This window comes from Kitasatospora sp. NPDC056181, assembly GCF_042266225.1.
GTDB lineage: Bacteria > Actinomycetota > Actinomycetes > Streptomycetales > Streptomycetaceae > Kitasatospora.
Window position 1 is genome coordinate 1 of the sequence record NZ_JBHJUK010000020.1, and the last position, 56,888, is coordinate 56,888.

General features: G+C 74.9%; 48 protein-coding genes (1 of these 48 running past the window's edge). 16 read left to right on the plus strand and 32 right to left on the minus strand.

The window, feature by feature from the left end; all coding sequences use genetic code 11:
• Positions 1-75: 75 nt before the first annotated feature.
• Positions 76-453, minus strand: a complete 378-nt coding sequence (locus ACFC1F_RS10970; RefSeq protein ID WP_376157201.1) for an SHOCT domain-containing protein — start codon at positions 451-453, stop codon at positions 76-78.
• A gap of 199 nt (positions 454-652) precedes the next feature.
• On the opposite strand from ACFC1F_RS10970, the gene ACFC1F_RS10975 reads away from it, so the two are divergent.
• Positions 653-1,024, plus strand: coding sequence for a hypothetical protein (locus tag ACFC1F_RS10975; protein WP_376157202.1), 372 nt, complete (start codon positions 653-655; stop codon positions 1,022-1,024).
• A 154-nt stretch (positions 1,025-1,178) separates the two neighbouring features.
• Here the strand turns inward: ACFC1F_RS10975 and ACFC1F_RS10980 are convergent, their stop codons facing one another.
• Positions 1,179-1,829, minus strand: coding sequence for a beta-glucanase (locus ACFC1F_RS10980; RefSeq protein ID WP_209410933.1), 651 nt, complete (start codon positions 1,827-1,829; stop codon positions 1,179-1,181).
• Between the two features lie 251 nt (positions 1,830-2,080).
• Positions 2,081-2,713, minus strand: coding sequence for a CBS domain-containing protein (locus ACFC1F_RS10985; protein ID WP_376157204.1), 633 nt, complete (start codon positions 2,711-2,713; stop codon positions 2,081-2,083).
• Between the two features lie 396 nt (positions 2,714-3,109).
• Here ACFC1F_RS10985 and ACFC1F_RS10990 point away from each other — a divergent pair, with 396 nt between their 5' ends.
• Both ACFC1F_RS10990 and ACFC1F_RS10995 read left to right on the plus strand, forming a co-directional pair.
• On the plus strand, positions 3,110-4,021 hold the full coding sequence (locus tag ACFC1F_RS10990) for a DNA/RNA non-specific endonuclease (RefSeq protein WP_376157206.1): 912 nt from the start codon (positions 3,110-3,112) through the stop codon (positions 4,019-4,021).
• A gap of 187 nt (positions 4,022-4,208) precedes the next feature.
• Positions 4,209-6,116 (plus strand): hypothetical protein, encoded by a 1,908-nt coding sequence (locus ACFC1F_RS10995; protein ID WP_376157207.1) that lies wholly within the window; start codon positions 4,209-4,211, stop codon positions 6,114-6,116.
• A gap of 42 nt (positions 6,117-6,158) precedes the next feature.
• Here ACFC1F_RS10995 and ACFC1F_RS11000 read toward each other — a convergent pair whose 3' ends face one another.
• On the minus strand, positions 6,159-7,346 hold the full coding sequence (locus tag ACFC1F_RS11000; protein WP_376157209.1) for an FAD-dependent monooxygenase: 1,188 nt from the start codon (positions 7,344-7,346) through the stop codon (positions 6,159-6,161).
• A gap of 156 nt (positions 7,347-7,502) precedes the next feature.
• Here ACFC1F_RS11000 and ACFC1F_RS11005 point away from each other — a divergent pair, with 156 nt between their 5' ends.
• Positions 7,503-8,240, plus strand: a complete 738-nt coding sequence (locus tag ACFC1F_RS11005; RefSeq protein WP_376157211.1) for a TetR/AcrR family transcriptional regulator C-terminal domain-containing protein — start codon at positions 7,503-7,505, stop codon at positions 8,238-8,240.
• A gap of 165 nt (positions 8,241-8,405) precedes the next feature.
• Here the strand turns inward: ACFC1F_RS11005 and ACFC1F_RS11010 are convergent, their stop codons facing one another.
• Entirely contained in the window at positions 8,406-11,693 is a 3,288-nt protein-coding gene (locus tag ACFC1F_RS11010) for a hypothetical protein (protein WP_376157212.1), read from the minus strand.
• A gap of 278 nt (positions 11,694-11,971) precedes the next feature.
• On the opposite strand from ACFC1F_RS11010, the gene ACFC1F_RS11015 reads away from it, so the two are divergent.
• Together ACFC1F_RS11015 and ACFC1F_RS11020 are read left to right on the plus strand one after the other, a co-directional pair.
• On the plus strand, positions 11,972-12,649 hold the full coding sequence (locus tag ACFC1F_RS11015; RefSeq protein WP_376157214.1) for a hypothetical protein: 678 nt from the start codon (positions 11,972-11,974) through the stop codon (positions 12,647-12,649).
• A 39-nt stretch (positions 12,650-12,688) separates the two neighbouring features.
• A complete protein-coding gene (locus tag ACFC1F_RS11020; protein ID WP_376157216.1) occupies positions 12,689-12,847 on the plus strand; it encodes a hypothetical protein in 159 nt (52 codons plus the stop codon).
• A 39-nt stretch (positions 12,848-12,886) separates the two neighbouring features.
• Here the strand turns inward: ACFC1F_RS11020 and ACFC1F_RS11025 are convergent, their stop codons facing one another.
• The 7 genes from ACFC1F_RS11025 to ACFC1F_RS11055 all read right to left on the minus strand — a co-directional run bounded on the left by ACFC1F_RS11025 (position 12,887) and on the right by ACFC1F_RS11055 (position 22,676).
• Positions 12,887-13,402 carry a MarR family winged helix-turn-helix transcriptional regulator gene (locus tag ACFC1F_RS11025; RefSeq protein ID WP_209410941.1) on the minus strand — a complete coding sequence of 172 codons (516 nt, stop codon included), beginning with the start codon at positions 13,400-13,402 and terminating at the stop codon, positions 12,887-12,889.
• 213 nt (positions 13,403-13,615) lie between these two features.
• Positions 13,616-15,817 (minus strand): MMPL family transporter, encoded by a 2,202-nt coding sequence (locus ACFC1F_RS11030; RefSeq protein WP_376157218.1) that lies wholly within the window; start codon positions 15,815-15,817, stop codon positions 13,616-13,618.
• 171 nt (positions 15,818-15,988) lie between these two features.
• Positions 15,989-16,354 carry a hypothetical protein gene (locus ACFC1F_RS11035; RefSeq protein WP_376157220.1) on the minus strand — a complete coding sequence of 122 codons (366 nt, stop codon included), beginning with the start codon at positions 16,352-16,354 and terminating at the stop codon, positions 15,989-15,991.
• A gap of 311 nt (positions 16,355-16,665) precedes the next feature.
• The gene (locus ACFC1F_RS11040) at positions 16,666-19,788 is read right to left on the minus strand and encodes a phosphocholine-specific phospholipase C (RefSeq protein WP_376157222.1); all 3,123 of its coding nucleotides are present in this window, start codon (positions 19,786-19,788) and stop codon (positions 16,666-16,668) included.
• A 275-nt stretch (positions 19,789-20,063) separates the two neighbouring features.
• Positions 20,064-21,692: an MFS transporter gene (locus ACFC1F_RS11045; protein WP_376157223.1), complete on the minus strand. Its 1,629-nt coding sequence runs from the start codon at positions 21,690-21,692 to the stop codon at positions 20,064-20,066.
• Positions 21,693-21,876: 184 nt separating this feature from the next.
• Positions 21,877-22,164: an SHOCT domain-containing protein gene (locus ACFC1F_RS11050; RefSeq protein WP_209410946.1), complete on the minus strand. Its 288-nt coding sequence runs from the start codon at positions 22,162-22,164 to the stop codon at positions 21,877-21,879.
• Positions 22,165-22,214: 50 nt separating this feature from the next.
• The gene (locus ACFC1F_RS11055; protein ID WP_209410947.1) at positions 22,215-22,676 is read right to left on the minus strand and encodes a DUF6325 family protein; all 462 of its coding nucleotides are present in this window, start codon (positions 22,674-22,676) and stop codon (positions 22,215-22,217) included.
• Positions 22,677-23,056: 380 nt separating this feature from the next.
• On the opposite strand from ACFC1F_RS11055, the gene ACFC1F_RS11060 reads away from it, so the two are divergent.
• Together ACFC1F_RS11060 and ACFC1F_RS11065 are read left to right on the plus strand one after the other, a co-directional pair.
• Entirely contained in the window at positions 23,057-25,870 is a 2,814-nt protein-coding gene (locus ACFC1F_RS11060; RefSeq protein ID WP_376157225.1) for a LuxR C-terminal-related transcriptional regulator, read from the plus strand.
• A gap of 189 nt (positions 25,871-26,059) precedes the next feature.
• A complete protein-coding gene (locus tag ACFC1F_RS11065) occupies positions 26,060-26,260 on the plus strand; it encodes a hypothetical protein (protein WP_148640799.1) in 201 nt (66 codons plus the stop codon).
• A 111-nt stretch (positions 26,261-26,371) separates the two neighbouring features.
• On the opposite strand, the gene ACFC1F_RS11070 is transcribed toward ACFC1F_RS11065, so the two are convergent.
• Both ACFC1F_RS11070 and ACFC1F_RS11075 read right to left on the minus strand, forming a co-directional pair.
• Positions 26,372-26,875, minus strand: coding sequence for a hypothetical protein (locus ACFC1F_RS11070; protein ID WP_376157226.1), 504 nt, complete (start codon positions 26,873-26,875; stop codon positions 26,372-26,374).
• Between the two features lie 19 nt (positions 26,876-26,894).
• A complete protein-coding gene (locus tag ACFC1F_RS11075; protein WP_376157227.1) occupies positions 26,895-27,293 on the minus strand; it encodes an SHOCT domain-containing protein in 399 nt (132 codons plus the stop codon).
• Between the two features lie 209 nt (positions 27,294-27,502).
• Between ACFC1F_RS11075 and ACFC1F_RS11080 the strand changes: the two genes are divergently transcribed.
• Entirely contained in the window at positions 27,503-27,772 is a 270-nt protein-coding gene (locus ACFC1F_RS11080; RefSeq protein ID WP_376157229.1) for a GlsB/YeaQ/YmgE family stress response membrane protein, read from the plus strand.
• 35 nt (positions 27,773-27,807) lie between these two features.
• Here the strand turns inward: ACFC1F_RS11080 and ACFC1F_RS11085 are convergent, their stop codons facing one another.
• The gene (locus tag ACFC1F_RS11085) at positions 27,808-29,691 is read right to left on the minus strand and encodes an amino acid transporter (RefSeq protein ID WP_245204440.1); all 1,884 of its coding nucleotides are present in this window, start codon (positions 29,689-29,691) and stop codon (positions 27,808-27,810) included.
• Between the two features lie 431 nt (positions 29,692-30,122).
• On the opposite strand from ACFC1F_RS11085, the gene ACFC1F_RS11090 reads away from it, so the two are divergent.
• Positions 30,123-30,863, plus strand: coding sequence for a polyprenol monophosphomannose synthase (locus tag ACFC1F_RS11090; RefSeq protein ID WP_376157231.1), 741 nt, complete (start codon positions 30,123-30,125; stop codon positions 30,861-30,863).
• 93 nt (positions 30,864-30,956) lie between these two features.
• Positions 30,957-32,234, plus strand: coding sequence for an aromatic acid exporter family protein (locus ACFC1F_RS11095; protein ID WP_376157233.1), 1,278 nt, complete (start codon positions 30,957-30,959; stop codon positions 32,232-32,234).
• A gap of 111 nt (positions 32,235-32,345) precedes the next feature.
• Here the strand turns inward: ACFC1F_RS11095 and ACFC1F_RS11100 are convergent, their stop codons facing one another.
• The 6 genes from ACFC1F_RS11100 to ACFC1F_RS11125 all read right to left on the minus strand — a co-directional run bounded on the left by ACFC1F_RS11100 (position 32,346) and on the right by ACFC1F_RS11125 (position 38,231).
• Positions 32,346-32,795 carry an SRPBCC domain-containing protein gene (locus ACFC1F_RS11100; protein ID WP_376157234.1) on the minus strand — a complete coding sequence of 150 codons (450 nt, stop codon included), beginning with the start codon at positions 32,793-32,795 and terminating at the stop codon, positions 32,346-32,348.
• A 4-nt stretch (positions 32,796-32,799) separates the two neighbouring features.
• On the minus strand, positions 32,800-33,273 hold the full coding sequence (locus ACFC1F_RS11105) for a VOC family protein (protein ID WP_376157236.1): 474 nt from the start codon (positions 33,271-33,273) through the stop codon (positions 32,800-32,802).
• Between the two features lie 107 nt (positions 33,274-33,380).
• Positions 33,381-35,381, minus strand: a complete 2,001-nt coding sequence (locus ACFC1F_RS11110) for a phosphocholine-specific phospholipase C (RefSeq protein ID WP_376157238.1) — start codon at positions 35,379-35,381, stop codon at positions 33,381-33,383.
• A 70-nt stretch (positions 35,382-35,451) separates the two neighbouring features.
• Positions 35,452-36,900 carry an endonuclease/exonuclease/phosphatase family protein gene (locus tag ACFC1F_RS11115; protein WP_376157240.1) on the minus strand — a complete coding sequence of 483 codons (1,449 nt, stop codon included), beginning with the start codon at positions 36,898-36,900 and terminating at the stop codon, positions 35,452-35,454.
• 489 nt (positions 36,901-37,389) lie between these two features.
• Entirely contained in the window at positions 37,390-37,656 is a 267-nt protein-coding gene (locus tag ACFC1F_RS11120) for a metal-sensitive transcriptional regulator (RefSeq protein ID WP_209410959.1), read from the minus strand.
• Between the two features lie 218 nt (positions 37,657-37,874).
• Positions 37,875-38,231: a PRC-barrel domain-containing protein gene (locus ACFC1F_RS11125; protein ID WP_376157242.1), complete on the minus strand. Its 357-nt coding sequence runs from the start codon at positions 38,229-38,231 to the stop codon at positions 37,875-37,877.
• Positions 38,232-38,676: 445 nt separating this feature from the next.
• On the opposite strand from ACFC1F_RS11125, the gene ACFC1F_RS11130 reads away from it, so the two are divergent.
• On the plus strand, positions 38,677-39,303 hold the full coding sequence (locus ACFC1F_RS11130) for a hypothetical protein (protein ID WP_376157244.1): 627 nt from the start codon (positions 38,677-38,679) through the stop codon (positions 39,301-39,303).
• A gap of 222 nt (positions 39,304-39,525) precedes the next feature.
• On the opposite strand, the gene ACFC1F_RS11135 is transcribed toward ACFC1F_RS11130, so the two are convergent.
• Entirely contained in the window at positions 39,526-40,539 is a 1,014-nt protein-coding gene (locus ACFC1F_RS11135; protein WP_376157245.1) for a BadF/BadG/BcrA/BcrD ATPase family protein, read from the minus strand.
• Positions 40,540-41,133: 594 nt separating this feature from the next.
• On the opposite strand from ACFC1F_RS11135, the gene ACFC1F_RS11140 reads away from it, so the two are divergent.
• On the plus strand, positions 41,134-41,694 hold the full coding sequence (locus ACFC1F_RS11140; protein WP_376157302.1) for a hypothetical protein: 561 nt from the start codon (positions 41,134-41,136) through the stop codon (positions 41,692-41,694).
• Positions 41,695-41,780: 86 nt separating this feature from the next.
• On the opposite strand, the gene ACFC1F_RS11145 is transcribed toward ACFC1F_RS11140, so the two are convergent.
• Together ACFC1F_RS11145 and dnaK are read right to left on the minus strand one after the other, a co-directional pair.
• On the minus strand, positions 41,781-42,641 hold the full coding sequence (locus ACFC1F_RS11145) for an alpha/beta fold hydrolase (protein ID WP_376157246.1): 861 nt from the start codon (positions 42,639-42,641) through the stop codon (positions 41,781-41,783).
• Between the two features lie 138 nt (positions 42,642-42,779).
• Entirely contained in the window at positions 42,780-44,654 is a 1,875-nt protein-coding gene (gene dnaK, locus ACFC1F_RS11150) for a molecular chaperone DnaK (protein ID WP_376157248.1), read from the minus strand.
• Positions 44,655-45,417: 763 nt separating this feature from the next.
• On the opposite strand from dnaK, the gene ACFC1F_RS11155 reads away from it, so the two are divergent.
• From ACFC1F_RS11155 to ACFC1F_RS11165, 3 genes are all read left to right on the plus strand, one after another.
• Positions 45,418-46,542, plus strand: a complete 1,125-nt coding sequence (locus ACFC1F_RS11155; protein WP_209410966.1) for a DegT/DnrJ/EryC1/StrS aminotransferase family protein — start codon at positions 45,418-45,420, stop codon at positions 46,540-46,542.
• A gap of 86 nt (positions 46,543-46,628) precedes the next feature.
• Positions 46,629-47,594: an NAD-dependent epimerase/dehydratase family protein gene (locus tag ACFC1F_RS11160; RefSeq protein ID WP_376157249.1), complete on the plus strand. Its 966-nt coding sequence runs from the start codon at positions 46,629-46,631 to the stop codon at positions 47,592-47,594.
• Between the two features lie 10 nt (positions 47,595-47,604).
• Positions 47,605-48,690 (plus strand): hypothetical protein, encoded by a 1,086-nt coding sequence (locus ACFC1F_RS11165; protein ID WP_376157250.1) that lies wholly within the window; start codon positions 47,605-47,607, stop codon positions 48,688-48,690.
• Positions 48,691-48,862: 172 nt separating this feature from the next.
• Here ACFC1F_RS11165 and ACFC1F_RS11170 read toward each other — a convergent pair whose 3' ends face one another.
• The 8 genes from ACFC1F_RS11170 to ACFC1F_RS11205 form a co-directional block, all read right to left on the minus strand.
• A complete protein-coding gene (locus ACFC1F_RS11170) occupies positions 48,863-49,579 on the minus strand; it encodes a polysaccharide deacetylase family protein (RefSeq protein ID WP_376157252.1) in 717 nt (238 codons plus the stop codon).
• Between the two features lie 23 nt (positions 49,580-49,602).
• Positions 49,603-50,397: an SDR family NAD(P)-dependent oxidoreductase gene (locus tag ACFC1F_RS11175; RefSeq protein WP_376157254.1), complete on the minus strand. Its 795-nt coding sequence runs from the start codon at positions 50,395-50,397 to the stop codon at positions 49,603-49,605.
• Positions 50,398-50,706: 309 nt separating this feature from the next.
• A complete protein-coding gene (locus tag ACFC1F_RS11180; RefSeq protein ID WP_376157256.1) occupies positions 50,707-51,594 on the minus strand; it encodes a hypothetical protein in 888 nt (295 codons plus the stop codon).
• Between the two features lie 635 nt (positions 51,595-52,229).
• Positions 52,230-54,005, minus strand: a complete 1,776-nt coding sequence (locus ACFC1F_RS11185; RefSeq protein WP_376157258.1) for a condensation domain-containing protein — start codon at positions 54,003-54,005, stop codon at positions 52,230-52,232.
• A gap of 193 nt (positions 54,006-54,198) precedes the next feature.
• Positions 54,199-54,879, minus strand: a complete 681-nt coding sequence (locus ACFC1F_RS11190) for a 4'-phosphopantetheinyl transferase family protein (RefSeq protein WP_376157259.1) — start codon at positions 54,877-54,879, stop codon at positions 54,199-54,201.
• Between the two features lie 83 nt (positions 54,880-54,962).
• Entirely contained in the window at positions 54,963-55,856 is an 894-nt protein-coding gene (locus tag ACFC1F_RS11195) for a hypothetical protein (RefSeq protein ID WP_376157261.1), read from the minus strand.
• A gap of 4 nt (positions 55,857-55,860) precedes the next feature.
• Entirely contained in the window at positions 55,861-56,151 is a 291-nt protein-coding gene (locus tag ACFC1F_RS11200; RefSeq protein ID WP_376157262.1) for an acyl carrier protein, read from the minus strand.
• A 154-nt stretch (positions 56,152-56,305) separates the two neighbouring features.
• Positions 56,306-56,888, minus strand: the 3' portion of a protein-coding gene (locus ACFC1F_RS11205; protein ID WP_376157264.1) for a 3-oxoacyl-[acyl-carrier-protein] synthase III C-terminal domain-containing protein. It continues 350 nt past the right edge of the window; only the last 583 of its 933 coding nucleotides appear in the window; its start codon lies beyond the right edge, outside the window; it ends in the stop codon at positions 56,306-56,308.

Consider the following 56,888-nt stretch of genomic DNA (forward strand, 5'->3'; position numbering starts at 1 on the left):
CGACTGCGCGGCGGGCCTCCGTCGGTTCAGGCCGTCCATTCAGACCGCCGATCAGGCCGTCGATTCAGACCGCTTTCAGGCCGTCGGCGTGGGCGGACCACCCGGGCCACCCGGGCCGGCCGGGCCGCCGGCCGCGCGCAGGGTGTCCAGGCGGTGGCGGTACTCGTCGGCGTCGATCTCCCCCCGCGCGAACCGCTCGGCGAGCACCTGCTCCGCCGTCGGCGGCGCCGCCCCGCCCTGGCCGACCCCCGCCGGCCCGGGCCCGACCGGTCCGACCCCGCCCGGGCCCCAGACAGCGGGCGGCGCCGGCTTCGACGTCCGCGAGAGGTGGCGGACCAGCGCGACGGCCGTCAGCACCAGGACTGCCAGGACCAGCAACATCAGGATCACCATCACCCCCACTCCCCAGCCGCTGAGGGCATGACCGTGACCGTGCCCGTACCAGTTCCTCATCACGACCTCCTCGTCCGGCCCGCCCGGGAGCCGCCGAGGTGACCGTCGCCCCCGCCCGACGCGGCGCCCCGGCTACCACGGCGCCCCACCCACCATCGTGCGCCCGGAAACGACCGGGCGAACCTGAGGATTGTCTGAGAATGCCCGGAAATGGCCTCCCGCTCCGCCGGCCAGGCCCACCGGGGTAGCGTTGCGGGTCATGGACCACCACCCGCCGCCCGACGACCGCGAGCGGCTCGTCGCGGCCGGGGTGCTGCGCCGGTACGAGGACGGTCACCCGCACCCGGCGCTCGGCCTCTCGCCGATCAGCTACGTCTCGACCCGCCTCTGGGACGAGCTCACCGCCCTCGCCATCGCCCCCTCCGCGGCCACCGCGACCGCGCACGCGCTGCTGCGCACCATCGCCAGCGACGCGCTCGACGCCGCCCTGGCCCCCGGGAACGAGCAGGCCCCGCGCGACGACCTCTACGTCACGCACCCCGCCTTCATCGGCCGGCACCGCCGGGTGGTCTGGTTCCAGCGCAGCGGCCCGCGCGGCATGATCACCGCGACGTTCCCACCGGACGCCTGAAGCGGGCACCCGGCCCCGGCACCGAACCCGGACCCCGGGGCCGCACGCCCGAGGGTGGGACGCCCGGGGTCGGACACCCCAGGCCGGGCGCCCGAGATCGGACACCCGGGGTCGGACGCCCGAGGCCGGGCGGCCCCGGCGAAGGCCGCCGCCGTCAGCGCTCGACCCGCAGGCTGTGGCAGACCCAGCTCAGCCGGTCCGGCCCGTTCAGCGGCGGTCGGTCGTGGTAGGTGCCGTCCGCCACCGAGAGGTTGACGATCAGGTACGCGTGCCAGTCCGGGCCCACCCCGCGCCGGTCCGCGTGCACCAGCGTGCCGTTCACGAACCAGTCCACCGAGTACGCGCCGAGCACGGTGCGCAGGTCGAAGGTCGCGCCCGGGGCTATACCGGCGCCGGCGCCGTGCCAGTACCGGAAGCCGCCGCGGACGTGGTTGGAGATCTCCAGCAGGTCCGGGTGGTCGGGGTGGTACTCGAAGAGGTCCACCTCGTTGCCGCCGTCCCGCCACGTCCAGATCGCGGGCCAGGCGCCCAGCTCGACCGGGAGCGTGACCCGGGCGGCGATGACGTCGCCGGTGCGGACCTGGAAGCCTTCCGGGCTCCCCTCGGTGGTGAGCAGGTTGCACGTCCACAGCTCCCCGTCGCGCCGCCGGGTGGCGGCGAACACCCCGCCGGGACAGTAGGCCCGGCTGAGGAAGTCGAGCTTGTGGTCGCCCCGGTTGGTCGGCCCCATCCGGGGATAGGCGCTGCTGCGGCCCGCCGTCCACTGCCTGGTCGAAGTGAAGTCCGCGTCGAACACGACTGCCACGGCCGCCTCCCCGGTGCCCCTGGGTACCGGCGACCCGATGCCGACCGGTACACAGAGTGACTTACCCGGTACGCTCCGCAGTATGCGAAGCGGATCCTCCGGGTCCGCCGCCGGGAACGCGCCGCAACCGGCCGGACGCCCGGCCGGCCCTCGCCCGCCCTGACCGCCTCCCGCCCCGACCCTCGCCCGCCCTGGTCAGCGAACCGATCAGCGAGCCGGCCGGCGACCCGGCCCGCCGGGGCGCTCCGTGGTCAGCCCACCGGAGCCGGCGCCGCGCCGGTGCTGCCGAGCCGGTCGGTGACCGAGACGACGCCGTCCACCGAACGGCACAGGTTCAGCACGATCGGCACGAGGTACGGCTCCGGCACGGTGCCGCTGAGCACCACCCGGCCCTGGTCCACCTCCACGCCCACCTCGGCGGGGCTGACGCCCTCGACCCGGCCGAGCACCTCCTCGACGATCTCCCGCCGGATCACCCGGTCCTCGCGCAGGAAGACCCGCAGCAGGTCGCCCCGGCTGACCATCCCGGACACCCGGCCCTCCGCGTCCAGCACCGGGAGCCGCTTCACCGCGTGCCGGCTCATCATCCGCGCGGCGGCGACCACGCTGGTGCCGGGGGAGGTGCAGACGGCCGGCCCGGTCATCAGGTCGGCTGCGGTGACGGCGCCGCCCGGCCCGCTGCGGGGCAGCTCGGGGGCCGGCAGCAGACTGCCCGGGTCCTCCTGCGCCGCCAGGGTGAGCAGGAGGTCCGCCTCCGACACGATGCCCAACGGCCGGCCGTCCTCGTCCACCACCGGCACGCCGGTGATGTCGTACTCGGCCAGCAGGGCGACGATCTCCCGGAAGCCGGTCTCGGGCGCGACCAGGACCGCAGGGCTGGTCATCACAGATTCGACGGTGGCATGCCGCACGCCGGTTCACCTCGTCCGTCAGCGATGTCGGCCGGGCGACCATCGGCCGGCCGGTACCTGGAGCATCGCCCCTGGCCCCAAGCGCCGCCAGAGGCCAAGGGGCTGAAAATCCGGGACCAACGGCCCTGCCCGCCGCACACCGCCCTCACGGCCCGCCGCCGGGCCTCCCACCACCCCGCACCGCACCTCTCCCACGGCCTGCACCGCGTGCCCCGCCCGCGCTGCCCATGCCACGCGGCCCGCCCGCACCGTGCTCACCGCCCGCACCGCTCGCGCTTCCCGCCCCGCCCCGCCCCGCCCGGCACCGCCCCGCCCCGGGTGGCGTAGGCGAAGCGGCGCGGCGTGGCGGAGACCGGTAGAGGTCGAGGTATGACAAGCCCATTCCCCGACCCCGACCCCGCGCCCGCGCCCGCGCAGCCGGACGGGCAGGCCGGCTACGACCCCGCCTTCCTCGGCCCGATCGTCCCGCTGCCGCACCCCACCGACCCGGACATCGCCCTGGTCACGCTCCCGTACACGCACTTCACGGTCCTGCTGCGGCCCGACCGCAGGCTCGCCGCCGCAACGGCCGTGGGGATCGACGGCGGCCGGTTGGTCGACCTCAAGCGGGAGGGCCAGTGGCGGCTCGATCCCCGCGTCCCGGAGGCGCAGCAGGCCGGCGAGGCGCTGTACGCCGACAACGACTTCGACCGCGGGCACCTGGTCCGGCGGCTCGACCCCGTCTGGGGCGACGACGCGGAGGTGCGGGCCGCCAACGCCGACACCTTCCACTTCACCAACGCGGCTCCCCAGCACGCCGCCTTCAACCAGGGCAAGCAACTCTGGGCAGGCCTGGAGGACTTCCTGCTCACCCACGCGGCGACGTTCGACCGCAAGCTCGTCGTGCTGACCGGCCCGGTCCTGCGGCCCGCCGACCCGGTCTACCGGAAGGTGCGGATCCCGCTGGCGTTCTGGAAGGTCGTCGCCTTCCTCCAGGACGGCGCGCTGGCCGCCACCGCGTACGTGCTCGACCAGAGCCCGGACCTGCCGAACGCCTCGGCCGCGCTCGCGGCGGCGGAGGCCGCCGACCAGCCGCCGCCACTGGGCGCGTACCGGACGTTCCAGGTACCCGTGAGCGACGTCGCCGACATCACCGCGCTCGACCTGGGGCCGCTCCCGGCGGTCGACCTGCTGCCCGCTCCCCCGTCCCCCGCGCCGACCGCCCCGGGGGCCGAGCCCGGACCGGACCGGTGGCGGCCGCTGGGGCGGCACGAGGACATCGTCCTGGGGCCGCCCCGCTGACGGGTCCGACGGCGAACGCCTGCCACGCTCCGCGCGGCCGCCCCGCCCGAGCGCGCCCACCCGACCCCGCCCGCCGGGCGGCTCCGCGGGGCCCGCCGGGGCGGCGTCTCCCCGAACGGCGCAACCATCACATGATCGACTCGTTGGACCGTCCACCACCGCAGCACGCAAACCCGGGGAGGACGCGTTGGCAGGACGGACGGCCGGACCACCGCCACAGGGCGCACCCGCGCACCCTGTGGCGCAGGCCGAGGCGGCGCTCGTGCGCCACTACCGCCGGCTGGTCCGGCTGGCGTACCTGGCCCTGCCTGCCGACCGGGACCGCCACAGCCGGGTCCTCGCCGCGCACGCGGCCGTGCAGCGTGCCCTGCCGTCGCGCTGGAGCCGCCCGGCCGGCCCGGGCGCCCCCGCCGTCCCGGACGAGGACCCGGTGTACGCCGCCCTCCGCCTGCGGGTGGTGCGGGCCGCACTGCGCCCGCGGCCCGCGCACCGGCTGCTCGCGCCCCGGGTCTGGGGGCTGCGGCTGTTCACCCCGGGCGGCGCGGAGGCGGACGCGGCGCTGGACCGGGAGCTGGCCGCCCTGGACGCACCCGCGCGGGCGGCGTTCGCCCTGCTGGCCGGGGAACGCCTCACGCCCGGGCAGGCCGAGGAGGTGCTGCGCCGGGCTGGCGCGGACGAGCCGGCCCGGGCGGTCGGCCGGGCCGGGGAGCTCCCCGTTGCCGCCGAGCCGGACCCGCCCGCCTTCGACCCCTGTGCCGTCCGCGTCCAGGCGACCGACCTGCTGCGCCGCCGCCGGGCGCTCGGCGCCTCGCTCGCGGTGGCCGCACTGGCGCTCACCACCACGGCCGCCGTCCTGTCCGGCCCTGCGGACAGCGGCCCGCACGCCACCCACCCGCTCCCCGTGCCGCCGGCCGGGGCGGCTCCCGATCCGGCCCGGCTGGTCCGGGTGGCACCGGACCAGTGGCAGCACACCGCCCGGGTCGACTTCTCCGCCTGGCCGGCCCGGGGCGACCGCCGTGACGACACCGCGCTGCTCGGCCGGGCGCTCACCGCCTGGGCACAGGCCGGCCGGCCCGGTCCGCAGACCAGGGCCGAACCGGGCACCACCACCGCCCCGCCCACCGGCACGCCGCAACTGCTGTTCGCCGGCACGGTCGACGGCACGGCCGTGGTGGTGCTGTACGACGGCGGGCGGATCGCCCGCTACACCGACGGACACGGTGGCGGGCTCGACCTCGCCCGTGCCGACGACTCCTCCGTCACCACGGCGGGCGCGGTGGTGCTGCGCCGGCAGGGCACCTCCGCGCGCTACCTGCTCGCGCCCTGGATCGAGGCGGCCGACGTCCGCCGGATCGACCAGCCGGACGCGCCCGCCAAGCCGTTGGACCGAGCGGACGGCGTGACGGCCGCGGCGCCGGCCGCGTCCGCCGCCGGCAGCCCGGCCGGGCCGCTCGCGGACTGCCGGGGCGCCGCCGTGCTCCAGGTGCGCTCCTCCCCCGTGATCGCCGAGAGGTACGCCTTCCTGCTCGCCGACCTCGGCGGGCTCGTCCCCGCCCATCTCGGCTACACCCCGCCGCCGGACCGCACCCAGCCCGCCCCGGAGCCGCGCGAGGCCGTCACCCCGGAAGCCCTGCAGGCCTGGGCGCGCGGCGGCTGCGCGGTGCCGGACGGCACGCCCGGGGTCAAGCGGCTCGACCTCTGGACGTTCGCCGTGCAGCAGCTGCCGCAGAACGCGGGCACGGCGTCGTGGGTCTGCCTGCGGGCGGACCGCTGGAACGGCGAGGGCAGCGCCGCCACCGCCGTCCTGCTGCCGGGGGCGCGCGGTCCGCAACGCACCGGGGGCGGGCCGGGGCGGGCGTGCAGCCGGTTCGAGCAGGACACCGTCGGCTCGACGTGGTGGCGTTCCCCGCAGGGCACCGAGTTCCTGTTGGCGGCGGGCAGCCGGCGGGTGGCCCGGATCACCGCCAAGGGCCCGGACTGGACGGCCGACCGGCCCGTGCCGGACCACACCCTCGCGGTCGAACGGCCCGCCCGGGCCACCGTCTCGGTGGAGGCCGTGCTGGACGGCGGCACCCGGATCACGCCGATGCGGTGAGCGTCCTGGCCACACCACCCGGGTGGACTCCCGGCGAGCCGGTCACCGGATGGCCGTCTCCGCCTCGTAGTCGGGCAGTTCCATGGTGCTGCTGACCTTCCTGCCCAGCTCCAGCATCCTGTTCATGATCCACTTCCGCCCCAGCAGCCCGTTCCGCACCCGCAGTCCGGCCGCGGTGCCCGGGGCGAGGAAGGGGCCGGTGCGGTCACCGCCCTTCTGGCAGCCCTCGGCGTAGCCGCGGACGGCGTTCTCGTACCGGGTGAAGGCGGTGCGGTGGTCGCCGCGGGCGCGCGCGAGTTCGCCGGCCAGGACGTACGCGGCGACGACGGCGGTTCCGGTGCCCATGCCCCCGATGGTGGCGCCGCAGGCCGCGTCCCCGACCAGGGCGATCCGGCCGGTGGACCAGGCGGGTACGTCGGCCCGGCTGATCGAGTCGAAGTACAGCTCGGGGGCCTCGCGCAGGCTCTCCAGCAGCCGGGGCACCTGCCAGCCGAGGCCCGCGAAGGCGTCCCGGACCAGCGCCTTCTGCTGCTCGACGTCGTGCCGGTCGTAGGCGAGTTCGGGCGAGGCGAAGAGGAAGAAGGCGCCCGCCCTGGCCGGGTCGCGGTGGTCCGCGCCGACGGCGGCGAGCCGGCCGGGCACGTTGAGGCCGACGGAGCCGGGGGCGAGTCCCAGGTCGTTGGGCAGCTGCCAGGTCGCGGCGTAGTACCCGAGGTGGCGGACGTAGCGCCGCTCGGGGCCGAGGGCGAGCCGGCGGACATTGGAGTGCAGCCCGTCCGCCCCGATCACCAGGTCGAACTCGCGCGGGGCGCCGTGCCGGAACCCGGCGCGGACGCCGGTGGGCGTCTCCTCCAGCGCGGTGACGGAGTCACCGAAGACGTACTCGGTGGTGGGCAGGCTGTGCCGGTACAGCACCTGGGCCAGCTCGCCGCGCGGCACCTCGACGTCGCCGCCCGCGAAGTCGGCCGGGAGGTGGAGCAGTTGGCGGCCGCGCCGGTCGACGAAGCTCATCGGGCTGCCGCCGGTGCCGATCCGGCGCAGCTCCTCCAGCAGGCCCATCCGCTCCAGCACGGTCAGATGGGTCTCGCCGCGGAAGTCGACGGCCTGGCCGCCGCCGCGCAGTGCGGGGGCCAGCTCGACGACGGTGGGCTCGAAGCCGTACCGCCCCAGCCAGTAGGCCAGCGCGGGGCCGGCGATGCTCGCACCCGAGATGAGGACCTTCGTACCCATGAACCGCTCCGTCCGATGAGAGCCGACGCCGCCCGCCGAGGCCCCCGGGGCCCGGCGACGAAACTGTGTCTGGCGGACACTAATTGCCGCTGTGTACGGTAGACACAGTTGGACGGTTCGGCAAGGGGCAGGCCGGAGGCAGGACGGGAGCGGGAATTGAGCAACGGATCCGGCGGCGGGGCGGTCGACACGGCACGGCTACTCTGGGGCCCCCACCCGAAGCCGACCCGGGGACCCAAACCGGCCCTCACCCTGGAGCGGATCGCCCGGGCGGGCATCGAGATCGCGGACGCGGAGGGGCTCGGCGCCGTCTCGATGCAGCGGGTGGCCGGGCTGCTCGACTACACGAAGATGTCGCTCTACCGCTACGTGCCGGGCAAGGCGGAGCTGGTCGCGCTGATGGTCGAGGAGGCGGTGGGCGCACCCTCCCCGGCCCCCGGCGAACCCAACTGGCGCAGCCAACTGCGGGACTGGGCCTACCAGTTGACCAAGGCCTTCGGTGCGCACCCGTGGCTGCTGGATGCCACGGTCGGCCCCCGGATGACGGGCCCGAGGGAACTCGCCTGGCTGGAGCGGGTGGTGGCCGCGCTGGACGGCAACGGGCTGACCGGGCCGGAGCGGATGGACGCCGCCGTCCTGCTGGCCGGCCACGTCCGCGGCATCGCCGAGCAGGCCCGGGCCGCCGGCCCCGCCGGCGATCCCGAGGCGCAGCTGCTGGCCGTCCTCGGCGGACTGGTCCGGGAACACGCCGAGCGCTTCCCGGCGCTCGCGTCCGCCATGGCGGCGCCGGACGGCCGGGACCAGGCCCTGGAGTTCGGCCTGGAGCGCATCCTCGACGGCCTGGACGCGCTGATCACCCGCCGGCAGGGCCGCCATGGCGTGGCCGACGGCTGATCCCGTGGCGGGCCGGGTGCGGTGACGCCCGTACCCGGACGGCCTCCGTCCCCACCGCCCGACGACAGGTCGAAAGCCAGTCCGGACGGTCGGTGTCGGGCCGGGACGGCCGGTGCCGACCGGGCGCCATCATGACGTCCCAGGCGTGGCGAGCCCGACGGAGCGTCACTCCTTGGCGGTCCAGATGCTCAGGGCACGATCGCGGACATCGGCCTGCGGATGCCGACGCAGGGCGTGCAGGGCCGCCCGCCACTGTGCCGACCACTGTTGGCCGGGGCCGTACACGGCCACCAGCCTGACCGCGAACAGCCCGGCGGCCAGGCCGCCGTCCTGCGTCAACCGACTGACGGCCGCCGACGTGTGCTCCCCCGGCGGGGTCCGGGCGTCGTCCGGGCGCAGCTCCTCGGCCACCTTGCCGGCGAGGAGCGGGCGATCCGACAACACGGCCGCCAGCTCGCCGAGTTCGTCACCCAGTGCCGCGGAGTTCAGGTCGATGGCGTGCCACAACCGCGGGACGGCCAGCGGGACCAGGGACGGCTCGGTCATCAGCAGGGCGGCCACGGCGCGGGCCCTCGCCCGGCTCTCGGCCGTCGCTTCCGTGAGGTAGAAGTACCCGCCGCCGAACTCCTGGATCCGCTGCCGGGCCGCCTCGTCCCGGCCCTCGTCTTCCGCCGGCCCGCCGGCCCGGACGGCCTCGATCAGGCGGCTCAGGGTCTGCTCCAGCAGGCTCCCCGGGGCGACGCCGCCGAGCGGGTGCGGTGCATCGGACCAGGCGATCGCACTCAGCGCCCGCGCGGCGGGCCGCCACCGCTCCCGCTCGGCCAGGTCCGTGACCACGGGGACCATCGCGGCCACCGCCTCCGGGGCGTAGCGCCCCCACACCGCGAGCTTCCCCGCACCCATGGAGGCGAGCGGGCCGTCCTCGGCGAGGGCCAGCCGGCCGACCAGTTCCGCGTAGCGGCGGCGTTCGCTCGCCGGCAGTGCGACCGGGCGGAGCTCCCCGGCGAGCACCGACCGCAGCTCGGAGGCGCCCTCGGCGATCTCCGTCAGCACGTCCCAGAGCGGGAGGTCGGCGAGCCGGGCCACCACCTGCTCCACCACCACCCGCCGCACGTCCTGGTGTTGTTCCGGGGCCCGGTAGGCCGCCTCCAGGAGCGCGGTCGCCTCGGCCAGTGGCAGGTGGGCGGCGGCGAGCCGGACGGCCTGCTTGCGGCTGGTCACCTTGGTGTTCGGGTCGGTCACGATCCGCGCCAGGGCCGGGCCGAGCTCGTCCGCCGGGGTGAACCGGGCGGCGCGACCGGCCGCGTACACCGCGACCCGGGCGCGCTCGTCGCGGACGTACCTGAGCAGCACGGGCAGCGCCTCGGCGGGCCGGGCCGTCCAGGGCAGCGCAGCGAGGGCCGCCTCGGAGAGCACCACGTCGGTGGAGTCGGTGTACCGGAGCAACAGGTCCCGGCCGTGGCCGGGCAGGTGCGCGGCGGCCCGGAGGGCGGCGGTCCGCTGCTCGGGCGGCGCGGTGGTGTCGTCCACCGTCCGGGCCACCGCTTCGGCGGCCGCCCGCACCTGACGGTCCGTCCAGCGGTCGGCGGCGCTGAGGTCGAGCGGCACCGGGGCGGGTCCGCCCGGCGTACTGCTCCCGGAGGCCAGCAGCGGGCCGAGCAGATCGGTGCGCTCCCGGGTCAGCACCGCCTGCACGGCCGGGAGCGCGGCGACGGCGGGCCCGACCCCGACCAGACGGGCCACCCGTTCCCCACGGGTGGCGGCGTCGGCGAGCAGGTGGGTCACCGCCCGTCCGAACTCCCGGTCATCGGCCGCCACGCGCTCCAACAGCTCGACCAGCAGAGGGAGTCGACGTGAAGCAGGATGCAGTCCGTCGACGAACCCGAGCAGCAGCGTGGTCGACCGCTCCAGCGCCGGCCGCAGCTCGGCCGCCACCGCCGCCTGCCGCTCCCGCGGGAAGGTCGGCGCGGCCGGGGCGGTCCGTTCGATCGTGCGGACGGCCCAGTCGACCAGCCCCCGGGCTGTGCCGCCGGCGTTCTCTGCCAGCACGGAGCAGGCCAGCAGGGCCAGTTGGGTCCGGGTGTACGGCGAGCAGTCGCGCGCGGTCAGCGCGTCCTCGGTGAGGCGCGCCAGGAGTCCGGCCGCGTCGTCCTCGAAGAGCTTCGACGGTACGGCGGCGACCTCCGCCAGGGCCTCGGCCCGTACCGGGTCCTGTTCGTTCCGCAGGCGCTGGAGCAGGACCAGGGCTTCCCGGACCGCGCTCGACGTGCCGGACTGTGCGGCCTGCGCCACCACTTCACCCCAGGCGTACCCCCGCTCCCAGGACTCCGCCGTCCTGGTCTCCGCCAGCAGTCGGGGCAACGCCTCGGCCGCCGGGAGGTGGACGAGCAGGTCCAGCGCCTCGGGGTCCTCGGCCAGCCGGGCCCGCGCCCGGGCGATCCGTTCCGGCGCGGGGAGGGTGGCCATCACCTCGCCGGAGTACCCGCGGGGGTAGGTCTTCGACACGGCCACCACCGCATCGTGCAGCGCGAGCCGGGCGGCCGGCGGCAGTTGGCGCGACAGCGCCGCGTGGTCGGCGGGGCTGCGGTGGGCCAGTTCGGTGAGGAGCGGCAGCGGGGCCGCCGCCAGCCGACGGGCGAGTGCGGGCCGCAGCACCGCGTCATGCCGACCCCACCCGGCGGCCACCAGCACCCGGGCGGTCCGCTCCGGGTCGAGGGCGGCCAAGGCCGCGAACCTGTCGCGCAACGGCGCGGGGAAGGTCGGCCGGTACTGCGTGGCGGGGTGGCGCTCCAGCAGATCCAATGCCCTCCCGGGCAGCCGGCCGGCGGCGGCACCCAGCCCGACGGCGTTCTGCCGCCAGAATCCCGCCCGCTCCGCGCGGGGAAGTTCGGCGAGCCGGCGCTCCGCCTCGTCCAGCACCGCCGCCGGGTGACGCTCCCCGAGCGACCGGGTGAAGGTGACGGCATGGGCCAGGCCGGGCAGTTCGCGCGCCACGAACGCGGGTGAGCAGACCGGCAGCAGCCGCCCTGCCTCGGCGGATCCCCACCGCTCCCGGGCGACGGGCACCAGCCGCTCGGCCACCGTCGTCCGGCCGGCCTTCAGGACGGCGCGGATCAGCTCGTCCCGGACCGCGGTCGGGGCGCTGCGGACGGCCTCCTCCACCACCGCGTCCGGCAGGGGGAGTTCACGCACGGCCCGGTGGGCGTAGCGGCGCACCACCGAATCGGGGTCGGTCAACCGGCGAGACAGGTAAGGGAGTTGTCTTCCGGCCAGGGCAGCGAGCGCGGCGATCCGCTGCTCGTACGGGCCGCGGGTGGCCAACTCGTCCAGGAGGGGAGCAAGTTGGTTCTGCTCCGCGAGACGGTGGGCGGCGCGGGCGACCTCGCGCAGGCGCAGGGCATGGGGCAAGGACTCGACATCGGCCAGCAGCCGATCGGCGGTGAGCTGAAGCATCGCCGACGATTCTGCCGCCCGGGCACCGGCTCCGCACCCGATTATCCCCGGGCCTTCCCCGCAGCCGACCGGGCCCTCAGCCGCTGCGGCGGGCTGGTCGGCCCGGCCGGGGCGGGCAGCACCCGGGTCACCCGCGGCGTGAATCGCTTCCCAGGTCTGGAATGATCGCTTCCCGCACTCAGGGAGGCACCGTGGACAGTCAGGCGGAACCGGCCGGGGCCGAGACTCGCGGCGCCGATGCCGGAGGTGTTCGGTACCGGCCGGGTGACGTGTTGAGGATGGAATGCCCGTTCACCGAGGCCACGGTCTCCGGGGTCTCCCGGTTCCACGTCTCCTTGCGCTGGCCGTGGTGGGAGATCGACACTGCGGCGGACGGGATCGAGTGGAACGGCGACGTGGCTCTTCCGACGTCTGCGGACCACGACCGGGAGAGCGAGTACTTCCGGACGAAGCCGGCGGAGGACACGCTGAAGGCCGGCGACCGGTGCCTGGTGGGGATCCCGGCGACCGTGGTGCACGTTCTGGCGGTCCACCACTTCGATCCGCCCCTGGAGACCGGCTGGCTGCCACGACCTGCGACCTACCTCGACGTCCTACGGCAGGGCGAGTCCTATGACGCCGGGCTCGAAGAGCAGGGCTACGAGATCGACCCGGTCGGCGGTGTGCCGTTCCGGCTCGAACTGCTCTTCCGCCCTTTCGCGTTCCTGGAAACCGGCGACGAGGTCGTCGACCGCGACGGGCGGGCGTGGAGGTTCGACGCGCCCTGGTGCTGGAACCCGTTCGACGGCGGGCAGCCGAGCATTCCGGCCTGGCCGCTTGCCCTGCTCTTCCGCGGCGGCGAGCCGTCGCCCGAGGCCGTCGCGGCCGTCGCGGCGGCGACAGCCGAGGCCAGCCACGCCGACGAGCTGACCCGGTGGGTGGAACTCACCCGTGCGGAGCCGATCACACCCGTCTGACCTGCCTCGGGTGCCGGCGCCCTGTTTCATCGCGCGGGCATGAGTGACGACAATGCGGTGCGGGAGGGCGAGCCGCCGGCGAACCACGCGGCAGCGGGCGAGCTCTTCAGCAGACTCCACGACGAGTACCTCGAGTACGTCGACACCGACATCGCACACCCGCCGCCGGCGGCCGGCCGCCTCGGCCGCTGCCGCTGACGCTTCCTCCGGCTCAGGCCCGGCCGGACGCGCCCGGGCTCACGGCTCGCGCGAGTGCCGCAGCTCCTCCAGCTCGCCGGTGATCCGGCCGAGGAAGCGGGCCACCGCGGCCAGCTCCGCCGCCGTGAACTCGCCGCGCACCGTCTCCGTCCGCCGTGCCACCGGCGCGAACCAGTCCGCGGCCATCCGCCCGGCGCCCGGCAGGTACTGCACCAGCACCTGCCGGCGGTCGGCGGCGTCCCGGGTGCGCCGGATGTGCCCGGCCCGCTCCAGCCGGTCCAGGACCGCGGTGACCGCGCCCGAGGTGAGGGCCAGCTCCTCGCGCAGCCGGCCGGGGGTGACCCCGCCGGGACCGCCGTCCTTCCCGGGAGCCGCCCGCATCACGGCCAGCAGCGCCTGGACGTCGGTGGCGTGCAGGCCGCTGGCGGCGGCGAAGCCGTGGCCGAGCAGGTGCAGCTCGGAGGCGAGGTCCTGGAGGAGCCGCCCGAACGCCGGCGTGTCGGCCGCCGTCGGAATGGTCGGGGTCGTACTCGGCTCCTGCTCCGGCAAGGTCATCTGCTCCGGCTCGTCCACGGCGTGCTGACCCGTTCAGCCTAACCGGCGGCGCTCGCCGACGGCGCGCGCACGGGGCAACGCGCCCCGGCGCACCCACCGATGGCGCACCCACCGGCGGGACACCCACCAGCGGGGCACCCAGCCAGGGCGCATCCACCGGCGGCGCGCCCCGCCGCCCCGGTTTCGCCGTGCCCCCGCCGGTGTCCGGCGCCGTCAGACCCGCTCGCCGACCTGCTCCGGCAGCGCCGGACGCTCCGTCAGCCGGGCCGGGCGGGCAGGCCACCAGACCCGGTCTCCGAGGTCGCGAACCAGCGCGGGCACCAGCAGCGACCGCACCAGCAGGGTGTCCAGCAGCACGCCGAAGGCGACGATGAAGGCGATCTGGGCGAGGAACGCCAGCGGGATCACGCCGAGCGCGGCGAAGGTCGCGGCCAGCACCACCCCGGCCGAGGTGATCACCCCGCCGGTCGCGGTCAGCCCGCGCAGCACCCCCTCCCGGGTGCCGACCCGCTGCGCCTCCTCCCGGACCCGGGTCATCAGGAAGATGTTGTAGTCCACTCCCAGGGCGACCAGGAACACGAACCCGTACAGCGGCACCGAGGGGTCGGTGGCGGTGAAGCCGAACACGTGCGGGAAGACCACCGCGCTCACGCCGAGCGTGGCCAGGTAGGAGAGCGCGACGGTGGCGACGAGCAGCACGGGCGCCAGCAGCGAGCGCAGCAGCAGGACGAGCACCGCGAGGATGCAGAGCAGCACCACCGGCATGATCAGCGACCGGTCGCGCTCCGCGGTGACCCGGGTGTCGTACTGCTGCGCGGTGTACCCGCCGACCAGCGCGTCCGCGCCGGGCACGGCGTGCACGGCCTGGCGCAGGCGCTGCACGGTGGCGATGGCCTCGTCGCTGTCGGCCGGGTCGGCGAGCGTCACGTCCAGCCGGACCCGCCCGTCCACCACCTTGGGCACGCCGCCCGCCGCTCCGCCCGCCGCACCCCCGGCCTGGGCGCCCTGCCCACCGCCCGCCGCACCGCCCGCCTGGGCGCCCTGCGGAGCGCCGGTGTACGGCCGGACGCCGGCCGTCCCGGGGACGGCCGCCGCGGCCGCCACCGCCTCGGCCTGCCCGGCCGCGGCGAGCACGACGGCCGGATTGCCGGAGCCGCCCGCGAAGTGCGCGGAGAGCAGCCGCTGCCCGGCCGCCGAGGGCTGCTCCTTGATGAACAGCTCGCTCTGCGGCACACCGCCGGAGTCCAGGGTCGGCGCGAAGGCGGCCAGCGCCGCGAGCACCGCCAGGCTCGCCGCCCAGGTGGCGCGCGGCCGGCGTCCCACCAGCGAGGCCACCCTCTGCCAGACCGCGTGCACCGGGGCGCGCCCGTCGGCGGCGGGCCGGGCGGGCCAGTAGGCGGCGCGGCCGAACAGGGCCAGCACGGCCGGCAGGAAGGTGAGCGCGGAGAGCACCGCGCAGCCGATCCCGATCGCGCCGACCGGCCCGAGCGCCCGGTTGTTGGTGAGGTCGGAGAGCAGCAGGACGAGCAGGCCGAGGGCGACGGTCGCCCCGGAGGCGGCGATCGGTTCGACGGACTGCCGCCACGCGGTGCGCATCGCGGCGAACCGGTCACCGTGCAGGTGCAGTTCCTCGCGGAAGCGGGCGGAGAGCAGCAGCCCGTAGTCGGTGGCCGCGCCGATCACCAGGATCGACAGCAGGCCCTGCACCTGGCCGTCCACCCGTACCAGGCCGTGGTCGGCGAGCAGGTAGACCAGGGCGCAGGCGATTCCGAGGGCGAGGACCGCGCCGATGATCACCAGCAGCGGCAGCAGCACCGCGCGGTAGACGACGAGCAGGATCAGCAGCACCACGCCGAGGGCGACGCCGACCAGCAGTCCGTCGATCCCGGCGAAGGCGCTGCCGAGGTCGGCCGCGATCGCCGCCGGACCAGCCAGGCCGACGGTGGCGTCCGGCACCCGGTCGGCGAGCGCGCGCACGGCGCGGACGCTGTCGCCGGTCTGCCGCCCGAGGTCGGCCCGGAGCTGGACGACGCCCTGGAGGGCGCGGCCGTCCTCGGCCGGCACGGCGGGAGACACCCGCCCGGTGGCGCCGGGGACCGTGGCCGCCTCGCGCAGCGCCTGCCCGGCCGCGGCGCGCTGCGCGTCGTCGAGGGCCCCGGTGCGGCTCTCCCAGACCACGATCACCGGCAGCGTGGCCGCCGTCTGGAACTCCTGGCCGAGCCGTGCCACCTCGGTGGACTCCGCGCTGCGCGGCAGGAAGGCGGCCCGGTCGTTGGTCGCGACCTCGGTGAGCTTCCCCGCGTACGAGCCGAAGGCCCCGCCGAGGCCGAGCCAGACGAGCAGCAGGGCGAGCGGGACCAGCAGGCGGGCCCGGCGCCGGGCGGTGGGGCTGCCGGTGGGACTCCCGGTGAGCATGGTGGTGCGCCCTTCGTGGCGGGGCCGGTGACGGTCGGTCGCATCATATATCTCAATGATTGAGAGAATTGCGAGATCGGGCGGGCCGCCGGCCGGCGGGACGCAAAACGCCGCCGCATTCCCGACCGGGGTCGGGGATGCGGCGGCGGCTGTCCGGAAGGGGCCGGCAGGTCAGGAGACGCGCTTCAGCTGCCAGGAGTTGTTGTTGAAGCTGGGCACGGCCGAGTAGTTGCAGCTGGAGCTGTAGAAGGAGCTGACGATCGTCCAGCCCGCCGGCGGCCAGGTGGAGGCGCAGGCGTTGACCACGGTGCCGACCGGGAGGCCGGTGAGCTGCTTGACCTGCTTGGAGTTGGGATTGAAGCCGGAGCCGCAGGCCGCGCTGTTCCACCACTGCACGTCGACGAAGCCGCTCGGGGTGAGCGTGGACCCGCACATGTTCGTGGTGTCCCCGGGCGCGGCGTGCGCGGTGGTCATCGTCATGGTCAGCGCGGCGGCGGTACAGCCCAGGGTCAGGGCGACGGCCCGGAGGCGGCTCATGGGATGCGGCTCCTCTCATTGACGCAGCGTGTCCGCGTCGATGAGTCATCCTGGCGTGACGGAGCGTCCACGCACAGCGGCTTTCCAGCCCGATCCGACGATCATGCGGCGCAAATCCGCTCCCCCGCACTCCGGCCCGCACGCCCAGGCCCGCGCACGCCGGTACGCGCCCCCCGATCGGCGGCAATGCGCCCCCCGACCAGCGGGGGAACACCCCCCGATCGGCGGGGTGCGCAGGCCGATCGGGGCGCGGACCGATCGGGGTGCGCAGGCCGATCGGGGTGCGCGGGCCGGAGACTCCCCGGAGGGTGTCACGCGGTGATCGGCCGGGTGCCGAGGCGGACGTGGTCGACGGCCCAGAACCAGTTGTTGCCGGCGTCGTACATGCGGAACTTCAGGGTCACCGTGCGGGCGCCGGCCGGAACGGCGAACTGCCTGGTGACCAAGATGTTCTGGACGTCCTTGCCGGCGTTGTCGTTGCCGGTGGCGTCGCTGCTGTAGAAGACCAGCCGGCTCTCCGTCCCGTCGTCGAAGACGGCGGTGACGGACGCCTTCTGCGGGGCCTCCTGGCGGTAGTGGGAGTCGAAGGCAAGGTGGAGGGTGCCGGTGCCGCCCGGGATCGGCACGGCGGGCGAGACGAGGGTGGAGTCGAAGACGCCCTTGCGGGACGGCGAGCCGGTGTCGTCCCAGTCGTCCGGGTCGGCGACGGCGAGGATGCCGAGGCCGCGGGTGAAGTTGCCGCGGTCCTGGCCGGCCGGGGTGGACCAGCCGCGCTTGGTGTGGAAGGTCCAGCCCTGGAGGCGGGTGGTGCCCTGCGGCATGGCCGGCGCGTTGACCACCGACCAGCCCTGCGGCGCCTGCGGCGTCCAGCCGAGTACGCCGTCCAGCGGCCGGAGCGCGTCGGCCAGCGACTCGAAGTCCTCGCCGAGCAGGTGGCCGGCCATCACGGGGGCGGTACGGGCGGCGATTTCGCCGTCCGCGAGGGCGAAGCGGTCGCCGGCCACGGCGCGGGCGGTGACCAGGACGCGGTGGGTGGCCCCCTCGGGCAGTTGGGCGGGCGGGGTGACGTCCCATTCGGCGGTGGCGGTCGCGCCGGCGGCGAGCGAGGCGGGCGGGGCGGTGACGGCGGCGACCGTCCAGCCGGGCGGGACGACCGGCTGCGCCTCGACCGCGGTGAGCGCGGCGGTGGCGGTGAAGCGCGCGGAGACCCGGGCCGGACGGCCGGGCAGCAGGATCGCCTCGTCGATGGTGGTGGAGGCCGCCCTGAGGGTGACGTCGAGGGCGAGCGGGTCGGCCAGGCCCATCGCCGGGTCGGTCCGCAGGCGCTCGCCGTCCCAGGGGAAGCGCCCGGCGATCCGGCGGCGGAAACCGAGGTCACCGCGGACGCCGACCGCGACGTCGTACCAGCCCTCGGGGCCGACCTTGACGTTGACGGTCCTGTCGTCGCCGGCCGCGACCCGGACCTCGCGCAGCCCGTCGCCGTAGGCGAGGTCGCCGACCAGGAACGTCTGGGCGGTGCGCGAGCGGTTGATCACGTCCACCTCCAGCACCCTGCCGTTCTGCTCCTCGGAGAGCGAGACCTCGTAGGCGGAGGCGGCGTCCCCGCGCAGGTGCCAGAGCGCGCCGTTCGGGCCGTGCACCCGGAGGTCGTACCCCTCCGGGCCGACCTTCCAGACGTCGAAGAGGCGGGACCTGGCGCCCACGGTGTAGTGCCGCGGGGCGGTGCCGGGGGCCGGGTACACGGCGAGGACGGCACCCTGGCGGCCCTGGTTGATGAGGTCCAGGGTCAGCTCGTCGCCCTTCAGCCGCGGCTTGACCAGCAGGTCGTACGGCAGCGGACGGGCGGTGCGGGTGCCGCGCTGCTGCTGCGGGAAGACCTGTCGGCCGGGCACGGTCGGGGCGGGCAGCTTTCCGGTGTCGACCACCTTCTGCCGGTTGCCGCTGGTGTCCGGCAGCTGCGGCCAGACCGGGTTCTCGCCGGAGAAGTCGAAGACGTTGGTGAGGTCGCCGCAGACGGCGCGCCGCCAGGGGCTGATGTTGGGCTCCTCGACGCCGAAGCGCTTCTCCAGGAAGCGCAGCACCGAGGTGTGGTCGTAGACGGTAGAGTCGACCGCGCCGCCGCGGGTCCACGGCGAGACGACGGTCATCGGCACCCGGACGCCGAGGCCCATCGGGTACGGGCCGGAGACGAGGGTCTCCCCGGCGGGCAGGGTGTCGGACCAGCCGAGCGAGCCGTCGGCCGCCTTCACGCGGTACTTGCCGTCCTGGCTCACCACCCGGTGGTACGTCGAGCCGCCCTTCCCCACCCGGACCACCACCTCGCCGTCCACGGGGACGCTGGACTTGCCGCGCCCGGTGGCCAGTGGCGGGACGGGCGGCAACTGGTGGTCGAAGAAGCCGCCGTGCTCGTCGTAGTTGAGGATGAAGACGGTCTTCTCCCAGACCTCCGGCTCGGCGGCCAGCGCGGCGAGCAGCCGGGCCGTCAGGTGCTCGCCGTTCGGCGGCGCGTGGTCGGCGTGCTCGGAGAGCGCGGCGGGCGCGACCAGCCAGGAGACCTGGGGCAGCCGGTCGGCCCGGACGTCGGCGGCGAAGGCCTCGACGAGCGCGTCGCCCATCGCGAAGGGGTCGTTCTTCTTCGCCGGGTCGCCGACGGCCCGCATGCCGCGTTCGTGCAGCGGCTCACCCGGCTTGGCCCTGACGAAGGGGGCGAACCAGGCGAGCGCGTTGTCGTCGAAGTTGTCCAGCGCCTGGTAGGTCTTCCAGCTGACGCCGGCCCGCTCCAGCCGCTCGGCGTAGGTAGTCCACTCGTACCCGCCGGGGATCTCGGTGTTGTCGGTGACCGGGGTGTCCCGCACGGTGCCGCCGCTGGTACCGGTCATCAGGTGGTCGCGGTTGGTGTTGGTGTTGCACTGCACCGACGCGTAGTAGGCGTCACAGGTGGTGAACACGGAGGCGAGCGCGTTGTAGAACGGCATGTCGGCGGGCTCGTAGTAGCCCTGGCCGAGCCAGCCGCCGGAGCGGCGGGTGACCGAGCCGTCGGCGAGGCCGTCGTTCCAGGCCTTCATCGAGTCGACGAAGCCGAACGCGGGGGCGCCCTGCTGGTAGGCGTTGGTGTGCGCGGCGTTCATCGGGAACGGCAGCAGGTGGCCCTCCTTGCGGCCCGGGTCGGGCTGGTGGAACACCGAGCGCCCGTTGACCCCGCGCACCGCCGTCCGGTCGCCGAAGCCGCGCACGCCGGGCAGCGTGCCGAAGTAGTGGTCGAACGCACGGTTCTCCTGCATGAACACCACGACGTGCTGGATGTCCGCCAGCTTGCCGGGCCGGGCGGGCGCGGCCAGGGCCTCGCGCACGCTGAGCGGGAGGACGGACAGCGCGGCGGCCGCCGCCGCGCCGCCGAGCAGGGTGCGGCGCGACAGTTCGGGCATCGGACTCATCGGGGGGTGGCTCCTCGGTCACGGACGCTGGGCGGGGGCTGTGTTCGGCCCAGACCCGTTATGTGTACGTGGCCGAGGTGGACGGCACCGGCGTGTTGGATGGCGGGTCGGTGACGACCCGTCGACCCCAAGCTGTCCAGACAACTTGATGGTCCGGCGGGTACAGAACGCCCCTCGGCCCGGCCCCTGCCGACGGCCGCACGACCGGGGCCCGGGCGGTCGGCCCCGGTCTCCCCGCGGGTCGGGCCTGCCGCCCGCCCCGGTCTCCCCGCAGGTCAGCCCTGCCGCTCCGGCGGACCGGTGACGGATCGCCGTACCCGTACCACGCGCTCGGGTCGTCCGGCCGGGATCCCGCCCGTGAACAGGAAGCTCGCGGCGGTGATCCCGCTGCAGGCGAGCACCGCGGCCTTCAGGCCGGTGATCTGCGCGCTCTGGTAGCTCTCGACCAGGGCGGCGGCCTCCTGCGGGGGAATCTCCGGTTGGGCGGCCAGTGCCGTCGCCACGTCGTCGGCCGGCACGAACGAGAGCCCCGCCTCGATCCGGACGGCCGACTGCCCGGCGACCGCGTCGGAGATGCGCGGGTCCTCGTTGATCCGGGTGGTCACGGCGCCGGCCAGCGAGCCGATGAGGATGGCGCCGATCAGCGCCGTCCCGAGCGAGGAGCCGAGGTTCTGCGCGGTGTACTGGAGACCGCCGGCCTCGCTGCGGTCCCCCTCCTGGACGCTGGACTGCACCGTGTTGCCCAGCTGGGAGGCGAGCATCCCCATGCCGAGGCCGAGGAGGGCCATCGACCCGGCGAACGAGGCGCCGTGCAGGTCCGGCTCGATGGCCGCGATGAGCCACAGCGTCGCGGCGAGCAGGACCAGCAGCCCGCCGCGCACGATGGTGCGGGGCGAGGCGATCCGCAGCAACTGGGTGCCGCACATCGACGCGACGAGCATCGTGACGGAGACCGGGAGCAGCCGCAGCCCGGTCTCGAAGGCGTTGAGGCCCTGGACGACCTGGAGGTAGAGCGGGATCACGAAGAACAGCCCGAGCAGGACGGTGTTCTGGTTGAACAGCGTCGCCAGCCCCGAGCGCAGGACCCGGTTGCCGAAGTGGTGCAGGGAGAGCAGTGGCTCCCGCCCCCGCGCCTCGGTCCGGCGCTCGTGCAGGCAGAACAGGTACAGCAGCACGCCGCCGAGCGCGACGACGAACAGGGTGGGTGCGAACCCGAGCACGGTGAACGGAGGGTTCCTCGGCTGGACCCAGCCCCAGGTGCCGCTCTGCAGCACGGCGAGCACCACCAGGGCCAGCCCCGCGGCCGACAGCGCGGCGCCGACCGTGTCGAGGTGGATGCGGTGGGCCGGCGGCGGCTGGCGCGGGATCCAGCGGATGAACACCAGGATGAGCACGACGAGGACGACCTCACCCGCGAAGACCAGCCGCCAGGTGAGGTAGGTGGTGACCCAGCCGCCCAGCAGCGGGCCGACGGCGATGCCCGCGCCGGCCAGTCCTCCGATGACGCCGTAGGCCACGGCCCGGTCGCGGCCGCTGTAGGACCCGGCGACCAGGGCCGCCAGGGCGGGCAGCACGAGGGCGGCCCCCAGCCCCTCGATGATCGACCACCCGAGGGCCAGCACCCCCACCGTGGGGGCGACCGCGGTCAGCCCGGACCCGACCGCGTAGACGGCCAGGCCGACGATGAACACGCGGCGGCGGCCGAACATGTCCCCGATCTTGCCGCCGGTGAGCATGAAAGCCGCCATCACCAGGGTGTAGAGGGTGATGACGGCCTGGATGGCGGTGACCTCGGTGTCGAAGTCCTCGACCAGCTGGCTGATCGACACGTTCATGACCGAGGCGTCCAGCACCATCAGGAACTGGGCCGTCCCGAGCACGACCAGGGCCTTCCAGCGGTTCACTGCTCCTCCAGGCGTCGGGGACGGCCGGACGGCCTCCGTCGCCCCCGGCACAGGCTCCGCGGACCGGCGCGCACGGCACCCTCCCCGGGCACGCGCCGAGGACGGGCCGGGGCTGCGTGCCGGGGGCTGGGGTGCCGGGGACGGACCGCGGACGTGCCGGGGGCGTTCAGGCGTCGGTGCGGGGTCAGCCGTTGAGGATGCGGGCCTTCTGCGCCGCGAACTCCTCCTCCGTCAGGACGCCCTGCTCCTTGAGCGCGGCGAGGTCCTTCAGCTGGTCGAGCTTGTCGTCCATGGAGGCGGGCGCGGGCGCGGCGGGCGGCGGCGCGGCGGCCGGCTGGGCGTACTGGGGCTGCTGGGCCTCCTCCTGCTGGGCCCAGCGGCCGGCCTGACGGCGCGAGACGCGGTTGGACACGGCTGTCGCCGTCCCCGCGACGACCGCGGTCCGTGCGACTCCTCGAAGTAGTCCGGGCATGGCTTCCTGCCTCAGGTGTGAAGGGCGGACGGGGAACCGGGGCGGGCGGGTCAGGTCGTGGCGTCGAGCGCGTCCAGCGCCTCGATGACGTCCTGGACGGGCACCCGCCCGCTCGCGATCATGCGGGCGCCGGCGTGGCGCAGGGCCGCGGCCAGCGGAGCGGCCCACAGGTTCTCGTAGAGGAGCACCGCGGCCGAGTCGCCGGGTGCGATGAGGGCGCCGGCCTCGGCGAGCTCGTCCTGGCCGACGAGTCCGGAGGAGACGCCCTCGAAGAAGGTGAGGTCGAGTTCGCCGTCGCCGGTCACGTCGGCGAGCTCCAGGCCGAAGACCGAGCCGTCCTCCTCCTTCTTGATGAAGGTCAGGTCGAGGATGCGGATGATGCCCCGGTCGACCAGGTCGACGAGTGCGGGCATGCCCTCCCCGGTCATCCGGCTGCCGGGGAACTCGACGACCACGTAGTCGATCGGGCCCGGTTCGTCGAGCTGCCGGGGGTTGTTGGGTTCGTTGCTCACGTCCGCTCCTGGTGGGTGAGGTCCGGTCGGCGGGGTGGGGGACCGAGGTGGCCCCGGGGGCGGGCACCGGCGCCCGGCCTGCGGTCGGGCTGCCCGGCCCGGAACCGTCCGGCCTGACGCCGCCCGGCCCTGAGCCGCCCCGCTGTGAAACTGTTCCCGTTGTGAAGCTACCGCGGCCTCCGTCGGGGCGGGATCACCTGTTTGGGGTGACCGGCGGGGCGGCGGCGGGGCGGCGCACCCGCGGCCCGTCGGCCACGGACCAGGGGCCGTTCGGGCCCCCGTACGGGCCGTCCAGCCGTTGCAGGCGGCCGGAGCGCGATCGAAGATCGAAGGAAGAACCTTCCCGGACACCCCGTCCGGCCGTACGACTGGTGGTCGCCATGACCTCAGACCCGAGGGAGCGGAGCACCGTCGAGCCCGGGCCGGCACCGCCCCTGGCGGACACCGTCCTCGCCACCCGCCTGCGGGTTCCCCCCGTCCCGGCGTCGTTCGTCCGCCGCCCGAGGCTGGCCGAGCGGCTCACCCGTGGCCTGCGCTCGCACCCGCTGCTCCTGGTCAACGGCCCCGCCGGCGCCGGGAAGACCCTGCTGGTCTCCGACTGGGTGCGGACCGCGCCGCTGCCCGGCCCCGTCGCCTGGCTCACCCTCGAAGAGCAGGACGACGGGCCCGGTGCCTTCGGCGCCCTGCTCGTCGAGGCGCTCCGCCGCTCGGGTGTCCTCGGTCCCGCCGGGACGGGCCTCCCGCCCGGTGCCGGGCCGGCCCACCCCGGCCTGCCCGCCCTCCTGGCCGGCGGCCTCGCCGCACGCCGGCAGCCCCTCGTCCTCGTCCTCGACGAGTACGAGCGGGTCCCCTCCCCGGACGTCGCCGCCGACCTCCACGCCCTGCTGCGCCACTGCGGTGACGGCCTGCGTCTCGTCCTGGTCAGCCGCAACGAACCGCTGCTGCCCCTGCACCGCTACCGCGCGGCGGACCAGATCACCGAGGTCCGCGCCGCCGACCTGGCCTTCACCCCCGACGAGGCCTCCGTCCTGCTGCGCCGCCACGGCCTCGGCCTGTCCGAGGAGGGCGTCCGGGCGCTGACCGCGCGCACCGAGGGCTGGGCGGCCGGCCTGCGCCTGTGCGCACTGGCCGCCGAACACGCCCCGGACCAGGAGGGGTACCTCAAGGAGTTCGAGGCCGGGCACAGCGTGATCGCGGACTTCCTGCTCGCCGAGGTCCTGGACGCCCAGCCGGCCGCGACCCGGGACCTCCTGTTGCGCACCAGCCTGCTCGACCGCACCCACCCCGCGCTGGCGAACGCCCTCACCGGCAGGGACGACGCGGAGCGCACGCTGGACGAACTCGCCCGCGCCAACACCTTCATCACCCCGCTCGGCCACTCCTGGTACCGCCACCACCCGCTGTTCGCGGAGATCCTCCAGGTCCACCTGCGCGCCCGCCACCCCGGCCTGGCGCAGGAGCTCCACGCGAGGGCCGCCCGCTGGCTGCACGGGGCCGGACTGCTCGACGAGGCGCTGCGGCATGCCGCCGCCGCGGACGAGTGGGAACTCGCGGCGGGCTGGCTGGTGGAGGACCTCGCCATCGGGCGGTTCTTCGGCGAGCGGGCGGCCGCGGCACCGGCCGGGGTGTTCGCCGCCATGCCGCCGGGCACCGGTGGCCCGGCGGCCGAGCTGGTCCGCGCCGCCCGGGCCATCGCCGCGCGCGACACCGGCAAGGGCCGCGCCCACCTGGACCGCGCCCTTCAACGGGCGGCCGCCACCGGTGGCGACGACGTCGCGACACGGCTGAGCGCGGCCTTCCTGCGGCTGATGGCGGCCCGCTCGGCCGGCACCGGCCCGGCCGTCGAGGAGGCCGCGCACACGGTCGAGCGGCTCGGCCGCCGGCTCCCCGAGCGGTGGCGCGCCCACCCGGAACTCTCCGCGCTGTCGTCGGCCGCGCTCGCCACCGCCCGGCTCTGGGAGGGGCACGTCGACGAGGCCCGCGCGGGGCTGCTGGCGGACCTCGGCGGCACCGCGGCGAGCGGCGGCACGACAGGTGAGAGGGCGGGAACCAGGGCGACGGGGGACGGCGCGGCGGGTGACGGCGCAGCAGGCCCCGCGGCCGGGGGCGGCACATCGGCCGGCGACCGGCCGCCGGCCCTGCCCGAGTCGCACGGCCTGCTCGCCCTGGCGGAACTGCTGAAGGGGACGCCCGGCCGGGCCGAGTCCCACGCCCTGCACGCGGTCCGCGAGGCGCAGGCGCAGGACCCGCTGGGGAGCGGCGGGTGCGGCCTCGCCCACCTCGTCCTCGCCGAGGTCGCCGCGGAGCGCGACGACCTGCCGGCGGCCCGGGTCAGCCTGCGGCTCGCCGAGGCGGACGGCGACGGCGACCCCCTGCATCAGGCGGAGCTCGACGTCACCCGTGCCAGGCTGGCGCTCTACGGCGGCGACCCGCGCGGGGCGCTCGCCTTGCTCGGCGGGCCGGCCCCGGCCGGGCGGCCGCAGGAGCCCGCGGACGGGCCGCCCGGGGTGGCGTTCCCCCCGGCCGGAACGCCCTGGGAGGCCTCGCCCTGGGCCCGGGACCGCGCCACGACCATCGCCGCGGCCGCGCTGCTGGACACCGGCGACGCCCGGGCGGCCCTGGAGGCCCTGGACGCCGGCCACGCCGGGAGCGCCGAGGCCGCCCTCGTCGCGGCGCGGGCGCACCTGGCCCGCGGCGACCGGCGGGCTGCGGAGGAGGCCCTGCCCCGGGACGTCGGCCGCACACCGGCCGTCGCCGCCCGCGCCCTGCTGGTCCGGGCCGAGTCGAAGCTGGCGGCCGGGCACGACGACGCGGCGCTGCGCCTCGTCGCGCACGCCCTCGCCGTGGCGCGGCCCGACCGGCTGCGGCGGGCGTTCCTGGAGGCCGGACCGTGGCTGTCCCGCTTCCTGCGGGACCGGCCGTTCCTGACCGCGGCCCACGCGTGGCTGCCCGACACGATGCGGGACGGCGCGGGGCGGTCCCCCGCGACGGCCGCGCCGGTCGAGCCGTTGACCGCGCGCGAGCAGGAGGTGCTCGAACGGGTGGCGCAGCTGATGTCGACCGCCGAGGTGGCCGCCGAGCTCAACGTGTCGGTCAACACGGTCAAGACCCATCTCAAGAACATCAACCGCAAGCTGTGCACCACCCGCCGGGCGGACGCCGTCCGCCGGGCCCGCCGGCTGCACCTGCTGTAGTGCCCGTCCCGGTGGGGCCGGTCCCGGTGGGGCCCGTCCCGCACGACCCATCGGGTGCGCGCACCGGCCGGGTTCACCTCGGCGGGGTGATGCCCGGCCGTGCCGGGCGCGGGCAGCATGGGAGTCGGAAGCCGCTCACCGAGCCGCCCGCCACGGACCGACGCCGTGGCCCGATCCGGGGGAGCATTCATGCGCTACGAGATTCGAGTCGCCGGCTGGATGTCGGACGTCCTGCGGCGCGAGGGCTTCCCCGACCTGGAGAGCTGCCTCCTCGCGGGCGAGACCGTCCTGGTCGGGCGCGTCGTCGACGAGGCCCACCTGTACGGGCTGCTGGCCCGCTTCCAGGCCCTGGGCCTGCGGGTCACCGAGTTCCGGCAGGTGGTCGAGTGAGCCCGTGCCCGCTCCCCGCAGGACGGTGGACCGGGCGCCCCGTGAGGGTGCCCGGTCCACCGTCGGCCGTACTGCCACCGTCGGCCGTACTGCCACCGGCCGCCGGGAGGGTCATCCGCCGGCGTCGCCGCCCGCCGTGCCGGACGGCCCGGTGACGGTCCTCTCCGTTTCCGTCCTGGGTTCCGTCCCGGGCTCCGCCCTGCCGCCGTGGACGATCAGCGCGTAGATCGCGATGACGTCGAGGGCGATGATCATCACCGACCAGACCGGGTAGGACGGGATGAACGCCATCTGCGCGAACCCGTTCAGGACCAGCACGCCGACACCGAACCAGCGGGCCACCTGCACCCGGGCCAGGATGCCCACGACGGTGAAGCCCTGGGCGATCGCGAGGGCGAGGATCGCCCAGCCCCAGGCCCGCAGGTCCCCGAAGACGTAGTGGGCGTTGCCGACGAAGACGTGCGAGCGGTTGATCGCCGCGATGCCGTCCAGGCCGTTGAACAGGGCGAGGACGCCCATGAGGACGGCGGCGAAGGTCAGCATCGCATCGGCGTGCGCCGCCGGTGACGACGCGGGCCGGCCGACCGGCTGCGCGTGGTGTTGTGCCGTTGCCATCGAAGGCCTCCGATCCGGGTCACGCCAGGGCGCGCGACTTCGCGCGCTGGTACTCCTCCTCCGTCAGGTCGCCGCTCTTGCGCAGCTCCGCCAGCTTGGCCAGTTCGTCGGCCGTGCCCGCCGAGGCGGGCTGCGAGGCGGCCGCGTCGCGCACGTACTCGCGGAACTCCTGCTCGTTCCTGCGGCTCTGGGCCGCCATCCGCATGCCCATGCCCCTGCCACGGGCGATCAGGTAGACGAACACCCCGAGGAACGGCAGGAGGATGACGAACACGCACCAACCGGCCTTGCCCCAGCCGTTCACGTCGTCGTCGCGGAACAGGTCTGCGAAGACCTGGAACAGCAACATGATCCACAACACCCAGAGGAAGAACCACATGGTGGTGAGGAAGATGTTCAACAGCGGATAGTCGTCCATCGTCTGTCTCCCGCCTCTCCCGGCATCGGAGGTGGGCCCGGTCCCCCGGTGAACGGGCCCGGTGCTCCGCTTCCCACGATCACGGTCCGCCGGCCTCCGCGCACCACCCCCAACGGGTGATCCGCGCGGGCTTGCGGACCGGCCTCCGACGTGCCGGGACGGGTGTTCAGGGCGAGCATGGGACGACACCCCTCGAAAGGTGGAATGCGATGTTCCAGCTGCTGTGGATACTGCTCATCGGATTCGTGCTGGGCATGATCGCCAGGCTCCTCCTGCGCGGCCCGCAGGCGATCCCGTGGTGGCTGACGATGCTGCTCGGCGCGGCCGGCGCCTGGCTGGGCAACGCGGTCGCCGGCTGGATCGGCGTCGCCAACACGAGGGGCATCGACTGGACCCGCCACGCGCTCCAGCTCGGCTTCGCCGTCGCCCTGGTCGCCCTCGTCGCCCCCGCCTGGGGCAGGTCCCGCCCCGGCAGGTGACCGCCCGGGCCGGCCCGGGCGGTCACCTGCCGGCCTCAGCCGACGTGGACGCGCGGGCGGCGGTTGCGGTCCGGCTCGGCCTCGCGCAGCACCTCGCGGGTGACCGGGGCGACCTCGCCGTGGCCGAACAGGAAGAACCGCAGGAACTGGGCGAAGGGGTTGCCCTCCGTCCACTCGAAGTAGATGTGCGGCTGCTGCCCCGTCCGGTCCCGGACCGTCAGCAGCAGTGCCGCCAGTGCGTTCGGCACGCTGGAGCTCTCCAGCGAGAGCACCCGGTACCGGTCGTGCAGCACCTCGCCGTGCACCCGCAGGACGGCCTCGAACTCCGACGGGTCCCGGACGGTGACCTCGACGAAGACCAGGTCGTCCTCGGCCGGGATGTCGTTGTCCGTGCGGATCTGCCGCTTCTTCTCCTGGTACTCCACGAGGTCCCGGCTGTTGGGCTCGTTGGCGATCAGCCGCAGCGGGCGGTGCGTGTAGTCGCGGACGAAGCGCTCCGCGGCCTCGTCCAGGACCACGTCGGTCACGCGCAGCTCGAACGCCCGCTTGAGCCGGGAGAGCAGCGAGAGCAGCATGATGCCGGCGATGAAGCAGGCTCCGATCTTGACGCCGTCCGGCCGCTCGGCGATGTTCACCGCCGTCGTGTAGAGGAAGACCCCGGCGATCACCGCGAACCCGATGGTCCAGTTGCGCTCCCCCGCCTTGTGGGCCGCGATGGTGACGGCGATCGCGGCCGAGCTGATCAGCACCAGGACGCCGGTGGCGTACGCGCCGCCCTGGGCGTCCACGCTGGCGTCGAAGATCCACGTCACCAGGAACGCGATGGCGGTCAGCACCAGGACGGTCGGGCGCACCGCGCGGGCCCAGGTCGGGGCCATGCCGTAGCGGGGCAGGTAGCGGGGCATCAGGTTGAGCAGCCCGGCCATCGCCGAGGCGCCGGCGAACCAGAGGATGAGGATGGTGGAGAGGTCGTAGATGCTGCCGAAGGTGTTGCCGAGGTACTCGTGGGCCAGGTAGGCGAGGGCGCGCCCGTTGGCCTGGCCGCCGGGCTCGAAGGCCGCCTTGGGGATCAGCAGGGTGGTGATGAAGCTGGTGGTGATCAGGAAGACGCTCATGATCAGCGCGGCCGTGGTGAGCAGCTTGCGGGCGCCGCGGATGCGGCCGGTGGGCTTCTCCTCGGTGTCGTCCGGGTCGCCCTCGATGTGCGGCATCACCGCGACGCCGGTCTCGAAGCCGGACAGGCCCAGCGCCAGTTTGGGGAAGACCACCAGCGCGACGCCGATCATGGCGAGCGCGTTGCCGTGTTCGGCGGTCAGCGCGTCCACCCAGTCGCCGACCAGGTGCGGGGCGCGCAGGACCTCGTAGAGGCCGGTCGCGACCACGACCACGTTCAGCGACAGGTAGACGGCGACCAGGACGACGGCCAGGCCGATCGCCTCGCTGAACCCCTTGAGGAAGACGCCGCCGAGCAGGGCCACCAGGACGAGCGTGATCAGCACCTGCTTGCCGGAGAGGGCACTGCTCAGATGCGGGTTCTCCACCAGGTGCGCGGTGGCGTCGGCGGCCGACAGGGTGATGGTGATCATGAAGTCGGTGGCCGCGAAGCCGAGCAGCGTCAGGACGAAGAGCTTGCCCTTCCAGAACGAGAGCAGCCGCTCCAGCATCGCGATCGAGCCCTCGCCGTGCGGGCTCTCCTTCGCCACCCGCCGGTACACCGGCAGCGCGCCGAACAGCGTGACGAGCACCAGCACGATGGTGGCCACCGGCGACAGCAGTCCGGCCGCGAGGGCGGCGATGCCCGGCTGGTAGCCGAGCGTGGAGAAGTAGTCCAGGCCGGTCAGGCACATCACCCGCCACCAGCGGGCACCCTTGTGCTCGACGGGCGCCTGGGCGTGCGGGCCCGGGTGCTGCTTGGCCATGTCCGTCAGGCCTTCGAGCAGCCAGGCCCGCAGTCGCTGCCGTACCGACGGCACGGCGCCCGGACCGACCGAAGCTGACGAGCTCACGTAGTCCCCTGTCCACGACTGTCCACGACGCCGGCCGCCCACCCGCACGCGGCTCCCGACCTCCGGCCGCCGGACGGACGGCCCGGTCAGGCTATGTGACCTGCTCCCCCGCGGCCGGGAAGGCTGCGGGCGCGCCCCGGCGCGTCGCCCGCTCGGCGCCCGCCCCGCGCCTGCTCCCCGCCTGTTCCTCGCCTGTTCCGCGTCCTGGGGAGCCGCCCCGCACCGCGGTGGAGGGGGCGGGTCCCGGGCGCGGCTAGACTCGCTCGACCGAAGTGAACAACTGTCCGGCCGGACGAAGGCGCCGACGGCGCGGCACGGCCGGGGATCGCGCGAGGGAATAGAACATGGTCGAGGCCTCCCCCAAGGTCGTTGTCGTCGTGCCCACGTACAACGAGCGGGAGAACCTCCCGGTCCTCGCCGGGCTGCTCGCGGACCTCAAGCTGCCCGGCCTGCACCTGCTGGTGGTCGACGACAACTCTCCCGACGGCACCGGGGAGGTCGCGGACAAGCTCGCCGCGGACTCCCCCGGCACGATCGGCGTACTGCACCGCACCGAGAAGGACGGCCTCGGACGCGCGTACATAGCGGGCATGACCCGGGCCCTGGAGGAGGGCGCGGACGTGGTGATCCAGATGGACGCCGACCTCTCGCACCCGGCCTCGGTGCTCCCGGTGATGGTGGAGACCCTGATGGCCGACGACACCGCCGTGGTGATCGGCTCCCGCTACGTACCGGGCGGCTCGACCGCCGAGGAGTGGCCGTGGCACCGCAAGGCGCTGTCGGCCTGGGCGAACTTCTACGTCAACACGATCCTCAGCCTCGGGGTCCGGGACGCCACCGCCGGGTTCAAGGCCTGGCGGGCGGAGACCCTGCGGGCCATCGACCTGCCCTCGGTGAACAGCAACGGGTACTCGTTCCAGGTCGAGCTGAACTACCGGGTCGTCAAGCGCGGGCTGACCATCCGTGAGGTGCCGATCCGCTTCGAGGAGCGGGTCAAGGGCGCGTCGAAGATGAGCCTCGGGGTCCAGATGGAGTCCGCGATGGCACCGTGGAAGCTGCTCCGCGACCAGCGCAAGCAGCCGTAGCCCCCGCCCCGGCGGCCACCGGGCCCGGCTCTTTCGGGTAGCGGTCCGGCGCTCCGGCGGTGGAGACGGCCGTCACGGGGAAGGAAGGGCGGCATGGCCCTTCTTCCGGAGACCTTCGCGACCGCACTGCGCCGCGGCGCCCGAGAACCCTTCGTCGTCCAGACGATCCGGGCGACGGTGGCCGCCACCCTGTCGTACGCGGTGGCCACCCGGCTGAGCAGCGAACCGGCCCCGCTCACCGCTCCGCTGACGGCGCTGCTGGTGGTCCAGGTCACCGTCTACTCGACGCTGACCACCAGCATCCGCCGGGTCAACTCGGTGGTGGTCGGGGTGCTGATCGCGATCGGGTTCAGCTCGGTCGTCGGGCTCTCCTGGTGGAGCCTCGGGCTGATCATCCTGGCCTCACTGACGATCGGGCGGTTCGTCCGGGTGGACGAGTTCGTCCAGGAGGTCGCGATCAGCGCGATGCTCATCCTGGGCGTCTCCCAGGTGACCTCGCAGGCCTGGGACCGGGTCCTGGAGACCCTGATCGGCGCCGTCGTCGGGCTGCTGTTCAACCTGGTGTTCGCACCGCCGGTCTGGGTGGACACCGCCGGCGAGTCGATCGAGGACCTCGCCCGGCGCGCCCGCCACCTGCTGAACGGCATCGCCGAGGAGCTCGGCCGGCCGACCCCGGTGGAACGCGCGGCCGAGCGGCTTCACGAGGCCCGCCGGCTCGACCAGGCCATCGCGGACGTCGACGGGGCGCTGCGCCAGGCCGAGGACAGCCTGCGGCTCAACCCGAGGATCAGCGAGGGCCTGCTCTCCCGGCTGGTGCTGCGCACCGGGCTGGACACGCTGGAGATCTGCGTGGTGGTGATCCGGGTGCTGGCCCGCTCGCTCACCGACCTGGCCAAGCGGCGCGCGCCCGGCGAACAGCTGTTCCCCGCCGAGGTGGCGGTGGCGCTGGAGGAGCTGCTGGCGCACGTCGGCGGGGCGCTGGTGAGCTTCGCGGTGCTGGTCACCACCCAGGTGAGCAGCAACGCCGAGGAGGCCGAGCAGCGGCTCACCGCCGAGCTGGCCGCCGCCTGGGCCAGCCGGGAGAACGTCGCCCAGCTGCTGCTGCGGCAGGTCCAGCAGCACCCCGAGGCCTGGCAGCTGCACGGCGCGCTGCTGGCCGAGGTGGACCGGATCCTGGACGAGCTGGACCTCGAACACCGCGGCCGACGGCTGATGGAGGAGCTGGACCGGGCGTCGGTGGCGAACCGGGAGCGGTTCTCCCGGTTCGCCTGGCTGCGCCGGCTGGCACGCGGCGAGCGGCTGCGCGCCGGCCGGCTGCGGCCCGCCGGGCTGGCCCGGCTCTGGCGCGGACGCGAGCACCGGGCGGGATAGCCCGGACGGGACACGCGCGGGCGGGGTGCAACCGGGGGGTGCACCGGGCGGGACAGGCACGAACGGGTGGCACGCGCGGGGTGGTGGCACGGGCGGTTGTGGCGCCGTCCGTCAGGGCATCGACCAGGGTTCCTGAGGGAGCGGCCGGCCGCTCTCCAGGTAGGTCTTCAGGTTGGACAGGACGGCCGACCAGCCGGCCTCGGCGTCGGCGCGTTCGGCATCGTCGGCGAGCCGGTCGTGGGTGACGGTGAGCCGGGTGAGGTCCAGGTGTCCCTGGAGCTCGAAGGTGACCCGGGACGGGCCGCCCGGGCGCTGCTCGTCCGGGCCGGCCCAGGTGGTGACCAGCCGGTGCGGGCGTTCGGCGGCCTCGACCGTGCCGGCCACGTCCACGGTGCCGGAGTCGTCGGTCCGCCGGTGCTCCCAACGGGCACCGGGCAGCCAGGTGGAGACGTTGCGGTGGTCCCAGTAGACGGCGGACTCGTCGGCGTTGGTGAGCGCGTGCCAGACGTGCTGCGGGGTGGCACGGACGTAGAGGATGCAGCGGTAGGGCGCGGCTGTCACGGTCTCACCCCCGGGCGGCGTCGAGGAGCGGCTGGATCTCGATCTTCCGCATCTGCAGCATCGCCGCCATGACGCGGTCCGCCTTCTCCCGGTCCGGATCGGCGATCAGCTCGTTCAGCACCCGGGGGGTGATCTGCCACGAGAGGCCGTAGCGGTCCTTGAGCCAGCCGCAGGCGCTCTCCTGGCCGCCGTCGGCGGTGAGCCTCTCCCAGAGCTCGTCCACCTCCTGCTGGTCGGCGCACTCGACCTGGAGCGAGACGGCCTCGGTGAACGGGAACAGCGGGCCGCCGTTGAGGGCGGTGTACTGCTGGCCGTGGAGTTCGAAGGTGACGGTCATGACGCTGCCCGCCGCGCCGGGGCCGGTCGCGCCGTAGCGGGTGATCTCGGTGATCCGGGAGTCCGGGAACACCGAGGTGTAGAAGCGGGCGGCCTCTTCGGCCTGGTGGTCGTACCAGAGGAAGGTGGTGATTTTCTGCATGCGCCCGACGGTAGCCGCGGCCCCCGGCCGGGCGGCCTCGCCACGGCCGGGGGTCACCGGTTCGGCGCCGCCCCGCCCGTGTGCGGGCCCGCCCGGGCGGGGTCGGGTCAGTGGACCCGGCCGGCGTAGCGCCGGGTGAAGCGCAGGCCGGTGGCGGCCGTCACGACGACGTCGTAACGGCCCTGGCCGTCCAGCGGCCAGGCCAGGTCGACCTGCTTGCCGGGCTTGACCCAGACGGTCTGCGCGGTGCCTGCGTAGTCGTTGGGCGTGGCGGTGAAGGAGAGGTCGGTCATGCCGTCGTTGACCAGCTGGAGGGTGAGCCGGGAGGAGTTGCTCAGGTCGGCCGTCACGATCGGCACGCCGACGTCGTTCTGGCCGTCCGGGCCGTCCGGGGCGTTCCGTCCGTCGCGGATCACGGTGCCGGCGAAGCGGCGGACGAAGCCGTCGGGGCCGTGGACGGTGAAGTCGTAGCGGCCGTTGGTGGCGGCGGCGTCCCAGACGTACGTGGCGGTGGCACCCGGGGCCACCGTGTGGGGCGTGCCGGCGAACGGGAGCAGGATGTTCGGGTAGACGGTGTAGGGGAAGGCGACCGTGCCGTCGTTGCTCATGGTGCAGGTGACCCTGCCGGTCCTGCGGTCCACGTCGGCGTCGGCCCAGGGCTGGTAGGGCAGGTGGCGGTGCGGCCGGTCGCCGCGCTCCTGGACGGGCATCGACTGGGTTCCGGCGGCGGGGAGTTGGACGCCGGGGAGCTTGGTCCCGGCATCAGCCCTGGCCATCAGGGCGTTGGTGTCCGGCAGTTGGGGTATCGAGAGGTCCGGGGCGGCGAAGTCGAAGCAGCTGGTGAGGTCCCCGCAGACGGCTCGCCGCCAGGCGGAGATGTTGGGCTCGGCGACACCGGTGACCTGCTCCATGAAGCGCAGCACCGAAGTGTGGTCGAAGACCTGGGAGTTGACGTAGCCGCCGCGCGACCAGGGCGAGATGACCCAGAGCGGGACGCGGTTGCCGAGGCCGATCGCCCGGCCCTGGGTGAACTCCTCCGGCGTGCCGGGCTCGGGGGTGGGCGGGACCATGTGGTCGAAGTAGCCGTCGTTCTCGTCGTACATGACCAGGAAGACGGTGTGCTGCCAGACCGCCGGGTTGGACATCAGCGACTGCAGCGCGGTGTTGACCCAGTGCGCCCCGTACGCCGGGCCGGCCTCCGGATGCTCGGAGAAGAGGTAGGGCGCAACCAGCCAGGAGATGGTCGGCAGGGTGCCGTCCTTGCAGTGGGCGTCGAACGCGGCCGGGTCGAACTTGGTCATCGCGTTGACGTAACGCGGGTCCGTGGCGGGGAAGTCGTGGAACTGCTTGAAGTAGGAGAGGGCGTTGTCGTCGTAGTCGCCGGTCCGGTCGTCCTTGCTGGGGTTGTGGTAGACGCGCCAGCTGACGCCCGCCGCCTGGAGGCGCTCGGCGTAGGTCGTCCAGTCGGCGACCGGGTTGTCCGTCACCGGGGTGTTGTCGATCCAGGGCCCGGTGGTGCCGTCCCGGCCCGGACCGGCGGTGCCCGTCCAGAGGTAGAGGCGGTTGGGGTCGGTCGGGCCCGCCAGGGAGGTGAAGTAGGCGTCGCAGATCGTGAACGCGTCGGCCAGCGCGTACTGGTAGGGGATGTCGGCGCGGGTGAAGTAGCCCATGGTGCGCTCGCCCTTGGCGGCGACCCACTTGTTCATCGCGCCGTTGTTGATCGCCTGGTGGCCGGTGGCCCAGTCGTGCGGCAGGCCGCCCGCGTTCTGCGCGTTGTACTGGGAGGTGTCCATCCGGTACGGCAGCATCACGCCGCCGTCGGCGCGGCGGGCGTCGGGCTGGCGGAACACGTCCGTCCCGTCCGGGAACTGGAGCGCCTGCTTGTCGCCGAAACCGCGGACGCCGCCCAGCGTGCCGAAGTAGTGGTCGAAGCTGCGGTTCTCCTGCATCAGCACGACGACGTGCCGGACGTCCTTGATGGTGCCGGTGAGACGACCGGCGGCGGGTGCGGGTGCGGCGTCGGCGGGCGTGGCCGGAAGGCCGACGACGGCGGCGGCGCCGGCGGCCGCGGTGGCACCGACGAAGGTGCGGCGGGAGAGTTCGGACATGGCGAACGGGCCTCTCGGGGGTGGCGGAGGTGGATCGGCGGATGCGGCGCGAACGAGGGCCGCGCGGCCGTCAGAGCTGGAAGGTGGCGACGGCCGCGGCCGTGTCGGAGGGCCACTCGTTGGCGGCGAGGGCGGCCGGGTCCGTACCGGTGGCGGGCCAGTCGGCGACCAGGGTGTGCGCCTCGGCGAGCTGCAGCGGCCCGGCGTACAGGACGTAGTCGATCCGGTCCTGCGGCTCGGCCCTGCCGTCGGCGCGCTGCCTGCGGGTCGGCGACCACGTGAAGCCGGGCGCCTTGGCCGGGTCGCGGTTCTCCTCGCGGAAGCTGTCGGTCAGTCCGGCGGCCTGGAGCACGGTGGTGACCGGCCAGGCCACCGGGCCGGCGCCGCCGTGCGTGGCGGCGGTGGCGGCCGTCCAGTCCAGGTGCGAGGGCGAGGACAGCGCCCCGGCGACGACCACCGGCCTGCGGCCCGCGGCGTCCGCCCGGACGGCGTCGGCCAGCGCCCTGGCCTGCCGGAGCCGGACGGAGGCGTTCTCGCCGGCCAGCACCTCGGCGGCGCCACGACCGTCCTGCACGGCGTACGGGCCGTAGTCCGCCTCGTCCAGGTGCGCGGCCCAGAACCGGACGCTGCGGCCGCCGGGAAGCTGGACGGTGGCCCCGGCGGCGGGGAGGTCGGCGGTCACCGGGGTGACGGCGGTCAGCGGGTAGCGGCTGAGGATGCCCACGCTGCCCTGGCTCTGGTAGGCGTACCAGCCGAGGGCGTCGGCGAGGGCCCGGGCGGCGGTACCGGCGGTCTCCTGCAACGCCAGCACGTCCAGCCCCTGGGCGAGGACGACGCGAAGCTGCTTCTCGGGCGCGTCGGTGTAGCCGGCTCCCGCGTCGGCGAGGTTCCAGCTCGCCGTCTTCAGGCGCAGCGGGCCCGCCGGGTCGGCGACCGGGATCTGCACGGTCACGGTGTCGGAGGCGCCGGCGCTGTCCCGGACTCCGACGACGACCACCTCGGGGTTCCTGGTCGGACCTGCGGGCGCGGTACCGGCGACCGTGCCGTCGGCGGCCACCGAGAGCCAGCCGGCGCCGCTGATCCGGCGGAAGGCGGCGGTGCCCGCCGGGTTGCCCGCCGGACGGGACCAGAGGCCGCCGAGCCTGACCGAGACGGCGGCGCCGGGGGCGACCGGGGCGGTGGTCAGCGCGTCGACGGCGCTGTGCGGGCGGACGACGGCGGGCTTGGGCCGGAAGGTGAACGGCTCCGTCTTCGCCAGGATGCCGTAGCCGTCCTTGGCCAGCAGGTAGGCCGTGTACGGGCCGCCGGTCAGCGCCGCGGTGTCGAGCTGGACGTCGCCGGCGGCGCCCGGGGTGTACTTCCAGAGCAGCGAGCCGCCGTTGCCCGGCTGGCGGGTGCCGTCGTAGATGCCGACCCAGTTCTTGGCGTCGGGGGCGTCGGTCGTCCAGTGGAAGGCGAGCCGGTCGCCCTCGACGGGGCTGGCGGGTGAGGTGGGCGTCAGGGCGCTGCCGGTGGCCACGGTTGTCCTGTCCGCCGCGCTCGGGCAGGCCGGCCCGGCTGGGGGTGCGGGCGGGGCCTGGGCCGTCGGCGGCTGGTCACGGAGGGGGGAGGGAGGCGTTCGCAGTTGGCTGTACAACTGCGGACGGCCCCCATTCATCCGAAGATCGGCAACCGGGACGTGAACGACGCATGACGGACTATCGGGCGATCCGGGAACTCCGGGGCGTCCCGGGTGGGCCGGGTGACGCGTGACGGGCTGACGGGTGTGACGGGCTGACGGGTGTGACGGGCGTCGGGGCGTCGGGGCGTTGGGCGATGAGCGAAACGTGTTGGGTGACTGCGTGGCCGGCTGCGCCGGGATGACAGGGAGTCAGGGGCGAGTGGCCGCGCGCCGGGACCGTGCCAGGACCGCGCCGGAACTGCGCCGGAACCGCGCCGGGACGCCCGTTGCCGTCGGCGGACCCGGGCATGCGGACCCACGCCGGGGGCCGTCATGACTGCCAGGTCGTCAGGCCAGGGTGAGGAAGAGCTTCTCCAGCTCGGCCTCGCTCATCGGCGGGGTGTCCGCGTCGGCACCGGCCATGCACTGGCGCATGCCGCTGGCCACGATCTTGAAACCCGCCCGGTCGAGGGCACGGGAGACGGCCGCCAGCTGCGTGACGACGTCCTTGCAGTCCCGACCCGCCTCGATCATGGCGATCACCCCGGCCAGCTGCCCCTGGGCCCGGCGGAGCCGGTTCAGGACCGCGCCGACCGCCTCGTCGTCCACCTTCATGCCTGGGCTGCCTTCCTCTACCGACCGGGCCCCCAGTGTACCCCGTGGGGTATGACGACGACCTGGGCCGGCCGGGACGGTCGGGCAGCCGGAACGGTCAGGCGGCCGGAACGCCCGGGCCGTCGGAACGCTCTGCCGCCGGACCGCGCAGGGGTGGCCGGGCGCTCAGCGCCGGGCGGGCGCTCAGGGCCGGACGGGCGCTCAGGGGTGGCCGACGCTCAGGGCCGGGCGAGGCGGCGCTCCCCGCCGGCACCGGGGGCGTAGTCGAGCTTGTAGTGCGCGAAGACCTCCGGTTCGTTCTCGGCCGGCAGGACGTCGTCGGTGCCGATCGAGGGCGCCTCCTTGACCAGGGACTTCGGGAACGCCACCCGTACGTACCCCGGTCCGAGCACGGCGCCGTCCAGCGGGACGAACACGAGCCGTCGCCGCGAGGGCAGGCCGACCGTGACCGTGGCGAAGAACGGCTGGTCACTGGCGGTCTCGACGTAGACGGATTCGAGCGTGCCGATCCGGCGGCCCTTCTCGTCGATCACGGCGCGGCCACGCCACTCCCTGATGTCCGCCGCCCCGATCATCACGTCCTCCCGTCACCGGCCCGTTCAGTTGGCGCTGTCCGGGACTACCCGTCCATCGTGCTCCGGTCCGCCCTCCCCCGCCCGGCGGGGCTGCCGGCCGCGCCGGAGAGCGTCCGGCCGGGGTGTAAGCAGCGGGAACAGTGCGGCCGGCCCGGCCCCCGGCCGTCCCTTAGAGTCCGGGCCATGCTGAACGGGATGGGAGCGCGAGAGCTCTACGAGGGCCTGCTGGAACACGAGGGACCGGACGCGTACGCGGACGTCGTCGTGCCGTGGCTCGACCGGGCCCGGGGCGGATACCGCGCCGCGCTCACGGTGGCGGCCGAATGCAACGGATGGTGGACCGCGAAGCGCACCGACGCCGGCATCCTGGGCCTGCACCGACAGCTCTACGCCCTGAGCCGGGTGAGCGACCTCCTGCTGCGGCCGGCAGCACTCCGACAATCCGGTGGACATCGCCCCACCCGGACTCGCCTTCCCGGACCACGAGTACCTCGGGCTGTTCGGCGCCCTCGGCATGACACCGTCCGGGGCCGGGGCCTTCGACCCGCTCCTGCACGAGATCGTCGAGGTCGAGCAGGCCGACGACCCCCGGTCACCGATCGAGATCACCGGGACGCTCTGGCCCGGCCTGATCCTCGGTGACCTGGTGTTCGGCCGGGCGGGCGTCCGGGTCCGGGCGGGTGCCGACCATGCGCAGCACGGTGCAGCCGACCGCTCGCCGCTGTACTGGAGCTTCCGGCGCCGCCACCGGCCGACCGTCGACCTCTCCCAGGGCTGGGGCGGCAACTCCCAGTGGGGGACCAGCCTCCGGCTCGACTACCGGACGCCGGCCGGCGACCGGCTCAACGTGGACGGCGACCGCCCGATCGACGGCAGCACGGAACCGGACCCCGACCACCCGGCCGACCTCGGCCCGGAGGAGCGGCTGCTGACACCCCGCGAACGCCGCGACCTGCTCCGCCACCGCTGCCTGCTCCGCACGCCCGAAGCCGCCGACGAGCTGGCCGGCCTCGCCCCCTGGGAGAGGGACCTCATGCCCTTCCGCTGGGTCCTCCCCGCCGACGAGGAGTGAGCGGCACCCGTCAGGCTTTCCGACCGCGGAGGTGGCACCTCGGGCCGTCCGACCGCGGAGGTGGCACCTCGGGCCGTCCGACCGTGGAGGTGGCACCGACCGGGCGTCGGGTGGGCCCGGGCTCCGGGGGACCCGGGCGTCAGAGGGCGGCGGCGGGCGGCGGGCGGCCTGCGTGGGCGCGCAGGACGTGAACGCGCCGGAGGCCAAGGAGCGCGCAGGACGTCAAGGAACGCGCAGGACGTCGAGGAGGGGTGGATCGACCGGCCATGGCAGGCCGGTGGCCGCGGTGGCGGCCAGGCGGAGGGCGCCCAGGAGGGGCGGGCCGTCGGGCCGCTGGAGGTGGGCTCCGCGGAGGCGGGCGGCCACGGCGGCGTGGGTGGCCCCGCGCAGCCGGGCGAGCCGGAAGAGGCCTCCGGTCAGGGCGAGCCGGGGCTCCGTGAGCCCGGCGGCGGTGGCGGCGGCCGTCGCGGCGGCGACGATCTCCTCGGCGGCACGCCGCACGATCCCGTCCGCGACCGGGCAACCGCCCTCGGCCGCGGTGGCGACGTCCGGGGCGAAGGCCGCCAGCAACGCGGCGCGGTCGGGGCGCGGCTGGAGCGCGGCGGGCAGTCCGGTCACCGGGCCGTAGCGTCGTTCGGCCGCCGCCAGCAGCGCGGGCGAGCCGCCGGTCCGCCCGTCGTAGGCGCGCAGGGCCGCCTCCAGGCCCGCGCGCCCGATCCAGCCGCCGCTGCCGCAGTCGCCGAGCAGTTGGCCCCAGCCGTCGGCACGCCGCCAGCCCGCGTCCGGGTGGTGGCCGACCGCCACCAGGCCGGTGCCGGCCGCGACCACCACACCCGGCCGAGTGCCGAGCGCGCCCGCGTACGCGGTGACGGCGTCGCCGGCCAGCACCAGCCACTCCGCCCCGGTCGCGCGGGCCAGCGGACCGGGGAGCCCGGCCGCGAGGTCGCGGCCGAGCAACGCCATCCCGGTCGCGCCGACGGCGACGGCGCCGATCCGCGCGCCCGCGGGCAGCCCGGTGACCAGGGCGTCGAGGGCGGGGAGCAGCTCGGCGAGGAGCGCGTCCGCGTCATGGCCGGCCGCGCCGACCCGCACGGGCGCGGCGATGTCCCGCGTCCGCGCGTCGGCGAGCCCGGCGGGCCAGGTGCCCGGCGCGAGCGCGAGCCGGATCCCGGATCCGCCGACGTCGATGCCGACCACCCAGCGGCCGGCCTGCGGGGCGGGGTCGTCTCCGGACATCGTCAGCATCCCTCGGTCACGGTACGGTCCACCGGCGGCAGGGAGTGCGGCAGGGAGTGCGCCCGCCCCCTCGGCCGGCGCCCGGGACGGCCTGACGGTCAAGGCCTGCTCCGAGGTCCCGTCCACGGCGTCCCTCCCGCTCGGTGGGGCTCGTCCACGTCGTCCCGGGACCTCCCCGCGGGCGGCCTCGGCAGCCCACGGCGCGCCGGCCCCGGGTGTGTCCGAAGTGTGCCACCACAGCCCCGGGGAGGGGGACCCCGCCGCGCACCGCGGAGCCGTCCAGGGAGCGGACGGAGAGGCTCACCGAGCTCGCCCCCGGCCTGCCACGGCCACGGCAGCAGCGCCGCCTCGCACCGGCGGACCGCGGCGCGCGGTGCTCCGGCAGCGGCCTCTTCGACGGGCCGTCCCGGACTTCGGCGGTCGGGTCAGGACTGGCGGCGTACGACAGGTGGCGCATCGGCTCCACGGTCGACCCGCGAGGACGGCGCGGCATCCTCGATGCTCGCCGCGCACCCCGGAGAAACCCGCCCGGGCGACCCTGACGACGGATATGCTTCCGACGATTCAGGAGATCGCGAGCGATCCGGGGGTGCCATGGAGCGGCCGTTGCTGTTCCTCGATGTCGACGGCCCCCTGAATCCCTACGCCGCGGAGCACGGGAGACGGCCCGAGGGCTACATGACCGTCCGCATCCCGCGGAAGGACGGAGCCGCCGGGGATCCCGGGAGGCCACGTGCCCGCGTGCGGCCGGAACGGATATGGCTCGACCCCCGTCACGGGCGGGCCCTGCTGGCGCTGGACTACGAGCTGTGCTGGGCCACGGCATGGATGAATGACGCGAACAGGTGGATCGGACCCGTGCTCGGTCTGCCCCGGTTGCCGTTCGTCGACTTCGGCGAAGCCCTGCTCAACGAGCGTCCCGACGGCGTCCATTGGAAGTCCGGGCCGTTGGTGGCGTACGCCGACGGCCGCCCGTTCGCGTGGGTGGACGACGAGCAGGGCGACGCGGATCACGCCCACGTGGCGGCCGGCCACGGCGCACCCGCACTCCTCCATCACGTCAATCCGCGGATCGGCCTGCGGAACGAAGACTTCGCCGCCCTCGCCGCCTTCGCTGCATCCCTCCACCCGCCGCGGGCCGGCCTCTCGCCCTGACGGCGTCCCGGCCGACGCCCTGGCCGGCGTCCCGGACGTGCCTCGACGTGCCTCGGACCTGCCTCGAACCTGCCTCGGACGGCGCCTCAGCCGGCGTCGAGGAACTCCGCGACCAGTCCGGTGAACCGTTCCGGCTCCTCCACCCACGGCCGGTGGCCGGAGCGGGCCAGCACCTCCAGCCGGCTCGCGGGGTGGCAGGCGGCCACCGCGCGCGCCGGTGCGGTGCCGATCATGCCGTCCGAGGCTCCGGCCACCACCAGGACGGGAGTGGCGGCGGCGCCCAGCCGGGCGATCCGCCCGGGCAGGGCGGCTCCGGCGGCCGAGCCGGCGTAGAAGGCCTCGCGCAGCCAGGGCAGGGTGGCGGCGTGCTCGGGCCGGTACTCGGCTCGACGCCGCTCTTCCCAGACGTGCCAGAAGAACGGCACGATCCGGCGCTGGAGTTCGACGAGTGCGACGCCTTCGTGGCCGCCCTCGGCGAGCAGCCGGTCGGCCTCGGCGGCATCCGGGTACCAGCTCTCGCCCGCGCGGGCGGCGCGGAGGGCGGCCAGCTCGGCCGGGTCGGGCTCGCGGCCGGCTCGGCCGACCGGTGCGACCAGCACGGACCGCCGGATCCGGGCCGGGTGGGCGGCCTGGTACTCCTGGGCGGTGAGGCAGCCGGCCGAGTGGGCGAGCAGATCGATCCGGTCCAGGCCGAGGTGGCGGCGGAGCGCCTCCACGTCCCGGGCCTGTTCGACGAAGGACACGGTGGAGCGGTCGGCCGGCGCCTCGGAGCGCCCGGTGGCACGGGCGTCGACCAGGACCAGCCGGCGCCGGCGGTCGAGACCGCCGAGGTCGCCGAGGTAGCGCACGTCCATCCCCGGACCGCCGCCCAGCACCACCAGCGGGTCGCCCTCTCCGGTGAGTTCGTAGCTGATCCGGGTGCGGTCGTACGAGGAGAAGCTCGGCATGGCGGAAACGATCACACGCCCGCCCCGGAGCTGTCATCACCGTTCCGCATAGTGGTCCAGACCATTTCTCCGGGGCCGGCGTGACCGGCGTGGCTTTGCCTGACCGGCCTGACGCCGTGACACCCGGCCCGGCCCGGCTCAGCCGGCCGGGCCCCTCGGCCTCTCCTCGTCCACGATCTCGGCGTCGACGACCTCCTCCTCGCCGTCCGGCGCGGCCGCGGCGTCGTCCGACGAGCCGGATTCGGGCCGGGCGCCCGCACCGGCGGAGGCCTGGGAGTAGATGGCCGTGCCGATCTTCTGCGCGACGAGGGCCGCCCGTTCCATCGAGAGCCGTACGGCGGCGGCGTCCTCGCCCTTGAGCTTCTCCTTGAGGTCGCCGAGGGCGGCCTCCACCTCGGCCTTGACATCGCCCGGCACCTTGTCGGGGTTGTCGGCCAGCATCCGCTCGGTCGAGTAGACGAGTTGCTCGGCCTGGTTGCGGATCTCCGCGGCCTCCCTGCGCTGCCGGTCCTCCTCGGCGTGCTGCTCGGCGTCGCGCATCATGCGCTGGATGTCGTCCTTCGGCAGCGAGGAGCCGCCGGTGACGGTCATCTTCTGCTCCCTGCCGGTCCCGAGGTCCTTCGCGCCGACGTGCATGATGCCGTTGGCGTCGATGTCGAAGGTGACCTCGATCTGGGGCAGGCCGCGGGGCGCCGGCGGCAGGCCGGTCAGCTCGAACCCGCCGAGCCGCTTGTTGTACGAGGCGATCTCGCGCTCGCCCTGGAAGACCTGGATCTGCACGGACGGCTGGTTGTCCTCGGCCGTGGTGAAGATCTCCGAGCGCTTGGTCGGAATGGTCGTGTTCCGCTCGATCAGCTTGGTCATGATGCCGCCCTTGGTCTCGATGCCGAGGGACAGCGGGGTGACGTCGAGCAGCAGGATGTCCTTGACCTCGCCCTTCAGCACGCCCGCCTGGAGCGAGGCGCCGACCGCCACCACCTCGTCCGGGTTGACGCCCTTGTGCGGGTCCTTCCCGGTGAGCGACCTGACCAGCTCGGTCACGGCCGGCATCCGGGTCGAACCGCCCACCAGGATGACGTGGTCGATGTCGGAGACCTGGATCCCGGCGTCCTCCACCGCCTGGTGGAACGGCCCCTTGCAGCGCTCCAGCAGGTCGGCGGTCAGCTGCTGGAACTGGGCCCGCGTGAGCGTCTCCTCCAGGTGCAGCGGACCGTCGGCGGAGGCGCTGACGTAGGGCAGGTTGATACCGGTCTCGCTCGCGGACGAGAGCTCGATCTTCGCCTTCTCCGCCGCCTCGCGCAGCCGCTGCGCCGCCATCTTGTCCTTGGCGAGGTCGATGCCGTGGCCGTTCCTGAACTGCTGCACCAGGTGGTCGACGACCTTCTGGTCCCAGTCGTCACCGCCGAGGTGGGTGTCGCCGTTGGTGGACTTCACCTCGACGACGCCGTCGCCGATCTCCAGCAGCGAGACGTCGAAGGTGCCGCCGCCGAGGTCGAAGACCAGGATCGTCTGGTCGTTCTCCTTGTCCAGCCCGTACGCGAGCGCCGCCGCGGTCGGCTCGTTGACGATGCGCAGCACCCTCAGCCCGGCGATCTCGCCCGCCTCCTTGGTGGCGGTGCGCTGGGAGTCGTTGAAGTACGCCGGGACGGTGACGACGGCATCGGTCACGTCCTCGCCCAGGTAGGCCTCGGCGTCGCGCTTCAGCTTCTGGAGCACGCGGGCGGAGATCTCCTGCGCGGTGTAGCGCCGACCGTCCACGTCCCCCGCCTCGGGGAAGCGCCACCCTGCGTCGCCGACGTGCCGTTTCACCGAGCGGGCCGTGCGGTCGACGTTGGTCACCGCCTGGCGCTTCGCCACCTCGCCCACCAGCACCTCGCCGCCCTTGGCGAACGCCACCACCGAGGGCGTGGTGCGGGCGCCCTCCGCGTTGGGGACGACCGAGGCTTCGCCGCCCTCCAGGACGCAGACGACGGAGTTGGTGGTACCCAGATCGATTCCGACCGAGCGAGCCATCGCTGGCCTCCCTTGGGTACGGCCCCACCGGACCGTGGGACTTGAGCCGGACCGTGTCAATTGTCGCTCCGCCGTGGGCGCCCTGCCCGCCCCCGGCCGGCCAGCCACGTCCCGGCTGCGGCTCCGGCTGCGGCTCCGGTTCCAGGGCGACGTGCGGCCGGCCGGGGCAGACGCGCCGGAGGAAGGCCCACCGGCCCAGGCGGTACAGGAATCCAGGCGGTACAGGAATGTGGCCATGGGGGGAGCAGACTCCTTCGAACGACGTTCGGCAGGTGCGTGCGGCGGGCGCACCCGTCGGCCAGCCGGCCCGGGTCTCCCGCAGCCCGGCCATCCTCGGCCGCCGGAGGGCCCCGCGTCGTCATCGCTGCGCAGACACTTCGCGTACTGCGTGCGCAGTAGCGGACCCACCCGAACGATGCATCGCCGGCCTCCCACGGGAGGCCCGGTCCTCCCCCACCGGAGGGAGTCTCCGGCCCCGGCAACAGCGCCCCGGGCCCCGCCGGCGCGGACCCGCCGTACAAGCGGACCCGCCGTACAACGAGGGCCCGTCGTACAACCGGGGGCCCACCCGGCGGCCGGATGCCACGCCCGCCGGGCAGCGGGGCGGGCCCGGCGGGCCCCGGGTCACCCGGCCGGGCGGTGACAACGGGCCGGGGTCGCCCGGGCGAAGTAGCGTGATGTGCCTGGCCCGGCCGTTCTGCCCGGTCCACCCAGGAAGTACCTGTCAGATCCCCTGTTCATCCCTGCTGCCGGAGGAGGCCCGATGGGCGTTCCACCCGCTCGCATCGTCTTCGACGAGAGCGACCGTTCGGCCGTCGCGGACGCGGTGACGGAGATCCTCGCCACCGGCGCGCTGACGCTCGGCCCGTGGACCGAGCGCTTCGAGCAGGCCTTCGCGGCCGAGCACGGCGCCACCCACGCGGTCGCCGTCGCCAGCGGCACGGCGGCGCTGGAGATCGTCCTGCGAACCGTCGACGTCCGCGACCGCGACGTGGTCGTCCCGGCCGTCACCTTCTACGCGACCGCCGGGGCCATCGTGCACGCGGGCGGGCGTCCGGTGATCGCCGATGTCGACCCGGCCACCCTCGCGCTCGGCCCCGAGACGCTGGAGGCGGCCCTCACCCCGGACACCGCGGCCGTGGTCCTGGTGCACATCGGCGGGCTGATCACCCCCGAGGTGGACGCCCTGCGCGCGATCTGCGACCGCCGGGGCATCCCCCTGGTCGAGGACGCGGCGCACGCCCACGGCAGCAGTTACGCCGGGCGCTGCGCCGGGTCGTTCGGCCTGGCCGGCGCGTTCTCCTTCTACCCGACCAAGGTCACCACCAGCGGCGAGGGCGGCATGATCCTCACCGAGTCGGCCGAGCTGCGCGACGAGGCCCGGATCTACCGCGACCAGGGCAAGGGCTCGTTCACCACCAACCACCACGTCCGGTTCGGCGCCTCCTGGCGGATGAGCGAGTTGAACGCCGCCGTCGGCACGGTGCACCTGCGGCGGCTCAAGGAGTTCGTCGAGACCAGGCGCCGGGTCGCCCAGCGCTACGACGCGGCGCTCGCCGGCCTCGACGGCCTGCGGCCGGTGACGGAGCCGGCCGGTTCGCGCAGCAACTACTACAAGTACGTGGCGCTGCTGCCGCCCGGCGTCGACCGGGCCGCGTTCAAGCGGGCGGTGGCCGAGGAGTACGCCGTCCGGCTCTCCGGCGAGGTCTACGACCTGCCGCTGCACCTGCAACCGGTGCTGGCCGCCTACCGGCGGGGCCCGCTGCCGGTCGCCGAGGACCTCTGTGCCCGGCAGATCTGCCTGCCGGTGCACTCCGACATGACCGAGGACGAGACCGACCGGGTGATCGAGGCCGTCACCGCCGTCCACCGCCGTCTCGCCGGCTGAGGCGCCGGGCGACGGCCGCTCGGCGGCGGCCGCCGCCCGGAGGAACGCGACCCAACGAACCGGCCCACCGGACAAGGAGAGAGAACGTGCGCGTAGCCGTCACCGGGGGATGCGGATTCATCGGCTCACACGTCGTGGACCGGCTGCTGGCGGCCGGGCACGAGGTGCTCGCGGTGGACACCACCGACAAGTACCTCAACCCCGGCGCGGAGTTCGCCCGGATCGACATCCTCGACCTGCCCGCGCTCACCGCGGCCCTGGACGGCAGCGAGGTGGTCTTCCACCTCGCCGCGATGGCGGACGTCGAACGCGTCGCCGCCGACCCGGTCCGGGCCGTGCGCACCAACATCGACGGCACCGAGGCCGTCCTGGAGGCGGCCCGGCGGAGCGGGCTCAGCCGCACCGTGCTGGCCAGCACCGTCTGGGTCTACGGCGCCGCCCTCGCGGAGGCCGGGATGGACAGCGGAGAGCAGGAGCTGGACGAGCACGTGCCGATCGAGCTGGAGCACAGCGGGCACCTGTACGTCGCCACCAAGCTCGCCGCCGAGATGCTGGTGCACAGCTACCGGGAGCTGTACGGGCGGCACTTCACCATCCTGCGGTACGGCATCCCGTACGGGCCCCGGATGCGGGACGAGCTGGTGGTCGCCCGGTTCGTGCAGGCGGCGCTGGCCGGACGGCCGATCACCATCGCGGGCGACGGACGGCAGAGCCGCAACTTCGTCTACGTCGAGGACCTCGCGGACGCCCACGTCCGGGCCCTCTCCCCCACCGCCGAGGACCAGACGTTCGCGCTGGAGGGCTCGACCGCGATCTCGGTGCGGGACATCGCCGACACCGTCGACCGGCTCCTCGGGCCGGTCAGCATCGAGCACATCGAGGCCCGGGCCTCCGACTACGACGGGCGCCGCATCTCGGCCGCGCAGGCCAAGCGGCTGCTCGGCTGGTCGCCGCGGACCAACTTCGCGGACGGGGTGCGGCGGTACGCCGACTGGTACCGGGACGAGGCCGCGCCGGCCCCCGCACCGAAGCCTGCGTCGGGCTCCTCCTGAGGCGGGGCCCGTGCCGCACGCGCTGCTGGTCTCCGGCTCGCTCGGGCAGGGCCACGACGTGATGGCCCAGGCCTGCGCGGACTCGCTGCACGAGCGCGGGTGGACCACCGCCACCGTGGACGCGATGGCGCTACTCGGGCAACGGGCCGGCTCGGCAGGCGAGTTGGTGTTCCGGCGACTGCTCGGCCTGCCCGGGCTCTACGACGCCTTCCACTTCTCGGCGCTGCGGCCCGGCGCCCGGATCGCGCTGCTCGCCGACGCGGCGGCGCGGACCCGGCTGGTGCCGGCCCTGCGGGAACTGGTCGCGGAGCAGCGGCCGGACCTGGTGGTGTCGGTGTTCGCCACCGCGACCTCCGCGCTGAACCGGCTGCGTGCGGACGGCGGGCCCGGCTTCCGCCACCTCGTCCTCTGCACCGACGTCACACCGCACCGGCTCTGGGTGCAGGACGGCACCGACCTCTTCCTGGTCACCTCCGAGGTCGCCGCGTGCGCGGTGCGGCGCTACCGGCCGGAAGCGGCGATCGCCGTACTGCCGGCGCCGCTGCGCGAACCGTTCTACCGCCCGCCCGGACGGGCCGAGGCCCGGGCAGAGGCCGGGGTGCCGCCGGACGCGCGGTGCGTGCTGCTGATGTCCGGCTCCTGGGGGCTCGGCCCGCTCGCCCGCACGGCGGCCTCGCTCGCGGACGCCGGACCGCACGTGCTCGCCGTGGCCGGCCGCAACCGCGAGCTGGAGGCCCGGCTCCGGCGGGCCGCCGGGCGCCGACCGCGCCTGCACCCGTTCGGGTACACCGACCGGATCCCCGCGCTCATGGCCGCCGCCGACCTGGTGGTCACCAGTTCCGGCGACACCTGCAGCGAGGCACGGGCACTCGGCCGCCGGCTGCTCCTGCTGGACGTCGTCCAGGGCCACGGCCGCGACAACCTCCAGCACGAGCTGGAGCTGGGTCATGCCGACGTGACGTCCGCCCGGCCCGCCGAGGTGGTCCGCAACGCCCTCGCCGCCCTGGAGCGCCCCTCGCCGGCCCCCTCCCCCGGTGCCTCGCCGGCCGGGTGGCGGACGGGGTTCGCGGCGGCGCTGGAGCGGGTCGGCCTGTAGCGGGCCGGCCTCGCGCGGGCCACCGGCCGGTCCGGGCCGGGCAGATCGGCCCGGCTCAGGTGGGGCTGAGGCGGGTGGGGCTGAGGCAGATCGGCCCGGCTCAGGTCGGCCTGGGGCGGGCCGCGTTCGGCCGCTGCAGGGGGCGGCGGGCCGCGTGAGGCCTGCCGACGCGCTACGGCACGCCGTGGTCGCGCAGCGGGCCGAGGGTCAGGCCGTGGCTGCGGCAGTGGTCGGCGATCAGGGGGAGGGCCCCGAGGGTGGCGCGCCAGGAACCGGGCGCGGAGGTGCAGTCCGAGTCGTGGAGCAGCAGCGTGGCACCGCCGGTGAGGCCGGGGCGGGCCGTGGCGTGGACGGACTCCGCGGTGGCGTGGCCGGTCCAGTCCCTCCCCCAGGCCGTCCAGAGGACGGTGCGCAGGCCCAGGCGGCGGGCGGCGAGGGCCGGACCGGCCGTGCGGACGCCGTAGGGCGGGCGGTACCAGCGGGGCACGGCGCCGCAGATCCCGGTGACCGCCTCGGCGGTGCGGCGCAGCTCGCGCAGATCGCGAGCGGGCGCCGGGTACCACTGCTGCCGGTGGTGCCAGCCGTGGACGGCGACCTCGTGGCCGCGGGTCACCAGTTCGCGGCCGAGGTCCGGCGCGCGTTCCAGCATCGTCCCGAGCAGGAAGAAGGTGGCCCGGGCGCCGATCACGTCGAGGGCGTCGAGGATGTCCGGGGTGCTGCCCGGGTCGGGGCCGTCGTCGAAGGTCAGCGCGACGTGGCGGGGTTCGGTGCCGTACCCGGCCGTGCGGCGGGCGACCGTCCGGCGCACCGCGGTCAGGCGGACGGCGGCCGGGGCCAGGTGGAGCAGCTCGACGCCCGCCACCGCCAGGGCGGCCCGACGGACGGTCACGGTCCGGTGCACCGGCGCCGGCCTCAGCCGAACCGGGCGGCCATCCACCGGAACGCCCCCGGTGCGACACCGTGGATCCGGGCCGGGAGACCGAGCCAGCGCGGCACGAACGGACGGTCGCAGGCGGTGGTGAGAGTACTGAACACGGCGTCGGCCACCAGCTCGGGGGTGACCGGGCGGGGGCGTTCGCGCTGGTAGGGGGTGCCGCGGCGGGCGAAGAACGGGGTCTCGACCGCGCCCGGCAGAACGATCCGGACGCCGACGCCCGTCCCGCGCAGCTCGTACCAGAGGCTCTCCGCGAACATCGCCAGCCCGGCCTTGGTCGCGGAGTACGCCGCCTCGTCGCGGACGCCGACCTGGCCGGCCATCGAGCCGAGCAGCACGATCCGGCCGCGCCGGCGCTCCAGCATGCCGGGCAGGAGGAGGCGGACCAGGCGCAGCGGGGCGGCGAGGTTGACCTCGATCATCCGGTCCAGGGTGTCGGTGGGCGTCTCGGCGAAGGGACCGCGCCAGCCGAGGCCGGCGCTGGCCACCAGCGCGTCCACCCGGCCGGCGGCCGTGAGGGCTGCTTCGGCGAGGCGCTGCGGGCCGTCCGGTTTGGCGAGGTCCTCGGGCACGGCCCGGCCACCGGTGCGGGCGGCGACGGCGTCCAGGCGGGCGCGGTCGGTGCCGGAGAGCAGCAGCTGCCAGCCGGCCGTTCCGAGGCGGGCCGCCGTGGCGGCGCCGATGCCCGAGGAGGCACCGGTCACCAGGACCACCGGTGGGTCGGCCGCGGGGCGGCGGGGCTTCCGGAGGGGTTGGTGGGCTTCGTCCGTCATGGCTCCTGCCGCTCTGTGCGCGCCGCGCCGTCGACCGGTCCGGCACGTCCGTCCGGGAGGTGTCCCGGAGGCGTGTCCGGTGCGGTGTCCGGCGCGGGTGTCGGGCCCGGTCCGTCCTGCACGGTCCGTTCTGCCGTTCGCCGGCTGTGGTGAATTGCCCGGCAAGTCACCTTCGCACGGCGAGGCCCTCCGGGCGACCGGGCGTCGTCGGGGTCACCGGGCGCCGCACTGCCGCGGTCACCGGAGGCCGTCGGGGTCACCGGGCGCCGCACTGCGGCGGTCACCGGGGGCCGCGACGCGGTCGGCGATCTACCGGGGCGGCAGTGCGGCTTCGGCGGCCTCGTCCGCGGCCGGGCGGGTGGCGGGGCCGACCTCGGCCTCCACCTCCCCGAAGCGGGAGAGCACGAAGGTCCCGCCGACCGCCACCGCGAAACCGGTCAGCGCGCACCAGGCGTAGCCGGGGCGCGCCGCATCGCCCAGCGCCGCCACGCCGACCAGCGCCGGGCCGAAAGTCTCGGCGACGGTGCCGGCGGCCGTCGCCGCGGTGACCGTGCCGCGTTGCAGCGCGAGGGCGTACGCGAGGTAGCCACCGAGCCCGCCGACGGCCAGCGCGTACGCCGCCGGGTCGGTGAAGACGCCGGCCGGGCCGTCGATGTTCAGGACCCGGACGGCCAGGCTGGTCACGCCGAACCCCACGCCGGCGAGCAGGCCGAGGCCGGCCGCGGCCGCGTTGCCGGTGTGCCGGGCCAGCACCACGGTGACCAGCAGCATCAGCACCGTGGTGGCCAGCAGGGCCCAGTGGAAGGCGGGCGGGGCGTGGTCGCGGCCCTCGGGGCCGGAGGCGAGCGCGAGCAGGGTCAGGCCGACCACCACCGCGGCGATCCCGGCCACGTCGCCGCGCCGCAGGCGGGCGCCGAGCAGCCGGGCGGCGGCGAGCGCGGTGACCGCCAGGCTGGCGTTGGTGACCGCCTGGACCAGGAAGAGCGGCAGGGTGCGCAGTGCGACGATGCTCAGCACGAAGCCCGCGATGTCCAGGCCGGTGCCGAGCAGGAACTGCCAGGACCGGACCAGCGCGGCCAGCAACCCGACCCGTACCCGGTCGGCCCGGGGCGCCGACCGGGCGCCGCGCGCCTGGAAGACCGAGCCGAAGCCGAAGCAGACGGTCGCGACCAGCGCGGTGGTGAGTCCGAGCAGCATGGCTCTCCCAGCCTCGGGGGCAGGATCCACCACCAGTCTCTGCCTGCGCGGCTCGGCCCGCACCGGAGGCGGGCGGGTGGCACGGCGGGTGGGCGGCGGTCAGCGGCGGAGAACGGGCAACCGGCCGGCCTCACGGGTCCACCGGGCCGGGCCGGTTCGACGGGCGGGTCGACGGACCGGCTGGGCCGGCTGGGCGGGTGCACGAACCCGGTGGGCCGGTGGACGGTCACCGCCCGACCGGACGACGAGAGGGTGCCCCGCAGGTTCCCCCTCGCACCTGCGGGGCGGTGGTCGCGTTCCGGCTGGTCGGCCTCCTCGTGGTCGTGGTCCTCGCGTCGTGGTCGTGGTCGTCGTGGTCGTGGTCGTCGTGGTCCGGCTGGTCGTCTTCCTGGCGGTCGCGTTCCGCAGGCACCGGCCGCTGTCAGGAGCCGGCGACCGGCGGGCCCTCCCCGGGGCCGGGGCCGGGGTGGAGCTTCGCCGCCACCAACCCCCGGGCCGCCTCCGCGGCCACGGCCGCGGCGACCTCGACCGTCTTGTCGACGCTATGAATTACGAGAATTCGTCAGCCGCGCGGTGGGAGCGCCCGCGGTCGGCACCGGCGACGCGTCGCACTCCGTGAGCCGCCGCCCCGCCCCTCACGGAGAGTCGGCAGTGGGGCCGACGATGTCCGGATCACGGCCGGCACCCTCGGCGGTCACCGGCAGGCCGCCCCACGGGATCGGGCCGGACGGTCGGGGGCCGGTGGCCGTGTGCACGACGTAGTGGTGGGGGGCCATCGCGGTGTCGCGACCCGGGATGGCCGCGACCACCGCCCGGTGGGCCGCGAGCGGGGTGAGGCCCGGACGGCGGGTGGCGATGCGGGCAACGAGACGGCCGTCCACCAACTCGACGGCGGTGCCGAGGATCTCGGCGGTGATGCCGGAGGTGACGCCGGAGGCCCTCGCGGCACCGCCGAGGGCATCGGCCACCAGGGACCGGGCCGCGTCCAGATCGATCCAGCCGCCGTCGACCACGGCCCAGGCACCGGTCCGGACGGCGGACGGCACGCCCGTCAGCTCGGGCAGGTCGGCGAGCGGGAGCGGTCCGTGCGCAGCGGCCTTCAGGACGGCGGGCAGGGCGAGCGCGAAACGTTCGGTCTCCGCGCGGTCGAGCACCTGCGGGCAGGCGAGCAGGACGAACTCCAGGCTGCCGGAGGTGCGCAGGAGGTTGAGCATGATGCGGACCGGGAGCGGTGGGTCGGGCAGCCAGGTCAGTTCCGGGTCACTCGTCGGGGCCGGGCGGGCGTCGGACATCGCCTCGGGGATGGTCAGACTGAGGTCGTTGATGACGACCTGCCGGGCGAAGCGGGTGCCGCGCAGGTGGGCGACGTCCTCGATCAGCTGCCAGACGTTCCCGGCGGGGAGGGTGCTGTGCCAGTAGCCGGCGAGCGAGGCGGCCTTCGCGCGGCCGATCAGCTCGTCCAGGTCGGCTGCGTCCGCGTCCAGGGCCAACAGGGCGTCCTGGGCGAGGGTGCCGATGTGGTCGGCCATCGCGGCCCGCTGGCGGTTGGCCGAGAGGGCGGTCAGCACCAGGGCGCAGTGGCCGGCGCGCTGGGCGACCAGTGCGGCGAAGGCCGCGAGCAGGACGACCGAGGGGCTCGCGCCGGTCCGCCGCGAGGCGGCGGCGAGGTCGGCGCCGGCCGTGCGGGAGCGCAGGACCACGGCGGAGGCCCGGTCGGCCGGGCCGGTGATCCGGGAGTCCGCGAAGACCCTCTGCGGGCGGGTGGTGAGGATCTTCCGCCAGTGCCCGAGTGCGGCGGCGGCCTTGCGGCGGCCCTGCTCACCCTGCTCACGGGCGGCCACCTCCAGCGGGGTGCGGGCGGTGACCGGCGGCAGCTCCTTGCCGGCCGCGAGGGCCAGCCAGTCCTCGATCAGCAGGGTGGTCGCCACGCCGTCCGCACCGGCGTGACAGACGACCACGACCAGCCTCAACGCCCGGTCGTCGTCGGCCAGCAGGGTGAAGCGGAGCCGTGGGCCGGCCGCCAGGTCGAACGGGACGGCCACGTCCGTCCGCCCCGCCTCCTCCGCCAGCCGGTCCAGCGCGGCCGCCGGAAGTCCCGGGGCGTCGAGCACGGTGACGGCGAACTCGCCCTCCGCGCAGACCTCCTGGCACTCCGGGAAGGCGTCCGGTCCGGGGCCGGGCGGGAAGACCGTGCGCAGCGAGTCGTGCCGCTCGACCAGGGCGCGCAGGGCGTCGAGCGCCGCGGTCAGGGTGGTGCCGTCGGGCACCGGCCAGGCCGCCTCCTTGTTGATCTGCTCGGGAAGGTCGCTCCGGATGCAGCGGATCATGTTGTCCTGGCCGAGGGTGAGCGGCCCGGAGCCACTGCTCGCGCCGCCGTACCGGACCGTGATCCGCCGGCTGGTTGCTGTCACGTCGTCCGTGCCCTTCGGCTCGCCGGGGGTCCAAGGGGATCTGAGCAGCCCTGAACGGGCCTGGGGAGGCCTGAGGGGCTCAGCGGGTTGTGGGTCGGGACGCTACCAGCGACCCGGGAAAGTGGTCCAGACCAAAAATCCCGCATTGCCGAAGCTCGGCCGAGCAGTTCCTGATGCTTGGTCAATTCATCTTTCATGTACGTGACATGATGAACGAGGGCGCTTCCCAGTGCTGTAACCGGAGCCGGAACGGGCGGCCGCCGACGGCCGCCACGGCGGCGCGGAACGGACCCGGCACCGGTGCGTCCATGATCCGGCAGGGGCCGTCGCCGAGGGCGCCCGCGTCGGCCAGGACCAGTGGCGTCGGCCCGGCCAGCGGCAGGCCGAAGCCCTGCACCAGCCGGCCGCCGAACGCCTTGACGCAGGCCTCGCGGCGACACCAGAGCTCGGTGAAACGCCCGGCCAGCGCTTCGGGCGAGGAGGACTCGGCCAACGACGCGGCCTCGGCGCCCGGGAAGTAGCGGTTGGCGATCCGGGCGGCGACGCGCGGGTCGCGGACCTCCTCGACGTCGGCGCCGACCGGCCGGCCGTCGGCCAGGGCGAGTACGGCGAGGGCACCCGAAGCGGAGTAGCTGACACCGAGCGCGTGCCCCTCTCCCGCCGGCTCGGGCTTGCCGTGCGGGCCACGGCGCCAGGCGAGTTCGGCCGGGTGCACGCCGAGGCGTTCGGCGACCAGCAGTCGGACGACCCCGTGCACGACGGTGAACCGTCGGCCGGTCGCGTCGTCCGGACCCGCGGCGCGGGCCCGTTCGCCGGGGTCGAGCAGCGCGCCCAACGCCTCTACCAGTGAGGCGGGTTGGTCCGTCGGGATCACCCAGAGGTCAACCAGGTCAGCCGGCTCAACCAGGTCGGCAGGGGCAACCGGGCCGGCCGGCTCGGAGGGACCGGGGGGACCGGTCACGGTCCCGCCCGCAGGGTGAGGGTGCTGAGCACGCCGAGCCGGCGGTCGAAGCCTGCCGCCAGCACGGGCCGCCCCTCCGCCCGCCAGGCGGGGAGCCGTTCGGCCAGTTCCGACCAGATGCCGGTGAACGGCTGGCCTCCGGTCGCCCGCACGACGCCGTCAGCGCCGGCAGCGGAGGGATCGACGCGGACGTCGGCATCGGCACAGACGTCGGCGTCGGCACAGACGTCGGCGTCGGCGTCGACCACCAGGCCGGGGCCGAGCAGGACGGCCGCCCCCTCCCCCAGAGCCCGAACCGCGTCACCGACGGTTTTCGCCGCGCGTTCGACATCGGCCACCGGGATCTGATCGACCATCAGCTCGCCGCCCGCCGCCTCGTCGCAGACCAGCACCACCGCACAGTGCCGCTCGGGCAGGTCGACCGGCTCCGCGGCCCGGTAGTGCAGCGCGGTCTGCTCCGCCAGTACCACCACCGCGCGCCGGCAGGCCCCCGTCCGGTGGTACTCGGCGGCGACCCTCAAGGCACTGAAGGCCGCGGCCGATCCCTGGTCGCAGAGCGCGAAGGCGAGCGGCTCACCCGGGCAGGACCGGCTGAGCGCCAGCGAACTCGGCGCCCCGGGACGGACGTCCGGGGAGTCGAAGGCCAGGATCAGCAGGTCGACCGGCCGGCCGTCGGCGAGCGCCTCGCGCAGCAGGCCCTCGGCCATCTCCTCGTAGGAGTGGCCGACGCCCTCGGCCAGCAGGTCCTCGCGCAGCGGCAGGCCGTACGGACGGACCAGGTCGGAGACGAAGACCCTCAGGTCGGGGTCGAGCGAGGTCTCCGACCGCCCGTCGGGGTACCCCACCACGACCCGGGTGACGACGAGGCCGGCGGCGGAAGCGGCGCCCACCCGGTCAGTCCTCGGGGATGATGTGGCCGGCCACGTAGTCGGCCAGGCTGGTCACCGAGCGCAGGTCGTCCTCACCGATCTGCTCGACGTCGACCTGGATGTCGAGCGCCTCCTCGACCTCCAGGATCAGCTCGATGGTGCCGGCCGAGGTGAGGCCGAGATCGTCGAAGAGGCAGGCGTTCTCGGGGATTTCGGGGAGGTCGCGCTTGAGCACGCGCGGCAGCAGCTCGCCGAGGCTTTGCAGGATCCGCTCGCGCAGCTCGGCGTCAGTGGTCTGGACCTCTGGGTCTGGCATGGGTGTCCCGTCCCGTCGTGCGTGAGTGGTGAATGGGGTGTGCTGGGAGCGGCCGGCCGGGGGTGGTCGTCCTCGCCGTGCCGCTGCGCCCGCCGCGCTGCGGGGGCCGGCCCCCGGATCCCGGCGCCGGACGGTACGCAGGTCCGGCGGTGCGTCAGTGTTCGACGGCCATGGCCGAGAAGGTGGCCCCGACGCCGGCGGCGGCGATCAGGTAGCGGTCGCCGCGGCGGAGTAGCCCCCGCGTGGTGGCGGTGTGGAGATTGATGAGGCTGTCTGCAGCGAAACTGTGCCCGACGGCGGGCACGTTGTCCAGCACCACCTTCTCCACCGGATACCCGATCCGACGGCAGATCATCCGCCAGGAGGCCTGGTTGACGTTGTGCGGAAGGACCACCGCCACCTCCGAGAGGTCCAGACCTGCCTGGTCCAGGGCGGCCTCCATCGCCTCGATCATCACCGCCGGGTACTCGCGCTGGTAGCGGGCGAGCAGGTCCTGGTCCCCGGCCAGGCGGCCGTCGAACTCCGGCCGGTGGCGCACGGCGTAGGAGAGCACGCGGTTGCGCTCGCCGGTCGCACGGACCAGGCAGGCGGCCGCGCCCTCGGCGAAGATCCCCGTCTCGGGCACCACCTGGGCGTCCTTGGTGAAGGTCTTCTCCCCGGCCAGCACCAGCGCGAGGGCCTCCGGGTCGTCGGACCCGGCCAGCAGCCGGCCGGCCAGGTCGACGGCCAGCAGGCCC

Coding starts and splice junctions, on each gene's coding strand:
- ACFC1F_RS11070 (WP_376157226.1), bottom strand. CDS start 26,875: ATGGCAACGGCACAACACCACGCGCAGCCGGTCGGCCGGCCCGCGTCG.
- ACFC1F_RS11000 (WP_376157209.1), bottom strand. CDS start 7,346: ATGGGTACGAAGGTCCTCATCTCGGGTGCGAGCATCGCCGGCCCCGCG.
- ACFC1F_RS11030 (WP_376157218.1), bottom strand. CDS start 15,817: ATGCTCACCGGGAGTCCCACCGGCAGCCCCACCGCCCGGCGCCGGGCC.
- ACFC1F_RS11175 (WP_376157254.1), bottom strand. CDS start 50,397: ATGACGGACGAAGCCCACCAACCCCTCCGGAAGCCCCGCCGCCCCGCG.
- ACFC1F_RS11090 (WP_376157231.1), top strand. CDS start 30,123: ATGGTCGAGGCCTCCCCCAAGGTCGTTGTCGTCGTGCCCACGTACAAC.
- ACFC1F_RS11020 (WP_376157216.1), top strand. CDS start 12,689: ATGAGTGACGACAATGCGGTGCGGGAGGGCGAGCCGCCGGCGAACCAC.
- ACFC1F_RS11135 (WP_376157245.1), bottom strand. CDS start 40,539: ATGTCCGGAGACGACCCCGCCCCGCAGGCCGGCCGCTGGGTGGTCGGC.
- ACFC1F_RS11180 (WP_376157256.1), bottom strand. CDS start 51,594: ATGCTGCTCGGACTCACCACCGCGCTGGTCGCGACCGTCTGCTTCGGC.
- ACFC1F_RS10985 (WP_376157204.1), bottom strand. CDS start 2,713: ATGACCAGCCCTGCGGTCCTGGTCGCGCCCGAGACCGGCTTCCGGGAG.
- ACFC1F_RS11095 (WP_376157233.1), top strand. CDS start 30,957: ATGGCCCTTCTTCCGGAGACCTTCGCGACCGCACTGCGCCGCGGCGCC.
- ACFC1F_RS11040 (WP_376157222.1), bottom strand. CDS start 19,788: ATGAGTCCGATGCCCGAACTGTCGCGCCGCACCCTGCTCGGCGGCGCG.
- ACFC1F_RS11145 (WP_376157246.1), bottom strand. CDS start 42,641: ATGCCGAGCTTCTCCTCGTACGACCGCACCCGGATCAGCTACGAACTC.
- ACFC1F_RS11015 (WP_376157214.1), top strand. CDS start 11,972: ATGGAATGCCCGTTCACCGAGGCCACGGTCTCCGGGGTCTCCCGGTTC.
- ACFC1F_RS10970 (WP_376157201.1), bottom strand. CDS start 453: ATGAGGAACTGGTACGGGCACGGTCACGGTCATGCCCTCAGCGGCTGG.
- ACFC1F_RS11110 (WP_376157238.1), bottom strand. CDS start 35,381: ATGTCCGAACTCTCCCGCCGCACCTTCGTCGGTGCCACCGCGGCCGCC.
- ACFC1F_RS10975 (WP_376157202.1), top strand. CDS start 653: ATGGACCACCACCCGCCGCCCGACGACCGCGAGCGGCTCGTCGCGGCC.
- ACFC1F_RS11065 (WP_148640799.1), top strand. CDS start 26,060: ATGCGCTACGAGATTCGAGTCGCCGGCTGGATGTCGGACGTCCTGCGG.
- ACFC1F_RS11075 (WP_376157227.1), bottom strand. CDS start 27,293: ATGGACGACTATCCGCTGTTGAACATCTTCCTCACCACCATGTGGTTC.
- dnaK (WP_376157248.1), bottom strand. CDS start 44,654: ATGGCTCGCTCGGTCGGAATCGATCTGGGTACCACCAACTCCGTCGTC.
- ACFC1F_RS11155 (WP_209410966.1), top strand. CDS start 45,418: ATGGGCGTTCCACCCGCTCGCATCGTCTTCGACGAGAGCGACCGTTCG.
- ACFC1F_RS11140 (WP_376157302.1), top strand. CDS start 41,134: ATGGAGCGGCCGTTGCTGTTCCTCGATGTCGACGGCCCCCTGAATCCC.
- ACFC1F_RS11025 (WP_209410941.1), bottom strand. CDS start 13,402: ATGACCTTGCCGGAGCAGGAGCCGAGTACGACCCCGACCATTCCGACG.
- ACFC1F_RS11085 (WP_245204440.1), bottom strand. CDS start 29,691: ATGGCCAAGCAGCACCCGGGCCCGCACGCCCAGGCGCCCGTCGAGCAC.
- ACFC1F_RS11105 (WP_376157236.1), bottom strand. CDS start 33,273: ATGCAGAAAATCACCACCTTCCTCTGGTACGACCACCAGGCCGAAGAG.
- ACFC1F_RS11050 (WP_209410946.1), bottom strand. CDS start 22,164: ATGCCCGGACTACTTCGAGGAGTCGCACGGACCGCGGTCGTCGCGGGG.
- ACFC1F_RS11035 (WP_376157220.1), bottom strand. CDS start 16,354: ATGAGCCGCCTCCGGGCCGTCGCCCTGACCCTGGGCTGTACCGCCGCC.
- ACFC1F_RS11010 (WP_376157212.1), bottom strand. CDS start 11,693: ATGCTTCAGCTCACCGCCGATCGGCTGCTGGCCGATGTCGAGTCCTTG.
- ACFC1F_RS11080 (WP_376157229.1), top strand. CDS start 27,503: ATGTTCCAGCTGCTGTGGATACTGCTCATCGGATTCGTGCTGGGCATG.
- ACFC1F_RS11060 (WP_376157225.1), top strand. CDS start 23,057: ATGACCTCAGACCCGAGGGAGCGGAGCACCGTCGAGCCCGGGCCGGCA.
- ACFC1F_RS10990 (WP_376157206.1), top strand. CDS start 3,110: ATGACAAGCCCATTCCCCGACCCCGACCCCGCGCCCGCGCCCGCGCAG.
- ACFC1F_RS11125 (WP_376157242.1), bottom strand. CDS start 38,231: ATGATCGGGGCGGCGGACATCAGGGAGTGGCGTGGCCGCGCCGTGATC.
- ACFC1F_RS11200 (WP_376157262.1), bottom strand. CDS start 56,151: ATGCCAGACCCAGAGGTCCAGACCACTGACGCCGAGCTGCGCGAGCGG.
- ACFC1F_RS11120 (WP_209410959.1), bottom strand. CDS start 37,656: ATGAAGGTGGACGACGAGGCGGTCGGCGCGGTCCTGAACCGGCTCCGC.